Here is a 57,671-nt window from a genome sequence, read left to right as displayed (position 1 = left end):
CCGAACCCGGCACGCTGCGCGAAGTATTCGACCTAGCCGAGGTGATCCTGCAGTCGCCGTTGGACATATCCCGACCGCTCTGGACGGCCACCTTGGTCGAGGGGCTGCCGGACGGCAAAGCTGCCACCCTTCTGCACGTGAGCCACGCCGTCACCGACGGTGTCGGCGGTGTGGAGATGTTCGCCGAGATCTACGACCTGGAGCGTGATCCACCCCCGCGACCGACGCCGCCGCAACCCATTCCGCAGGATCTGTCGCCCAATGACCTTATGCGCCAAGGCATTAATCACCTGCCGATCGCCATCGTCGGTGGGGTCCTGGGGGCGGTGTCCGGGGCGGTTTCAGCAGCCGGACGCGCGGTTTTCGATCCGGCGGCGACGGTGTCGGGAATCGTGGGCTACGCCCTGTCGAGCATGCGAGTGATGAATCGGGCGGCCGAGCCCTCACCGCTGTTGCGCCGGCGCAGCCTGACCACCCGTACCGAGGCCATCGACATCAAGCTCTCCGAGCTGCACAAAGCGGCCAAGGCCGGCGGTGGATCGATCAACGACGCTTACCTCGCGGGCCTGTGCGGCGCACTGCGTCGTTACCACGTGGCCCTCGGCGTGCCGATCAGCACGCTGCCGATGGCGGTGCCGGTGAACCTGCGCGCTGACGCGGACGGCGCCGGCGGGAATCGGTTCACCGGCGTGAACCTGGCTGCACCGGTTGGCACCGTCGATCCGGTGGCCCGGATGAAGAAGATCCGGGCCCAGATGACGCAGCGGCGTGACGAGCCCGCCATGAACGTCATCGGTTCCATCGCGCCGGTTTTGAGCGTCTTGCCCACGGCGGTGCTCGAAGGTATCAGCGGTTCGGTGATCGGCTCGGACGTGCAGGCCAGCAACGTCCCGGTCTATCCGGGAGACACGTTTATCGCGGGTGCAAAGATATTGCGCCAGTATGGAATTGGACCACTTCCCGGGGTGGCGATGATGGTAGTGCTGATTTCGCGCGGCGGCTACTGCACCGTCACCGTCCGTTACGACCGGGCCTCGGTGCGCAACGATGAATTGTTCGCCCGGTGTCTGCTGGAGGGTTTCGACGAAATCCTGGCACTGGCCGGTGACCCGGCACCGCGCGCGGTCCCGGCTTCGTTCACGTCGGATGATTCTGCGTCTCGATCGGTATCGGGCTCATGACCTCCTCCGACGAGCCGCGCGCTAAGCCCTCGGTGGATCTGCGGTTACCCGGCTCGGTGGCCGAGATCATGGCCAGCCCCCCCGGGCCCAAGGTCGGTGCGTTTTTCGACCTGGACGGGACCTTGGTCGCGGGGTTCACGGCGGTCATCCTCACCCAGGAGCGGCTGCGGCGCCGGGACATGGGGGTGGGGGAGCTGCTCAGCATGGTTCAGGCCGGTCTGAACCACACGCTTGGGCGCATCGAGTTCGAGGACCTGATCGGCAAGGCTTCCTCGGCGCTGCGCGGACGGCTGTTGACGGACTTGGAGGAGATCGGCGAGCGGCTGTTCGCCCAGCGGATCGAGTCCCGGATCTACCCGGAAATGCGAGAGTTGGTGCGGGCACACGTCGCTCGCGGCCACACCGTCGTGCTCAGCTCGTCGGCGCTGACCATTCAGGTCGGCCCGGTGGCGCGCTTCTTGGGTATCACCAACATGCTTACCAATAAGTTCGAGACCAACGACGACGGCTTGCTCACCGGCGGTGTCGTCAAGCCGATCTTGTGGGGGCCGGGCAAAGCCGCTGCGGTACAACGCTTTGCGGCCGAACACGAGATCGACCTGAAAGACAGTTACTTCTATGCCGACGGCGACGAGGACGTCGCGCTGATGTATCTGGTCGGCAATCCGCGCCCGACCAACCCCGAAGGCAAAATGGCCGCGGTCGCCAAGCGCCGTGGCTGGCCGATCCTGAAATTCAACAGCCGCGGCGGCGTGGGCCTGCGGCGGCAGTTGCGCACACTTGCCGGCTTCAGCACCATGTTTCCCGTCGCGGCCGGTGCGGTGGGGATCGGTGTGCTGACCGGCAGCCGCCGGCGTGGCGTGAATTTCTTCACCTCCACGTTCTCTCAGCTGTTACTGGCGACCAGCGGAGTGCACCTGAACGTCATCGGCAGCGAGAATCTGACCGCGCAGCGCCCGGCCGTCTTCCTTTTCAACCACCGCAACCAGGTCGACCCGGTCATCGCCGGAGCGTTGGTGCGCGACAACTGGGTCGGCGTGGGCAAGAAGGAACTGCAGAACGACCCGATTATGGGCACGCTCGGCAAGGTGCTCGACGGCGTGTTCGTCGACCGCGACGATCCGGTTGCCGCGGTGGAGACGCTGCACACCGTCGAAGAACGCGCCAAGAATGGATTGTCGATCGTGATCGCCCCCGAAGGTACTCGGTTGGACACCACCCAAGTCGGCCAATTCAAGAAGGGGCCCTTCCGCATTGCGATGGCGGTGGGGATTCCGATCGTCCCCATAGTGATTCGTAACGCCGAAATCGTCGCCTCTCGAAACTCGACCACGATCAACCCCGGCACCGTGGATGTGGCTGTATTTCCGCCGATTTCGGTCGACGACTGGACCCTCGAGACGTTGCCGGACCGCATCGCCGAAGTGCGCCAATTGTATTTGGACACGCTGCGCGATTGGCCGGTCGATGAGCTGCCGGAAGTCGACCTCTACGCAGAGAGGAAAGCGGCGCGTAGAGCGCGGGCAGCGAAGGCACCTGCGAAAAAGGCGCAGCCGAAGACGGCGTCGAAAGCGACCGCGAAAAAAGCTGCGGCCCCGGCAAAGAAGGCCGTCAAGAAGACTGCGGCCAAAGCCCCCGTGAAGAAAGTCGCGAAGAAGGCCGCGAAAAAGGCGGCGCCGGTGGCGAATCCGAACGAATCGCAGGTCGCGCTCAAAGATGGTGAGGCGCAACGGCCCGTCGTCAACAGCGCCGATGCCACCGAAGCTGCTAGGCCCCAAGGACGGTCGTGACCAAACCGGCCGCCGACACCAGCGCGGTCCTGTCCGCCGAAGACTCGCTGGTGCTTGCGTCGATGGAAACTCCCGTCGAGATGCAGTTGATCATGGATTGGCTGGGCCACCAGCGCGCCCGCAATCCGGAGTCGAAATTCGACATATTGAAGCTGCCGCTGAGCACTGCGCCGCCGACGGCGTTCACCGCGTTGGTCGAGCAGCTCGAGTCGGGCGAGGATCGCTCGATTGTGCCGGTGCGGGTGTTCTGGTTACCGCCGGCGGACCGCAGCAGGGCAGAAAAGGTCGCCGCGCTGCTACCTGGGCGAGATCCCTACCACCCCAACCAACGTCAGCAGCGTCGCATCCTGCGCACCGACCCGCGTCGTGCCCGGGTGGTGGCCGGCGAGTCGGCCAAGGTGTCCGAACTTCGCCAACAGTGGCACGACACCACTGTCGCGGAGAACACGCGCGATTTCGCCCAGTTCGTCACCCGCCGGGCGTTGCTTGCGCTGGCACGCGCCGAATACCGGATACTTGGGCCGCAATACAAGTCGCCCCGGCTTGTGAAACCGGAGATGTTGGCATCAACGCGATTTCGTAACGGCCTCAAACAGATTCCCAACGCCAGCATTGAGCAAGCCGGCAAGATGCTCGACGAGCTGGCGACCGGATGGAGCCAGGTCTCCGTCGACGTGATCTCGGTCCTGGGACGGATGCTCAGCCGCGGATTCGATCCGGAGATCGACTACGACGAGTACCAGGTTGCGGCCATGCGGGCTGCGCTGGAAACACATCCGGCGGTATTGCTGTTCTCGCACCGGTCCTACATCGACGGCGCGGTGGTGCCGGTCGCGATGCAGGAGAACAGGCTTCCGCCGGTACACATGTTCGGCGGCATCAACTTGTCATTCGGCATCATGGGACCCCTGATGCGGCGATCGGGGACTATCTTCATCAGGCGCAACATCGGCGACGACCCGCTGTACAAATACGTACTCAAGGAGTACGTCGGCTATATCGTCGAGAAGCGGTTCAACCTGAGTTGGTCCATCGAAGGCACCCGCTCACGCACCGGAAAGATGTTGCCGCCCAAGCTCGGATTGATGAGCTACGTCGCCGATGCGTACTTGGACGGCCGCGCCGACGACATCTTGCTGCAAGGTGTTTCGATCTGCTTTGACCAACTGCATGAGATCGCCGAGTACGCCGCATACGCGCAGGGTGCCGAGAAAACCCCCGAAGGGTTCAGCTGGCTGTACAACTTCATCAAGGCGCAGGGCGAACGCAACTACGGCAAGATCTATGTCCGCTTCCCCGAAGCGGTTTCGATGCGCGAGTACCTTGGCCCGCCGCAGGGGCCGTTGGCGCAGGATCGAGACGCCAAACGTCTTGCGCTGCAGAAGATGTCGTTCCAAGTCGCGTGGCGAATTCTGCAGGCCACACCCGTGACGGCAACGGGCTTGGTTTCTGCGTTGCTGCTCACCACGGGTGGGTTGGCGTTGACCCTCGGCCAGTTGCACCACACCTTGCAGGATTCGCTTGACTATCTCGACCGCAAGCAAACCCCGGTGTCCACCAGTGCATTACGGCTGCGCTCCCGCGAAGGTGTACGTGCGGCGGTGGATGCGTTGTCCAATGCTCACCCGGTCACTCGTGTCGACGGCGGGCGCGAACCGGTGTGGTACATCGCACCCGACGACGAGCATGCCGCGGCGTTCTATCGGAACTCGGTGATTCATGCGTTCCTGGAGACCTCCATCGTCGAGCTGGCGCTGGCGCACGCCCGCCACACCGACGGCGATCATGTCGCGGCCTTTTGGGATCAGGCGATGCGGCTGCGCGATCTGCTCAAGTTCGATTTCTATTTCGCCGATTCGGCGGCATTCCGGGCGAACATCGCCGAAGAGATGGCTTGGCAAAATAATTGGGAGACAAGCCTTGCCGCCGGTGGCGACGAGATCGACGCGATGCTGTACGCCAAGCGGCCGTTGATGTCTGGGGCGATGTTGCGGGTGTTCTTCGAAGCCTATGAGATCGTGGCCGACGTATTGCGCGACGCCCCGGCAGATATCGGTCAAAAGGAACTGACGGATCTTGCGCTCGGGGTGGGCCGCCAGTACGTGGCGCAGGGCCGGGTCCGCAGTAGCGAGTCAGTATCGACACTGCTGTTCGCCACCGCGCGCCAGGTCGTCGTCGATCAGGATCTGATAGCGCCGGCGGCAGATCTGGCCGAACGTCGCGTCGCCTTCCGCAACGAATTGCGCGACATCCTGCGAGATTTCGACTACGTCGGGAAAGTCGCTCGCAATCAGTTCGTCGCTCGTGAATTCAGAGCGCGTCATGGGCGGGAAGTAAGCCAACCCCAGTAGTGCCTCCGGCAGTACGGCGCTTATCCAAAGTCGCGCTTTCATCCACAGCGTGGCCGTGCCAGCGTCCACCGCAGGGGGGTTCGTCGGTGGCCCGGGGCTGAATGGCAGCAAGCCAGAGGGCCACTTCACCGAAGGGATGTTGAGCAAATGTTTGAAACGCCGTTGACCGTCATCGGTCACATCGTCAATGACCCCCAGCGCCGCACGGTCGGCAACCAGGATCTGATCAAGTTTCGCGTCGCCAGCAATTCGCGGCGCCGGACCGCTGATGGCGGGTGGGAACCGGGCAACTCGCTGTTCATCACCGTCAACTGCTGGGGACGGCTGGTCGGTGGCGTGGGTGCGGCGTTGAGCAAGGGCGCGCCGGTGATCGTCACGGGCCACGTGTACACCAGCGAGTACGAAGACCGCGACGGCAATCGCCGTTCTTCGCTGGAGATGCGTGCGATCTCTGTCGGACCGGATCTGTCGCGGGTGTTCGTGCGCATCGAGAAGCCGAGCTACACCGGTCCCCACCCGTCGGACGCCCCGTCGCCGGTAGCAACCGAGGTGTCCGAAGAGGACACTTCGGGCCAGGATCGCGCCGCCGGGGCGGACCCAGGGCCGGATTCCACGGCGGGCGAGCCCGCTGCCGGATACTGCGCGCTGCCACTGTCGGCCTAACGTTGCCGGCCGGTGCCTAGGATGGTCGGCGGAATATTTCCGATAGACCAGAAAGGCAATACCGCGCAATGGCTGAGTTCATCTACACGATGAAGAAGGTCCGCAAGGCGCACGGCGACAAGGTGATCCTCGACGATGTCACGTTGAGCTTCTACCCCGGAGCCAAGATCGGCGTCGTAGGCCCGAATGGGGCCGGTAAGTCGAGCGTCTTGCGGATCATGGCCGGTCTGGACAAGCCGAACAACGGCGACGCCTTCCTGGCCACCGGAGCGAGCGTCGGCATCCTGCAGCAGGAGCCGCCGCTCAACGAGGAGAAGACCGTTCGAGGCAATGTCGAAGAGGGCATGGGTGACATCAAGGTCAAGCTCGACCGCTTCAATGAGGTCGCCGAGTTGATGGCTACCGACTACTCCGACGAGTTGATGGAGGAGATGGGCCGGCTGCAGGAGGATCTGGACCACGCCGACGCGTGGGACCTGGATTCGCAGCTGGAACAGGCCATGGACGCGCTGCGCTGCCCGCCACCCGATGAGCCGGTGACCAACTTGTCCGGGGGTGAGCGGCGCAGGGTTGCCTTGTGCAAGCTTCTGCTGTCCAAGCCCGACTTGCTGCTACTTGACGAGCCGACCAACCACCTGGACGCCGAAAGCGTGCAGTGGCTCGAACAGCATCTTGCCAGTTACGCCGGTGCGATATTGGCGGTCACCCACGACCGCTATTTCCTGGACAACGTCGCGCAATGGATTCTGGAACTCGACCGTGGCCGCGCCTACCCGTACGAGGGCAACTACTCGACCTACCTGGAGAAAAAGGCCGAGCGGATCGCGGTGCAGGGCCGCAAGGACGCCAAGCTGCAGAAGCGGTTGCAGGACGAACTGGCCTGGGTTCGGTCGGGTGCCAAAGCGCGCCAGGCCAAGAGCAAGGCGAGGCTGCAGCGGTATGAGGAGATGGCCGCCGAGGCGGAGAAGTCGCGCAAGCTCGACTTCGAGGAAATTCAGATTCCGGTTGGGCCGCGCTTGGGCTCGGTGGTTGTGGAGGTTGAACACCTGGACAAGGGCTTCGAAGGCCGCACCCTGATCAAGGACCTGTCCTTCACGCTGCCCCGCAACGGCATCGTCGGCGTCATCGGCCCCAACGGCGTCGGCAAGACGACGCTGTTCAAAACCATCGTCGGGCTCGAAGCGCCGGACAGCGGCACGGTCAAGGTCGGCGAGACGGTAAAGCTGAGTTATGTAGACCAGACCCGCGCCGGGATCGATCCGAAGAAGACGGTGTGGGAAGTCGTCTCGGACGGACTGGACTACATCCAGGTCGGACAGACCGAAGTGCCGTCGCGAGCATATGTGTCGGCGTTCGGGTTCAAGGGGCCCGACCAGCAGAAGCCGGCCGGTGTGCTGTCCGGCGGCGAACGCAACCGGCTGAACCTCGCGCTGACGCTCAAGCAGGGTGGCAACCTGATCCTGCTGGACGAGCCGACCAACGACCTGGACGTCGAGACCCTGAGTTCGCTGGAGAATGCCTTGGTCAACTTCCCCGGTTGTGCGGTGGTCATTTCGCACGACCGCTGGTTCCTGGACCGGACCTGCACGCACATCCTGGCGTGGGAGGGCGACGACGACAACGAGGCGAAGTGGTTCTGGTTCGAGGGCAACTTCGGTGCATATGAGGAGAACAAAGTAGAACGGCTTGGTATCGAAGCCGCGCGTCCGCACCGAGTGACCCATCGCAGGCTGACACGGGACTAATGTCAGGTTCGGCACGCGCCGCGACAATGCGGCCGGACGGCCGTTGAGGAGCGGGGCAATTGGGACCACAGCGATCATGAGCACCCTGCTGGTGTCCGTCGTGAGTTGGGAGCAGTCGGCATGACGATCGATCCCGGAGCCAAGCAGGACGTCGAGGCGTGGTCCACGCTGACCGACGGTTCCGACATTCCCTCTTGGGTCTCGCAGGCATACCTGGACAGTTGTAGCGGCCCGGACTGCGACGGCGCCCGGCCGGCGAAGGCCGAATCGCTGGTAACGCCTGCCAAGCTCAGTGCGCATTATCAGCTGGCCAGCTGCCGTCCGGCCGGTGACAGCTGTGTGTGCATCTACCGGCCCGACGACGCGACGGGGTGTGGGCCCTCGCTACAGGTGGTCACCGACCACGGCAGCATGCTGCTGGATTCGGTCACGGTGCTGCTGCACCGGCTCGGCGTGGACTACACGGCGATCATGACTCCGGTGTTCGAGGTCCAGCGCGACCCGGGTGGCGCGCTGCTGCGCGTCGAACGCAAAGCCGACAAATCATCGCCCTACGCCGGCGAGGCCTGGATAGATGTCCAGCTCTCACCGTCCGTCGACAGCAAGGCCCTTGCCGAGGTCGAACGGTTGCTGCCCAAGGTGTTGGCTGACGTCCAACGGGTCGCCACCGACGCGGGAACGATGATCGACACCCTGGCCGATTTGGCCGCAGAAATCGACAGCGATCCCGACGGCCACTACTCGGCGCCCGACCGGGAGGAAGTCGCCGCGCTGCTGCGCTGGCTGGGCAACGGCAACTTCCTGCTGCTGGGCTACCAGCCCTGCAGGGTCCAAAACGGTCTGGTGCTCGGCGACGGCTCCAGCGGCCTGGGTGTATTGCGCGCGCGCTCCGGCACCCGTCCCCGGCTGACTGATGATGGCAAGTTGTTGGTGTTGGCCCAGGCCGCGGTGGGCAGTTACCTGCGCTACGGCGCCTACCCTTATGCCATCGCCGTCCGCGAATACGTCGACGGCGGCAACAGCGTCATCGAGCATCGCTTCGTCGGGCTGTTCACCGTTTCCGCGATGAACGCCGACGTCCTGGAGATCCCGGCAATCTCGCGCCGGGTTCGGGAAGCACTCGAATTGGCCGGCAGTGATCCCAGCCACCCCGGTCAGCTACTGCTTGACGTCATTCAAACCGTTCCGCGCCCAGAGCTCTTCACGTTGAGTGCCGAACGCTTGTTGTCGATGGCCAAAGCCGTGGTAGATCTGGGCTCCCAACGCCGCGCATTGCTGTTCCTGCGCGCCGACCGGCTGCAATTCTTCGTTTCCTGCCTGGTCTATGTTCCGCGCGATCGCTACACGACCGCCGTGCGCTTGCAGATCGAGGACATCCTGGTCCGCGAATTCGGCGGGACGCGACTGGAATTCACCGCCCGGGTCAGTGAATCCCCTTGGGCTCTCATGCATTTCATGGTGCGCCTGCCCACCGAGGATACGACGTTGGCGCCGGTCGACATCTCCGAAGACAATCGGATACGGATCCAGGCGCTACTGAGCGAAGCCGCGCGGACCTGGGCCGACCGGCTGATCGGCGCCGCTGCCAGCGGCAGGGTCAGCCGCGCCGATGCCGAGCACTACGCGGTCGCGTTCACCGAGGCCTACAAGCAGGCCGTCACCCCGGACGATGCCGTCGGCGACATCGCGATCATCAACGAGCTGACCGATGACTCGGTCAAGCTGGTGTTCTCCGAACGCGACGAGCAAGGAGTCGCGCAACTCACCTGGTTCCTGGGTGGCCGTAGCGCATCGTTGAGCCAACTGTTGCCCATGCTGCAAAGCATGGGCGTCGTGGTGCTCGAAGAGCGTCCCTTCACAGTCGACCGCCCTGACGGCTTGCCGGTGTGGATCTATCAGTTCAGGATTTCCCCACACCCCACCATCCCGCTTGCCCAGACCGACGCCGAGCGCGAAGCCGGCGCGCAACGATTCGCCGACGCGGTCACCGCGATCTGGCAGGGCCGCGTCGAGGTGGACCGGTTCAACGAGTTGGTCATGCGCGCCGGCCTGAACTGGCAGCAGGTCGTGCTGCTGCGCGCCTACGCCAAGTACTTACGACAGGCGGGGTTTCCATACAGCCAGTCCTACATCGAATCGGTGCTCAACGAGCATGCCTCCACTGCACGGTCACTGGTCACGCTGTTCGAAGCACTCTTCGACCCCCGGCCGGCGGGTTCACCGGTCAGCCGCGACGCCCAAGCGGCCGCAGCGGCCGTCGCCGCCGACATCGACGCCCTGGTGAGCCTGGACACCGACCGCATCCTGCGTTCCTTCGCTTCCCTGGTACAGGCCACACTGCGCACCAATTACTTTGTGACACGCAAAGATTCGGCGCGGCGCCGCGATGCGTTAGTGGTCAAACTCAATGCGCAGCTGATCGACGAGCTGCCGCTGCCACGACCCAAGTTCGAAATCTTCGTGTACTCGCCGCGTGTCGAAGGCGTCCACCTGAGATTCGGCCCGGTGGCGCGCGGCGGCTTGCGCTGGTCGGACCGCCGCGACGATTTCCGCACCGAGATCCTGGGTCTGGTTAAGGCGCAAGCGGTCAAGAACGCCGTCATCGTGCCGGTCGGGGCCAAGGGCGGATTCGTCGTCAAGCGACCACCGTTGCCCACCGGCGACCCCGGTGCCGACCGTGAGGCCACCCGCGCCGAAGGCGTCGCCTGCTATCAGCTGTTCATCTCCGGTTTGCTCGATGTCACCGACAACGTCGACAAGGCAACCGGAAAGGTCACCCCCCCACCGGAAGTGCTGCGTCGTGACGGCGACGACGCCTATCTGGTGGTTGCCGCGGACAAGGGCACCGCCACGTTCTCCGACATCGCCAATGACGTCGCCAAGTCCTACGGGTTCTGGCTGGGCGACGCGTTCGCCTCCGGCGGATCGGTGGGCTACGACCACAAGGCCATGGGCATCACCGCCAAGGGCGCCTGGGAGGCCGTCAAGCGTCACTTCCGCGAGATCGGAGTTGACACCCAGACCGAGGATTTCACCGTCGTCGGTGTCGGCGACATGAGCGGCGACGTGTTCGGCAACGGCATGTTGCTGAGCAAACACATCAGGCTGATCGCCGCGTTCGATCATCGGCACATCTTCCTCGACCCGAATCCCGACGCCGCGGTTTCCTGGGACGAGCGCCGGCGGATGTTCGACTTGCCCCGGTCCAGTTGGGACGACTACGACAAATCGCTGATCAGTGAGGGCGGCGGCGTCTACAGCCGGGAGCACAAGGCCATTCCCATCAGCGAGCAGGTGCGGACCGCGCTGGGGATCGACGGCGGGGCCGAAGAAATGTCGCCGCCCAACCTGATTCGCGCGATTCTGCAGGCGCCGGTGGATCTGCTGTTCAACGGTGGCATCGGCACCTACATCAAGGCCGAATCCGAGTCGGACGCCGATGTGGGCGACCGGGCCAACGATCCGGTACGGGTCAACGCAAACCAGGTGCGCGCCAAGGTCATCGGCGAAGGCGGCAATCTGGGAGTCACCGCACGGGGCCGGGTGGAGTTCGACCTGTCGGGCGGCCGAATCAACACCGACGCCATGGACAACTCCGCCGGCGTGGATTGTTCTGACCACGAGGTCAACATCAAGATTCTGATCGACTCGCTGGTAACCGCCGGCAAGGTCAAGGTCGAGGAGCGCAGTCAGCTGCTGGAGTCGATGACCGACGAGGTCGCGCAGCTGGTGCTCACCGACAACGAAGACCAGAACGACCTGATGGGCACCAGCCGCGCCAACGCGGCCAGCCTGCTGCCGGTGCACGCCGACCAGATCAAATACCTGGTGGCCGAGCGCGGGGTCAACCGCGAACTGGAGGCCCTGCCGTCGGAAAAAGAGATCCTGCGGCGCTCAGAGATCGGCATCGGGCTCACCTCGCCGGAGTTGGCGACTTTGATGGCACACGTGAAGCTGGCCCTCAAAGAAGAAGTGTTGAAAACCGAGCTGCCCGATCAGGACGTGTTCGCGTCCAGGCTGCCGCAATACTTCCCCAAGCCGCTACGCGATCGGTTCACTCCGGAAATTCGTACCCACCAGCTGCGCCGCGAGATCGTCACCACCATGCTGATCAATGATCTGGTGGACACTGGCGGCATCAGCTACGCCTTCCGGATAGCCGAGGATGTCGGTGTCCGGCCGATTGACGCGGTGCGCACCTATGCCGCGACCGACGCCATCTTCGGCGTGGGTCATATCTGGCGGCGGATCCGCGCGGAGAATCTACCGGTAGCGCTATCGGACCGGTTGATCCTGGACAACCGTCGGCTGATTGACCGCGCCGGACGCTGGCTGCTCAACTATCGTCCCCAGCCGCTGGCCGTCGGCGCTGAGATCAACCGATTCGGCGCGAAAGTCAAGGCGCTGACGCCGCGCATGTCGGAGTGGTTGCGCGGTGACGACAAGGCAATCGTGGAAAAGGAAGCCGGAGAATTCATTTCCCAAGGCGCGCCCGAGGACTTGGCCTACCGGGTTGCGGCCGGCCTCTACCGCTACAGCCTGCTCGACATCATCGACGTCGCCGACATCACCGAGATCGACACCGCCGAAGTCGCCGACACCTATTTCGCGTTGATGGATCGACTCGGCACCGACGCCTTATTGACCGCGGTGTCCGGGCTGGCCCGCACCGACCGCTGGCATTCGTTGGCGCGCCTGGCGATTCGAGACGACATCTACGCATCTTTGCGGTCGCTGTGTTTCGACGTGCTGGCCGTCGGCGAGCCCGACGAGAGTGGCGAGCAGAAGATCGCCGAATGGGAACACATCAGCGCATCCCGGGTGGAGCGGGCGCGACGAACCCTGAACGAGATCCGGGAAAGCGGCACAATGGATCTCGCGACGTTGTCGGTGGCCGCACGCCAGATCCGCCGGATGACGCGGACCAGCGGACGGGGATCGTCAGGGTGAGCCACGGGTTCGTCGCGGCAGTGCCGGTGCGCTGGTCCGACATCGACATGTACCAGCACATCAACCACGCCACCATGGTCACCATCCTCGAAGAGGCGCGTGTCCCGTTCCTCAAAGAGCCGTTCGGAGCTGACATCACCACCATCGGCCTGCTGATCGCCGACGTCCGGGTCACCTATAAGGACCAGTTGCGGCTGGCCGATTCTCCGCTGCAGGTGACGATGTGGACCAAGCGGCTGCGGGCGGTGGACTTCACCCTCGGCTATGAAGTGCGTTCGGTAAACGCCGATCCGGACTCCAAACCGGCCGTCATCGCCGAATCGCAGTTGGCCACCGTACATATCGAGGAGCAGCGACTGGTGCGGCTGTCGCCACACCATCGGGAGTACTTGCAGCGGTGGATTCGGTAGCCGAGCGCGGTTTGTGGCTGGGGGATCCGGCCCACCGCAAAGATCTGGTCACATTCGTGGATCATGCTATGCGGCTGGATGATTCGGCGATCATCCGCCTCCGCCAGCGTTCGGACGGATTGCTGACGGCTTGGGTGGCAACGGGTTTCGATGTGCTGGCCAGCCGAGTGGTGGCAGGCAGTGTGCGTCCCGGCGACATGTCGGTCGGGGCGGACGCGTTGGCGCGGGGGCTGGCCGCAATGGACAGTTCGGGTTTCATCGACCCGGGCTACTCGATGGACTCGGCGTGGCGGGGCGCGTTGCCGCCGGAATCAGGCTTCACCCACCTCGACGATGTGCCGGCCGGCGTGGTCGTCGACCTGGCGCAGCGCGGCGCTCAACTGGCCAAGGAACACAGCGGTTCGCATGGTCCGCCCGTTTCATTGCTCGACCAGGAGGTCATCGAGGTCAGTTCGGCCGACATTACCGTAGGGCTGCCCATGCGTTGCGTATTCGCCTTGACGGCAATGGGTTTCGTGCCTCAGTCGGCGGAGGCGATCGCCACCGACGAAATGATCCGCATTCGCATTCTGCCGGCGTGGTTACGGGTCGACGCGCGCTACGGCTCGGTGTACCGCCGACGCGGTCAGCCGGGCCTGGTGTTGCGCTGAGTCAACAGCCAGGCCGCGCTGTCTGGCGCCAACTTGCCGTTGGTCAATGGCTCGCTGGCCAGGAGCAGCTCTCCTGCCGGCAGCGCCATAGGACGCTGGCCCGCGTTGAGCGCACAAACCAACCCGCCACCGCCGCGCCGAAAGATCAATGCGTCGCCGTTCGCCGACAGCCAGTCGATCTCGCTGCCATCGAACTCCGCACGCTCCCTGCGCAATCGGAGTGCACGTCGGAAGAAGGTCAGCATTGAGCTGGGGTCGCCGAGCTGCTTTTCGACGGTCAGCGCAGACCAGTCGGCGGGCATAGGTAACCAGGTCTGAGCGCAGCTGGAGAACCCGAACGGGGGAGTATCGCCCGACCACGGGAGCGGCACCCGGCACCGGTCACGGCCGCGTTCGGTGTGCCCGGAGCGTTCCCAGGTAGGGTCCTGCAGTACCTCGTCGGGCAGGTCTACGTCGGGCAATCCCAGCTCCTGGCCGTTGTAGATGAACACCGCACCGGGCAGGGCCAGCATCAGCATCGCCATCGCCCGCGCCCGGCGTAGGCCGATTTCGCCGTCGCCGTAGCGGGTCACTTCCCGGCCGACGTCGTGGTTGGCCAGCGTCCAGGTCGGAGTGGCGTCTTCCAGCGCCGCGGCTTCCACGGAGTTCTGCACGGCGTCGTGAATTTCGGCGGCGTCGAAATCGGTGCGCGCCAACCGGAAGTTGAAGCCCAGATGCAGTTCGTCGGGCCGCACGTATTCGGCCCATCGCGCGTTGTCGGTCACCCATACTTCGCCGACGGTCACCGCCCCGGGATAGTCGTCGATCACCGCTCGGATGTCGCGGTGTATCGCGTGCACATGCGGACGGTTGAAGCGTGGGTCATCGTCGGTGTGGCGCAAGACCTCGCTCATGTCCTGGCTGTCCGGTAGCCCCGGCGGCTTGGCCATTCCGTGCGCCACGTCGATGCGGAAACCGTCGACGCCGCGTTCGAGCCAGAACCGCAGTGTCTTCTCGAAGTCGTCGAAGACTTCCGTGTTGTCCCAGTTCAAGTCGGGCTGTTCGGCATCGAAGAGGTGCAGATACCACTGACCGGGGCTGCCGTCGGGTTCGAACACCCGCGTCCAGGCCGGCCCGCCGAACACCGATTCCCAGTTGTTCGGCGGAAGCAGCCCGCCGGGGCCGCGGCCGTCGCGAAAGAAATAACGGTCCCTTGCCTCGGTGCCTGGCCCGGCCGCCAGCGCCGCCCGAAACCAGGGGTGCGCCGAACTGGTGTGGTTGGGCACCACATCCATGGTGACTTTGATGCCCCGCTGGTGTGCGGCCGCGATGAGCCGCTCGAAGGCGGCCATTCCGCCGAACAGTGGGTCGATGTCGCGAGGATCGGAGACGTCGTAGCCGTGATCGGCCATCGGCGAGACGGTGACCGGATTGATCCAGATCGCGTCGACGCCGAGACGGACCAGGTGGTCCAGCCGCCCCGCCAGCCCGTCCAGGTCACCCACACCATCACCGTTGCTGTCGGCGAACGACCGCGGATAAACCTGGTAGAAGACCGCGGACTGCCACCACGAGCCGGGCTGCGCCCCTTGACCGACCATCAAAACGCGGAGTTCACGAGGGAGTGGGCGGCCATTTCGAGATAGTTGAGCAGCGTGCGGCGGTGTTCGTCGTCAAGGGTCTGGGAGTCGATCGAGGCGACCGCGGTATGCATGCACCGCAACCAGGCGTCGCGCTCGATGGGGGTGATCCGAAAGGGGACGTGGCGCATCCGCAGCCGGGGATGACCGCGCTGGTCTGAATAGGTTCGCGGACCGCCCCAGTACTGCTCCAAGAACATGCGTAACCGCTGTTCGGCGCCCGTCAGGTCCTCTTCGGGGTACAGGGGACGCAGTACCTCGTCGTCGGCGACTTGCTCGTAAAAACGCGAGACTATGGCGTGGAAGGTTTCGGCGCCGCCGATCGCGTCATAGAACGATTCCGTTGTTTGATCCATCGTCTTCCATTGTGGGCCACCGCTGAGCGTTCCAGGTGTTCACCGGATCGACACGGCGCGCGCGAGGCAATTGGCGTGCAGTCAGCAGCAAATCATGGTGGACTGTCCGCGGAGGATTTATGGCGCAGCGCAAGAAACGCCGCAGCCACCGCAGTTCCGGTGCCGCGGCAGGCGTAACCGGGCCCTCAGCCGCGTCATGCCTGCATAGTGTCGAGATTCACCCGCCCGCCCGCCTTGAGAGCGCATCGATCTGGAATCGCCGGCGGGTGCTGCTGCTGAACTCCACCTACGAGCCGCTCACCGCGTTGCCGCTGCGCCGCGCGATCGTCATGTTGATCTGCGGTAAGGCCGACGTGGTGCACGACGATCCGGCCGGACCCCTGATCCACTCGGCGACCAGGTCGATCGTGGTGCCGTCGGTGATCCAGCTACGCACCTATGTGCGAGTTCCCTACCGGGCCCGGGTCCCTATGACCCGGGCCGCATTAATGCACCGCGACCGGTTCTGCTGCGCCTACTGCGGAGCGAAGGCCGACACCGTCGACCACGTGGTGCCGCGCAGCCGCGGTGGCGACCACTCGTGGGAGAACTGCGTCGCCTGCTGCTCGACGTGCAACCACCGCAAGGGCGACCGCCTGCTCGCCGAGCTCGGCTGGGTGTTGCGCCGCGCGCCGCTGCCACCGACGGGCCAGCACTGGCGATTGCTGTCGACGGTCAAGGAGCTGGACCCCTCCTGGGCACGGTATCTGGGCGAAGGCGCGGCCTAGCTGACGTTCGCTGCCCCGGTGGGATACGGTTTGCGTCGTGAGCGTTATGCAGATCCATCTGCTTTTCATTGGCATCCCGTTGTTGCTGGTCATCGTGCTGGTGGGATTGATCTGGTCGCGCAAGGGCCCGCACCCGGCGACCTACAAACTCTCCGAGCCGTGGACCCACCCGCCGATCCTGTGGGCAGCCACCGACGAAGACGTCGGGCACTCGCACGGGCATGGCGGGCACAACGCACCGGAGTTCACAGTTGGAGGAGGCGCAAGTGGCACGTGGTGAAGTCGCGACGATCGAACCCACTGAGCTGCCCTATGGCTGGGCAATCACCACCAGCGGACGCGTCTCCGGGGTCACTGAGCCCGGCGAACTGTCGGTGCACTACCCCTTCCCGATCAACGACCTTGTCGCCGTCGACGACGCGCTGAAATATGGCTCGCGGGCGTCTCGGGCGCGGTTCGCCGTCTATATCGGTGACCTGGGCAGCGACACCGCCGCGCGCGCCCGCGAACTGTTGGCCAAGGTGCCGACGCCCGACAATGCGGTGCTGCTCGCCGTCTCGCCCGACCAGTCCGCCATCGAGGTGGTGTACGGCTCAGCGGTTCGCGGCCGCGGCGCCGAGTCGGCGGCTCCGCTCGGGGTTGCCGCCGCTTCCTCGGCTTTCGAGCAGGGCCACTTGATCGATGGGCTGGTCAGCGCGATCCGGGTACTCAGCGCGGGAATCTCGCCCGCCTGACCTCCCCGCGGGTGCGGTGGTCGATAGGAGTCGTGGCCTTAGGGCGCGACCGCGAGTGCAGGAATTGCGTGCCACGTACTCGGCAACAGCGGCATGCGCATCCCGCCCCCGAGTTCGCCGCTACCTAAGATCGACAACCCACCAGGTTGTCGCATCGCCGCCTCATGCGTGGTCCCGGCAAATCCCCACAACGTGCCGGCACCCCGCTCGGAGGCGGCTACTGTCCCCGACCCCGCCGCGGAGCTGCCGGCGGGGGCGATATCAGCTGGCAACGTGACAGGTGCCGCCGCGATCCCGCCGGTGGGTAACGAGCCGACACCGCCTTGAGGCGACGCGGATACATATCCCACCGATTGCGCCGCCGCCGCCACACCTCCGAGCAGCTCGCGTATTGCCTCGGCCACCGCTGTGGCCGCCTGGTCGAGCGCCCAGGACAGCGTTCCCAACACCTTGCCCAGGAACTCAGCCACCAACGCGACTACTGCGTCCATTGCGCGCACGGTGATGTAGAGAAAGAGGATCACTAGTTGGGCGTCCAACAAGAACAACGCGAGCAGGTCGGTAATGAGCACGTTCAGCACGTGCAGTAGCTGAAGTAGATAGCCGCCTATCAGGACTGCATACGCCACCAGCCACTGACCTAGGTAGAAGATCAGTTCGACACTGAAGGAAAATATCTCGCTGGCCAGCGCGGATACCGCCTGGCTTACGACCTGGGCAAGGGTCTCGATCAGTTGCCAGATCACGTCCCACCAAGGCGGCTGGGAAAGTGTTGGCAATAGCGCACTTTCGGCAAGGTGACCGACGCCCGGCTTGACCAGCACCGGCGCCGGCGGGGTGTGGGCCACCGCCGCTAATGCTGCAATCGAGGCCACTTCGTAAGCACCCATCACCGCGGCGGCCTGAATCCACATGCGCACGTAGTCTGCCTCGTTGAGCGTGATCGGAATCGTATTGATTCCAAAGAAATTCGTCGCTATCAATACCCCGTGAATGACATGATTGGCAGCCAATTCCGCCAATGTCGGCATTTCTGCCAGCGCGGCACCGTAGGCCACGGCTGCCGACTCGTGCTGCGCGGCCGCCGCGGCGCAGTCTGCGCTCGCCTCAGTTAGCCACGCCGCATACACCATGTGCACGGCCACAAAACTTTCCGCGCTTGGGCCCTGCCATGCGCTGCCTTGCACCTCAACCAACACTGCGGTGAGTTCGTCTGCCGCTAAGGCATATTCACCGCTCAGCGATCTCCACGCCGCCGCGGCGGACAGCAACGGGCCGGGCCCGGGGCCCAGTAGTGACGCCGAATGTACCTCCGGCGGTATGGCTCCCCAGTCACACCCGATCATCATGAGCCCGCCGTCTGCGCATCCCACCTAAATTCCTCCTCGTGTCGAGAGGCGGGCAGTCTTGGCACGCTGGTCATGTCTGGAAGCGACTGAAAAGGGTTGCGCAGTCACACCATTCGCGACTCAACCCATGTTTGCCCGCGCTGATCCGAACTAAGTAGTTACTTGCGGGCGTGCCTTATCCGCTAGGGTTAAATCGTCCACTGAGGGCGGCTCGATGAGGCGAAGTGCCTCAGTATCAAGTGTCCGGTGACGTTCGGTGTGCATACCCGCTACGTTGGCCAAATTGATTGCAGCAGTTGATCAGCACTCAACTGCGAGCCGTGCCCGGGATTAGCCGTCTGCGGCCTGAAGCGCCGGCTCCGCCGCGTCGAAAAGCCGGGCTCGCAACGACCGCTTCACCGCCGCTTGGCCCTCGAGCACCAACCTGCGTAACGCCGGGGGCACCTCGGGGTCGCTGAGGAACTCGTCGGCGGCCGCGATGCCCTCTTCACTGATGTCCGAATACGGGTAGAGGCCGACGACGACGGACTGGGCGACTTCGCTGGATCGCCGAGCCCAGACTCCCGGGATGGCATCGAAATAACGTGCGGTGAACGGCTTGAGCAACTCACTCTGCCCCGGCGCGGCTATGCCCGCGATAATCGCGCGCCCGAAGGCATTGGCCAAGGTGTCATCCTCGACCACCGTTAGGAAGGCCTGTTCCTTGACCTCGAGCTGAGGTCGTGCGGCGGAGGCTTGGGCGGCATGCCGTTTGCCGGCGGCCGTGGGGTCACGCTCAGCTTCGGAGTCGATCCGCGGCGAGTCGGGCCCGTCGGCGTCGATGGCACCTGCGGTCGCCAGCGCGATAACGATGCGCCAGCGCAGGTCGGTGTCGACGTCGACGCCCGCCAATCCCAGCGCGGTGGGGTCCGAAAGACTTGGGTCGACCAGACCCGCCAACGTTTCCACGTGCCGGGACGACAGCACCGACGAGCACAAGGCGTTGATGTAGGCGAGCTGATGATCCGATCCGGGCTGGGCCTCACGTGCCAATTCCAGCAGCCGGTCGGCGTATTGCGGCCAGCCGTGGTCGCGCGCCCACCCCGGCTCGGCATAGGAACCCAGCGCCGTCTGCGCCTGCAGCAGCAGTCGCTGCAATACCCCGACTTCGGTTTCGGCGTGCACGCCGCCGGTCACCAGTGACACGAAGTCGCGGGCACGCAGTTCGGCTTCGCGGGTCATCTCCCAGGCCGCCGACCACACCAGCGAGCGTGGCAGCGGCTCGGCGATGTCGGCGATGCGCTGCAATGCGGCCTGCAGCGATTCGGCGTCGAGCCGCAGCGAGCAATACGTCAGGTCGTCATCGTTGACCAAAACCAGCTTTCCGCGCGAAACCCCAACCAGCGCAGTAACTTCGGTCGTCGAACCAGCGACGTCCAGCTCTTCGCGGTGGACCCGGACCAGCTTGCCGGATCCATCTTCGTCGTAAATGCCGATCGCCACCCGGTGCACGCGGGTCTCGCCCGCACCCGGCGCGGCACCGCTCTGCGCCACCACGAACCGGGTGAATTTTCCGTCGGCGTCGACGTCGAACTCGGGCCGCAACGTGTTGAGCCCGGTGGTGCGCAGCCATTGCTGACCCCAATTCGACAGGTCGCGGCCCGACGCCTGCTCCAGCGCGGCCAGCAGATCGTCGAACGTGGCATTGCCGAATGCGTGCGTGCGGAAGTAGTCGCGCAACCCCGCCAGGAAATGCTCCAGGCCGACATAGGCGACGAGCTGCTTGAGTACCGAAGCGCCTTTGGCGTAGGTGATTCCGTCGAAATTCACCTCGACTGCGGCCAGGTCGGGGATGTCGGCGGCGATCGGATGCGTCGACGGCAGCTGGTCCTGGCGGTACGCCCACGACTTCTCGACGGTGGCAAACGTCGTCCAGGCCTCCGTGTATTCGGTTGCCTCACTTTGACACAGCACCGAGGCGAAGGTGGCGAAGGACTCGTTGAGCCACAAGTCGTCCCACCAGCTCATGGTCACCAGGTCGCCGAACCACATGTGGGCCATTTCGTGCAGCACCGTCTCGGCGCGCCGTTCGTAGGATGCCCTGGTGACCTTGCTGCGGAATACGTAGTCCTCGAGGAACGTCACCGCACCGGCGTTTTCCATTGCCCCGGCGTTGAATTCGGGCACGAACAGCTGGTCGTACTTGCCGAATGCATAGGGCAGCCCAAAGTGCTTGTGGTAGAAGCCGAATCCCTGCTTGGTTTCGGTGAACAACCGCTCCGCGTCCATGTGTTGCGCCAGCGAGGCACGGCAATAGATGCCCAGCGGGATAGTGCCGTGCTCGTCGCTGTAGGAGTCCTCCCAGACGGCGTACGGGCCGGCGATCAGCGCAACCAGGTAGGTGCTCATCCGCGGCGTGGTCGCGAAAGTGTGCACTCTGCCGTTGCGGTTCTTGTGGGGGTCCGACACGGACGCGGTCGCGCCGTTGGAGACCACCTTCCAGTGCTGGGGCGCGGTGACCCGGATGTCGAACGTGGCCTTGAGATCGGGTTGGTCGAAGCAGGCGAACATCTGCTTGGCATCGGCGGTCTCGAACTGCGAATACAGGTAGGTTTCGCCATCCACCGGGTCGACGAAGCGATGCAGGCCCTCGCCGGTGTTGGAGTAGCGGCAGTCCGCGTCGACGACAAGGACATTGCGGTCGGCAAGTCCGCGTAGCGCAATCCCGGTCGATTCGTCGTAGCCCGAGATGTCGAGTTCCCGGCCGTTGAGGGTGGCGCTGCGGACGGTGTCAGCGGCGAGGTCGATCACGGTGTCGGCGCCGGCGAGCGCGTCGAACGTCACGGTGGTGATGGACCGGAACGTGCGCTCGCCCGGCGCGCCCGAACCGTCGGTCACGTCGAGATCGATCCGGTAGTTGTCCACGGTGACGGCCGCGGCGCGTTCGACAGCCTGGTCACGAGTGAGATTAGGAAGGGCCACGGGCTACAACATATCGGCTGGCCAACCGAAGGGTCAGAGCGCGTCGCCGGCGGACATCCAAAGTCGTGTCGGCAGTGTGGCATTCAAGAATCCACCGAAACGACCGCTCCGCCTAGTCCAACCGGTATGCCTTTCTATCGAACGTCTCGGGCCGTTCCACCGTGTATATCAATGCACTTTTACGGTAGGAGGCTGTGCATGTCATTTGCGATTGTGACGCCGGAGATGCTGGCGACGGCGACGGCGGATCTGACGGATATCGGTTCGGCGATCAGCGCTGCCAACGCCGCGGCGGCTCACTCGACCACCGGGCTGGTCGCCGCGGCTACCGATGAGATCTCGACTGGAATTGCCACCATCTTCGGTGCCCACGGCCAGGCCTATCAGGCCCTCAGTGCTCAAGTAGCCAGCTTCCATGACCAGTTCGTCCGCGCGTTGAGCGGCGCGAGCGTCGCCTATGCAGGCGCCGAGGCAACGAACGCCTCGCCACTGCAGCAGGCGCTCGATGCGGTGAATGCCCCCGCCGAGGCCCTGCTGGGCCGCCCGCTGATCGGCAATGGCGCGAACGGCGCACCCGGTCAGCGTGGCGGCGACGGCGGCTTGCTGTGGGGTAACGGCGGCAACGGCGGAGCCGGCGGCATCGGTCAGAACGGTGGTGCGGGCGGCGCCGCGGGACTGATCGGTAACGGCGGCAACGGGGGAGCCGGCGCGCCCGGTCAGCGCGGCGGCGCCGGCGGGGCCGGCGGCATGTGGTTCGGCAACGGCGGCAACGGCGGCGCGGGCGGATTCGGTGTCGGCGGCGGCGTGGGCGGCAACGGTGGTGCGGGTGGCGACGCCGGGCTGTGGGGGACTGGCGGCGACGGTGGGGTCGGCGGTGCCGGTGGGACCGGCGCCAATGGCGTTAACCCAGGTCCGGCCGGCTCGCCCTACACCTACGCCCAAAACGGCAGCGCAGGACAGGACAAGATCAACGGCGTCGCGGCAAACGGCGGCAATGGCAGTGACGGCACCGCCACGGGGCAGATCGGGGGCGTCGGCGGCCACGGCGGCGCGGCGGCGAACTCAGGTGCCGCCGGGATCGTGGGGGGCGATGGTGGCAAGGGTGGCGATGGCGGCCCAGGAGCAATGGGCGGGGCCGGTGGCACCGGGGGCACCGCAAGCGGCGCCGGTTCCGTTTCGTCGGTGAGTGCGGTGGGCGGCAACGGCGGCAACGGCGGCGACGGTGGCGCTGGCGCGATGGGAGGGGCCGGCGGTGCCGGCGGCGCCGCCACTACGCAGGCCGTCAACGGCAGGACCGTCACCGTCGGGGGTGACGGCGGCGACGGCGGAGCGGGCGGGACCGGAGCGATGGGTGGTGCTGGCGGCACCGGAGGCAGCGCCGACGGCAACGGGGATCTGGTCCCGCTCACCGGCGGCAACGGTGGTCTGGGCGGACGAGGTGGTGATGGCGTTGGCGGTGGTCTTGGCGGCCACGGCGGTACCGGTGGCGCCGGAGGTCGCGGCGGCTGGCTGATCGGTGACGGCGGCACCGGCGGTGCCGGGGGAGCTGGTGGTCTGGGTGGCGCTGGCTCCACCGGCGGCTTCGGTGGTCTAGGCGGCGACGGGGGCACCGGCGGCGCCAACAGAAACGTGACCGCAACCATGGGCCAGGGCGGAGCAGGCGGCGACGGCGGCACCGGTGGTGGCGGCGGTGACGGCGGCGACGGCGGCAATGGTGGCGCCGGTGGTGCGGCCGGATTCATCGGCCACTCGGGCGGATCGGGTCTTGGTGGCGCCGCGGGCGGCGGTGGCGCGGGTGGCTCCGGCGGCCTGGGCGGCGCCGGCGGAATCGGCGCCAACGGCCCCGCCGCGGCCGGCAATACCGGCGCGACGGGTACCTCCGGCGCCGACGGCAATGCCGGTCAAGCGGGCTGAGCGAGTCCGGCAGGTCAAAGCACGCTCGCGGGGAACAGTTTCCACGCGACTACGGTTGTGCTGAGCGGTGTTCTGACCGTCTTGATGCTCAGCGAGACGGCAGCGAAATGACAGGGAGATGACTACCTAATGGCCGAAAAGTCTGTTGCCGATTTCTGGTTCGATCCGTTGTGCCCGTGGTGCTGGATCACCTCGCGCTGGATTCTCGAGGTTGAGAAGGTGCGCGACATCGAGGTGAACTTCCACGTCATGAGCCTGGCGGTGCTCAACGAAAACCGGGAAGGGCTGCCCGAGCAATACCGGGAGAACATGGCCAGGGCCTGGGGTCCGGTGCGGGTCGCGATCGCCGCCGAGCAGGCGCATGGGGCCAAAGTCCTTGAGCCGCTGTACACAGCCATGGGCACCCGAATCCATAACGAAGGCAACAAAGAGCTCGACGAGGTCATCAAACTGTCTCTGGCCGATGCGGGCCTGCCCGCCGAACTGGCCCAGGCCGCAACCAGCGACGCCTACGACGAAGCGCTGCGCAAGAGCCACCACGCAGGCATGGATCCGGTCGGCGACGACGTAGGCACACCAACCATCCACGTCAACGGTGTGGCGTTCTTCGGGCCCGTGCTTTCCAAGATTCCGCGCGGCGAGCAGGCCGGAGAACTCTGGGACGCATCGGTGACTTTCGCGGCGTATCCACATTTCTTCGAGCTCAAGCGAACTCGTACCGAGCGCCCCGACTTCGACTAACGGCGCGCCGCGTCAGGCCCGCAAGGGCCCCGGCACGCATGGTGCAGAATGTCGGGCATGCGCGTCTACCTGGGTGCCGACCACGCCGGATATGAGCTCAAACAGCAGATCATCGAGCACTTGAAGAAATCCGGCCACGAGCCGATCGATTGCGGCGCTTTCGGCTACGACGCCGACGACGACTACCCGGCATTCTGCATCGCCGCTGCAACGCGCACGGTGGCCGATCCCGGCAGCCTGGGCCTCGTGCTGGGTGGATCCGGCAACGGCGAACAGATTGCCGCTAACAAGGTGCCGGGCGCTCGCTGCGCGCTGGCCTGGAGTGTGGAAACCGCAACACTGGCGCGCGAACACAACAACGCGCAGCTGATCGGCATCGGCGGCCGTATGCACACGGTGGAGCAGGCTCTGGCCATCGTCGACGCGTTCATCGCCACCCCGTGGTCGAAAGCCGAACGCCACCAACGGCGTATCGACATTCTCACCGAATACGAACGTACCCACGAAGCGCCGCCCGTGCCCGGCGCTTCGGCCTGAGGCCGTGCCCGAAGGGCATACGCTGCACCGGCTGGCCCGGCTGCATCAGCGCCGCTTCGCCGGTGGGCCCGTAGCGGTCACCAGTCCGCAGGGCCGATTCGCCGACTCAGCTGCCGCGGTGAACGGTCGCGTCTTGCGGCGCACCAGCGTCTGGGGAAAGCACCTCTTCCACCACTACGACGGTGGCTCGATCGTGCATGTACACCTCGGGCTGTACGGCACGTTCACCGAGTGGGCACGCCCCGCCGATGCACCCCTGCCCGACGCGGTCGGTCAGGTGCGGATGCGGATGGTCGGCGCGGAGTATGGCACCGATTTGCGCGGTCCGACTGTGTGCGAGTTGATCGACGAAGGCCACGTCTCGGAGGTGGTGGCCCGCCTCGGACCCGATCCGTTGCGCGGAGACGCCGACCCCTCTTGGGCTTGGAAGCGAATTGCCAAGTCGCGCAGGCCTATCGGCGCACTGTTGATGGATCAGACGGTGATCGCCGGAGTGGGCAACGTCTATCGCAGCGAGTTGCTGTACCGGCACGGTATCGATCCGTACCGGATCGGCCAGCAGGTGTCGGAAGCGGAGTTCGACGCGGCTTGGACGGATCTGGTGGCGCTGATGAAGGTCGGATTGCGGCGCGGCAAGATTGTCGTCGTACATCCCGAGCACGACCACGGAGCGCCTTCATATGGGCCGGGACGCCCCCGCACCTATGTGTACCGGCGCGCCGGCGATCCGTGCCGGGTGTGCGGGGAAACAATCAGCACTGCGGTACTGGAAGGCCGCAACGTGTTCTGGTGTCCGACCTGCCAAACGTGATCGGGCCGCCGAAGCTACAGTTTCACTTCAGGTTCGGTGGGTACCTGTAACTGCTATGCGAACCTCATTACGTTTAGCTGCAACAACTTTCGCTCTGACTGCCGGCTTAGGACTCGGTGGTCTGGGTGTCGCCGCTGACGCGCACGCTCAGCCGGGACCGTTGCCCCAGTGGTGCCCAGGTGACTTCTGGGACCCCGGGTGGGGCGACAACTGGGATTGGGGCGCCTGTCACGACAACTGGCGTGGGCCTGGCCCCAACCCTCACCCCGGCGGCGTCGGTCACGGACCGGGCGGACCGGGCGGACCAGGCGGACCCGGCGGGCCTGGTGGTCCGGGATCCGGCGGGCCAGGCGGCCCTGGCGGTTCCGGGGGCCCACGGTAGGCCCCGACAAATTCTGTCGGGTCAGTCGGGCTTGACGCCGAGCACCGCGTAGACCTCGTTGCTGAGCGCAACGCTGCGCGGGTCGGCGTTGGCCTTACTGGCGTCGAAGCGGTTCATCACATACCCGTAACCGATCCGGTGTTCGAGGTCGACGAACCCAAAGGAGCCGCCCAGCCCACCGTGGCCGAAGATCCAGCGGTTGGGCCCGTTGATGCGACGCTGGTTAAGCATGTAGCCCAGCCCCCACCCGTGGTCGGCGACCCGGGGACCGAGCACCAGATCGGTGTCGAAGCCACCCTGCGACACCCGGACCAGGTCCATGTGTTCGCGGCTGAGCAGTTTCTCGCACGCCAGGGCGTTATAGAACGTCGCCAAGCCCAGTGCCGACACCTGCGCGTTGGTGCCGGGGAACTCAAGCTGACGCCACAGCCGCAGATCGTGTGAGGCCAGTTCGTCGTCGGGTGCGAACCCCATCGAAATCGAGAGCGCCGCTTTGGGATGTTCGTCCAGGCTGGTCGGGTAGCCCGGGGCTCCGACGTCGGCCAGCAGGTCTCTGGCGTGCGGTTTGTTCACCCGATCGGCGCAGCGGCGCTGTTCGAACGGGTTCAGGCCGATGTGGACGTCGGCGCCGATGGCGTCGGCGATCTCGGTGCGCAGGTATTGCCCGACCGTGCGTCCGGTGACCCTTCGAAACACCTCGCCGAGGATGAAACCGAAGGTGGTCATGTGGTAACCCTGTGCGCTGCCTGGTTCCCACCACGGTTCGGCGATGGCCAGTTGCCCGCAGACGAAGTCCCAGTCGGTGACGTCCTGCCAGTTCATCCGCCGGTTTGGTCCGATCACTCCGGAGCGGTGGCTGAGCACCATGGCCAGTGTGATGGCTTCCTTGCCGGCCTGGCCGAATTCCGGCCAGTACCTGGCCACCGGTGAATTGAGATCCAGCTCCCCACGATCGGCGAGTTGGTGGACGCAGGTTGCGGTTAGCGCCTTGCTGCCGGACAACACGGTGGCCAGGGTGTTCTCTCGCCAGGGCCGGGTGCCTGCGGCGTCAGCCGAACCGCCCCACAAGTTGACGACGAGATCGCCGTCCACCCACACCGCGACGGCCGCGCCGATCTCGCTGCGCTGCGCAAAATTGCGCTCGAACGACTCACGAACCCTGACGAAGTCGGACGCGCATGAGCCGTGGATTTCGAGGTCGCGCATGGCGCCTTTCTGCTGAGCAAGAAGCTCATCGGAGCGGGCGACGGGAATCGAACCCGCGTCGCTAGTTTGGAAGACTAGGGCTCTACCATTGAGCTACGCCCGCGTGTATTAGTCGAGCGAGACTGTACGTGGTGGCGCGAATCAAATCTAATCGACGCACTTGTGTGACCGCTCTGTGAGGACTGAGAGGTCGTTGCGGGCCTGGTACCGCCGGGCCGTAGGATCGCGAGGTCAGTGCGGGGTGTAGCGCAGCTTGGTAGCGCATCCGCTTTGGGAGCGGAAGGCCGCAGGTTCAAATCCTGTCACCCCGACAAGCACTCACGCCGGAACAACTCAAGGAGCACACCCGTGAAGAGCACGGTCGAGCAGTTGAGCCCCACTCGGGTTCGCATCAATGTCGAGGTGCCTTTCGCCGAGCTGGAACCTGATTTCCAGCGGGCCTACAAGGAGCTGGCCAAGCAGGTGCGGCTACCTGGCTTTCGGCCGGGAAAGGCGCCCGTCAAGCTGCTCGAGGCGCGCTTCGGACGCGAGGCGATGCTGGACCAGATCGTCAACGACGCGCTGCCCAGCCGGTACGGACAGGCGCTGGCCGAATCCGAGATCCAGCCGCTCGGCCGGCCCGACATCGAGGTGACCAAAAAGGAGTATGGCCAGGATCTGGCCTTCACCGCCGAGGTCGACGTCCGGCCCAAGATCTCCCTTCCGGACCTGAGCGAGCTGAAGGTCTCGGTTGATCCGATCGACGTCAGTGATGACGACGTCGACGCCGAACTGCAGTCGCTGCGTGCCCGGTTCGGCACCCTGACCGGGGTGGAGCGGCCGGTGGAGACCGGCGACTTCGTTTCCATCGACCTGTCCGCCACAGTTGACGGCGAGGAGGTGCCCGGCGCCGCCGCCGAGGGCCTGTCCCATGAGGTCGGCTCCGGCCGGCTCATCGCGGGCCTCGACGACGCACTCGTCGGCCTCTCGGTCGATGAGTCCCGGGTCTTCACCGCCAAATTGGCGACCGGCGAGCACGCCGGAGAGGAAGCGCAGGTCACTGTCACGGTCAAGTCCGTCAAGGAACGTGAACTGCCCGAACCCGACGACGAATTCGCGCAGCTGGCCAGCGAGTTCGACACCATCGAAGAGCTGCGTACCAGCCTCGGCGAACAGGTGCGCGCGGCCAAGCGTGCGCAACAGGCCGAGCAGATTCGCAACGCCACGATCGACGCTCTGCTCGAGCAGGTTGACGTTCCGCTTCCGGAGTCCTATGTCCAGGCCCAGTACGACAGCGTCATGCACAGCGCGCTGAGCGGCCTCAACCACGACGAAGCGCGGTTCAACGAGTTGCTCGCCGAGCAGGGTTCCTCACGCGAGGCGTTCGACGAGGAGGCGCGCAGCGCCTCGGAGAAGGACGTCAAGCGACAGCTGCTGCTGGACGCTTTGGCCGATGACCTGAAGGTTCAGGTCGGCCAGGAAGACCTCACCGAAAGACTGGTGATGACGTCTCGGCAATACGGCATCGAGCCGCAGCAACTGTTCGGCTATCTGCAGGAGAACAACCAGCTGCCGTCCATGTTCGCCGATGTGCGGCGCGAGTTGGCGGTCAGAGCGGTGGCCCAGGCGGCGACCGTCACCGATACCGATGGCAACACGATCGATATCAGTGAGTTCTTCGGCACGCCCCCGGAGAACGACGTCGCCGACCTATTGGACGCCGAAGCCACCGAAGCCACCGAAGCCACCGAAATCGACGAAACCGACAAGGCCGACGAAACCGACGAGGCCGCCGCAGATAAGGCCGATTAGAGCGGCCAACTTGACGCTGTGAGCGAACGCGCCCATTTCAGGGGGGTGCGTGGCCGCAAACAGCGGGCGAGGTTGGTTAGGGTCGGTGCATAAGAAACTTCAGAAAGCAGGTATCCCCACAGTGAGCAATGTGCCTGACATGCGTTCGACCTCACCCGGTCTCAACCTCACGGACTCGGTCTATGAGCGCTTGCTCGCAGAGCGCATCATCTTCCTGGGTTCAGAGGTGAACGACGACGTCGCCAACCGGTTGTGCGCGCAGATTCTGTTGCTCGCCGCCGAGGACGCGGACAAGGACATCCACCTTTACATCAACTCCCCGGGCGGCTCGATCAGTGCGGGCATGGCGATCTACGACACCATGGTCCTGGCGCCCTGCGACATCGCCACCTACGCGATGGGGATGGCCGCCTCGATGGGTGAGTTCCTGTTGGCGGCGGGCACCAAGGGCAAGCGCTACGCGCTCCCGCACGCGCGCATCCTGATGCACCAGCCGTTGGGCGGCGTGACCGGTAGCGCCGCCGACATCGCCATCCAGGCCGAGCAGTTCGCCGTCATCAAGAAAGAGATGTTCCGGCTCAACGCCGAGTTCACCGGGCAGCCGATCGAGCGCATCGAGGCCGACTCGGACCGCGACCGCTGGTTCACCGCCCCAGAAGCGCTCGAATACGGCTTCGTCGACCACATCATCACTCGCGCCGCCCACGTCAACGGAGAAGCAGAATGAACCCTCAGACCCAGCCCCAGGCGCGCTATATCCTGCCGTCGTTCATCGAGCACTCCAGCTTCGGCGTCAAGGAATCCAACCCCTACAACAAGCTGTTCGAGGAACGCATCATCTTCCTGGGCGTCCAGGTGGATGACGCGTCGGCGAACGACATCATGGCCCAGCTGCTGGTGCTCGAGTCGCTGGATCCCGACCGCGACATCACCATGTACATCAACTCGCCCGGTGGCGGCTTCACCTCGCTGATGGCGATCTACGACACCATGCAGTACGTCCGCGCCGACATCCAGACGGTGTGCCTAGGCCAGGCCGCTTCGGCCGCGGCGGTGTTGCTGGCCGCCGGAACCCCGGGTAAGCGCATGGCGCTGCCGAATGCCCGGGTGCTGATCCACCAGCCGTCGTTGTCAGGCGTGATCCAGGGGCAGTTCTCCGACCTGGAGATCCAGGCTGCCGAGATCGAGCGGATGCGCACGCTGATGGAGACCACCTTGGCCCGTCACACCGGCAAGGACGCTGACGTCATCCGCAAGGACACCGATCGGGACAAGATCCTGACCGCCGAGGACGCCAAGGAATACGGCATCATCGACACGGTCCTCGAGTACCGGAAGCTTTCCGCCCAGACCGCTTAACGGCCGAGGCTGGCCGCCAGGTCGGCGATGTCAGCCGGTCCGACGCGGCAGCAGCCGCCGATGATGCGTGCGCCCGCCGCCGCCCACTGTCGCGCCAGTTCCGTGGTGAACGTACGCGGGCCGAGCCAGTTCCGGCCGTTCCATCGCTCACCGCTGTTCGGATAGACGATCACCGGCTTGCCGATGGCCGTCGCGACAGCAATTGCCGGCAGCACGTCCTCGGGGGCGCAGCAATTGACTCCGACCGCGGCGATCTCGGGTACGTCTGCGACCACTGCGAACGCGTCGACAAGTGGTTGTCCGGCACGGGTACGCATTCCATCGATCGTGTAACTGAGCCAGGCCGGAATGCCGAGGCGCTGTACCAAACCGACTAGCGCTGCGGCTTCATCGATATCTGGGATGGTTTCCATGGCCAGCACATCCGCGCCGGCCTCGGCCAGGACCTCCAGCCGCGGCTGATGCCAGCGGGCTAACGCCTCGACGGACAAGCCGTAGCGACCCCGATACTCGGATCCGTCGGCCAGCGCGGCGCCATAGGGCCCGACCGCGGCGGCAACTCGCAGCCCGTCGGACCCGACCTCGCTTTGGGTGATGTCTCGGGCGGTCTTGGCGAGGCCGACGCTGCGGCGCAGTAATGCGATCGCGTCGTCGTGTCCGAGTCCGCGTGCCGCGAATCCCTCGAACGAGGCCTGATAGCTCGCGCAGGTGGCGATCCGGGCGCCGGCACGGAAGTAGGCGGCATGCACAGCGATGATTTCGTCCGGCGCGTCCAGCAGGAGCCGTGCCGACCACAACGGATCGGACAGATCATTTCCGCGCGCCTCGAGCTCGGTGGCCAGGCCGCCGTCGCTGATCAGCACGGAATCAGCGGCCAATCCCATTGCGTCACTGTAGGGTGATGTGCGGGGGTCTGCTCAAGGTGGCGTAACGACCGCGACACGCCAGAGACACGTATTGCGCGTCTCGACGAGTGACAAGACCCGTCGGGCTATATGTTTCATTTGGAGAGGCACGAATACCCAGGAAATCCCAATGACGCTATTCGCCGCTAACGGTCGCGTGGGGCCGCAATAAGCGGGTACCGTCGGGGATTACACGCGGCACAGCAAGACGAACAGGCGACGAGGAACCAACCAGGAAGTAGGCCCTGAAGCATCATGGCGCGCATCGGAGACGGCGGTGACCTGCTTAAGTGCTCGTTCTGCGGAAAGAGCCAGAAACAGGTCAAGAAACTTATTGCGGGTCCCGGTGTGTACATCTGCGATGAATGCATCGACCTGTGTAACGAAATCATCGAAGAGGAACTCGCCGACGCCGACGATGTGAAACTCGATGAGCTGCCCAAGCCCGTCGAGATCCGAGATTTCCTCGAGGGTTATGTCATCGGGCAGGACACCGCAAAGCGGACGTTGGCCGTCGCGGTTTACAACCACTACAAGCGGATCCAGGCCGGCGAGAAGGGCCGCGACTCCCGGTATGAGCCGGTCGAGTTGACCAAGTCCAACATCCTCATGCTCGGGCCCACCGGCTGCGGCAAGACCTATTTGGCCCAGACCCTGGCCAAGATGCTCAATGTCCCGTTCGCTATAGCGGATGCGACGGCACTTACCGAAGCCGGCTATGTCGGTGAGGACGTCGAGAACATTCTGCTCAAGCTGATCCAGGCCGCCGACTACGACGTGAAGCGCGCGGAGACGGGCATCATCTACATCGATGAGGTGGACAAGATCGCCCGCAAGAGCGAGAACCCGTCGATCACCCGCGACGTCTCCGGCGAGGGCGTTCAGCAGGCTCTGCTGAAAATTCTGGAGGGCACCCAGGCTTCGGTTCCCCCGCAGGGCGGCCGCAAGCACCCCCACCAGGAGTTCATCCAGATCGACACCACCAACGTGCTGTTCATCGTCGCGGGTGCGTTCGCCGGGCTGGAGAAGATCATCTACGAGCGCGTCGGCAAGCGCGGACTGGGCTTCGGCGCTGAGGTTCGGTCCAAGGCCGAGATCGACACCACCGACCACTTCGCCGAAGTGATGCCCGAGGATCTGATCAAGTTCGGCTTGATCCCCGAATTCATCGGCCGGCTCCCGGTTGTCGCGTCGGTCACCAACCTGGACAAGGAGTCGTTGGTCAAGATCCTGTCCGAGCCCAAGAATGCCCTGGTCAAGCAATACATCCGGCTTTTCGAGATGGATGGCGTGGAGCTGGAGTTCACCGACGACGCACTGGAGGCCATTGCCGACCAGGCGATTCACCGCGGAACCGGCGCCCGCGGTCTGCGCGCGATCATGGAAGAAGTTTTGCTGCCGGTGATGTACGACATCCCGAGCCGCGACGATGTCGCCAAAGTGGTCGTCACCAAGGAGACCGTGCAGGACAACGTGCTGCCCACGATCGTGCCCCGCAAGCCGTCGCGAAGCGAACGCCGCGACAAGACCGCATAGCTAAAGGGGCCTTCGTGCGTCGCGTGATAACGGCGACGCAATTCCTCGTCGGCTGACTCATTGGCTGAGCTTGGGCGCGGTTACCGCGGCGACCGGAATCGGCGCGTCAGTGTCCAACCTCGCCGCCGGCTCGATCGTCGTCGAGGCGGGGTACAACGCCGCATTCATGGCACTGGGCGCGATCGCCGGCGCGGGTTTCGTTCTGTACTTGGTCGCGGTGCCCGAAAGCAGCGCCCGTGACGCGTCAGATAGTCCATAACTAGAACGTGTTCCTACCCGTTTGCATGTAGCTGCGCCGATCGGCCGCAACCCGCCGAACTAACGTGACCAAAACCACAGTTTGCTTCCGCATCTCTCTTCGGTAAGTCGCTGACATCGGCTTTTAGTCGCGAGAAAGGCGCACGGGGTGTGCCCGACGCGATAACGCGGTCCTTAAAGTAATGCCATAATTGATACCGCCAGTGACATAAACGTGAGGACCGGGGGAAGTCACTCCGACGGCGCGTAACCTGAAGCTGCGACGGAGTGCCTGTCCGGATAACAGATGGAAGGCGGAGACGTGGATCCGAACGGCAGCGGGGCCGGGTCAGAATCTGATACCGCAGCTCCCCATTCCGGATCCGGCCGGAAGCGCCTGGAGAATGTCGTTATTCGATTCGCTGGCGATTCCGGCGACGGTATGCAGCTGACCGGCGACCGTTTCACCTCCGAGGCAGCACTTTTCGGCAATGACCTGGCGACTCAGCCGAACTATCCCGCCGAGATCCGGGCCCCTGCAGGCACCTTGCCCGGCGTTTCCTCTTTCCAGATTCAAATAGCCGACTACGACATTCTGACCGCCGGTGACCGGCCCGACGTGCTCGTCGCCATGAACCCCGCGGCCTTGAAGGCCAACATCGGCGACCTCCCGCGCGGCGGAATGATAATCGCCAATTCCGACGAGTTCACCAAGCGCAATCTGACCAAAGTCGGTTATGTAACCAACCCGCTGGAGTCCGATGAGCTCGAGGAATACGTGGTGCACTCGGTCGCGATGACCACACTGACGCTGGGCGCCGTGGAGGCGATCGGTGCGTCGAAAAAGGACGGTCAGCGCGCCAAAAACATGTTCGCGCTGGGGTTGTTGTCCTGGATGTACGGACGGCCGATGAAGACGAGTGAGAGCTTCATCAGGGAGAAGTTCGCCCGCAAGCCCGACATCGCGGAGGCCAACGTCCTGGCGCTGAAGGCGGGCTGGAACTACGGCGAGACCACTGAGGCCTTCGGCACCACCTACGAGGTGTCCAAGGCGTCATTGCCGGCGGGGGAATACCGGCAGATCTCCGGCAACACGGCGCTGGCCTACGGCATCGTTGCGGCCGGCCAGCTCGCCGACAAGCAGGTGGTACTCGGCAGTTATCCGATCACCCCGGCGTCGGACATTTTGCACGAGCTCTCCAAGCACAAGAACTTCAACGTCATCACCTTCCAGGCCGAAGACGAGATCGGCGGCATCTGCGCCGCCATCGGCGCCTCTTACGGCGGCGCGCTTGGTGTGACCAGCACATCGGGTCCTGGTATTTCGCTCAAGTCCGAGGCGCTCGGCCTCAGTGTGATGACCGAGTTGCCGCTGATCGTCATCGACGTCCAGCGCGGCGGACCCTCGACCGGTCTGCCCACCAAGACCGAGCAGGCCGACTTGCTGCAGGCGCTGTTCGGTCGCAACGGCGAGTCGCCAGTGGCAGTGGTGGCGCCGCGGTCGCCCTCGGACTGTTTTGAAACCGCCATCGAGGCCGTGCGGATCGCCGTGTCCTACCACACACCGGTGATCGTGCTGTCCGACGGCGCCATCGCCAATGGCTCTGAGCCGTGGCGTATCCCGGACATCAATTCGTTCCAGCCGATCAAGCACAAGTTCGCCCAGCCGGACGAGCCGTTCCAGCCTTACAACCGCGATCCCGAGACCCTCGCCCGCCAATTCGCGGTTCCGGGGACTCCCGGATTGGAGCACCGCATCGGCGGGCTGGAAGCTGCCAACGGCTCGGGCGCCATCTCCTACGAGCCCATCAATCACGACCTCATGGTCCGGATACGCCAGGCCAAGATCGACGGCATCAGCATCCCGGATCTAGAAGTCGACGACCCAACCGGCGACGCTGAGCTGCTGCTGATCGGGTGGGGCAGTTCTTACGGCCCGATCGGTGAAGCGTGCCGGCGTGCGCGACGCAAAGGCGTCAAGGTCGCGCATGCCCACTTGCGCTATCTGAACCCGTTCCCGGCCAATCTGGGCGACGTGCTGCGGCGATACCCGCAGGTGGTATGCCCGGAAATGAACCTGGGTCAGCTGGCGATGCTGCTGCGGGCAAAGTACTTGGTGGATGTGCAATCCGTCAGCAAGGTTCAGGGGCTCTCCTTCCTGGCCGACGAGGTGGGCCGCGTCATCCGCGCGGCGCTGGGCGGAACATTGGCTGAGATTGAGCAAGACAAAATGATGGTCGCCAAACTCGGGGCGGCCACAATCGGAGCGGGAGCGATCGAATGACCGGCAATCTGGCGGGCACCGACCTCGGTTTGACACCGGGGTTGACCAAAAACACCGGGGTGCCCACTCTGCCTGTTGGGGTACCGCCGCTGAAGGGCAAGGACTTCACCAGCGACCAGGAGGTGCGCTGGTGCCCGGGCTGTGGCGACTACGTCATCCTCAACACCATCCGCAACTTCCTGCCCGAACTCGGGCTACGGCGCGAGAACATCGTGTTCATCAGCGGCATCGGCTGTTCCAGCCGCTTCCCGTACTACCTGGAGACCTACGGATTCCACTCGATCCACGGCCGCGCACCGGCGATCGCCACGGGGTTGGCGCTGGCCCGCGAGGACCTTTCGGTATGGGTGGTCACTGGTGACGGTGACGCCCTGTCGATCGGCGGCAACCACCTGATCCACGCGATGCGGCGCAACGTCAACATCACGGTGCTGCTGTTCAACAACCGGATTTACGGCCTGACTAAAGGGCAATACTCGCCGACGTCCGAGATCGGCAAGATCACCAAGTCGACCCCGATGGGTTCGCTGGATCAACCCTTCAACCCGGTGTCCTTGGCCCTGGGTGCCGAGGCGACGTTTGTCGGCCGTGCTCTGGACTCCGATCGCGCGGGCCTGTCGGAGGTGCTGCGCGCGGCGGCCGAGCATCGCGGCGCGGCATTGGTTGAAATCCTGCAGGACTGCCCAATTTTCAACGACGGTTCGTTCGACGCCCTGCGCAAGGAGGGCGCCGAAGAGCGGGTGATCAACGTCCGCCACGGCGAGCCGATCGTGTTCGGCGCCAACGGCGAATACTGCGTGGTGAAGTCCGGCTTCAGCCTCGAGGTCGCCAAGACCGCCGACGTCGCCGTCGAGGAGATCGTGGTCCACGATGCGCACGCCGACGATGCGGCGTACGCCTTCGCCCTGTCCCGCTTGTCCGACCAGAACCTCGAGCACACCGTGCTCGGGATATTCCGGCACATCAGCCGGCCCACCTACGATGATGCGGCGCGCTCTCAGGTCCACGCCGCTCAGAGTTCGAAGCCGTCTGACACCGCCGCGCTGCAATCGCTGCTGCGCGGTCGTGACACCTGGACAGTCGACTGAGGTGGCCGAATCCATGCCCGACACAGTGTCTCTGGCCGGGGTCGTCTTGGCCGGCGGCGAGTCCCGCCGGATGGGCCGAGACAAAGCCACCATGCCGATCCCTGGCGGAACGACCACGCTGGTGGAACAAGTGGTCGGCATCCTTGGACAGCGCTGCGAGCAGGTGTTCGTGATCGCTGCCCAGGGGCAACCGCTGCCGGCGTTGCAGGTTCCGATTCTGCGTGACGAGTTGCGCGGGTTGGGGCCGTTGCCGGCAACCGGTCGTGGATTGCGCGCAGCCGCTGAGGCCGGCGCGCGGTTTGCGTTTGTCTCCGCCGTCGACATGCCTTATCTCACAGTCGAATTGATCGACGAGCTGGCCCGCCTGGCCGCCGAGACCAACGCCGAAGTGGTGTTGCCGTGGGACGGGCGCACCCACTATCTGGCCGCGGTATACCGGACGGATCTGGCCGACCGGGTGGACGCCCTGTTCGCTGCGGGCAAGCGCAAAATGAGCGACCTGATCAACGCTTCCGACGCTCAGCAGATCGTGGTATCGGATTCGCGGCCACTCACCAATGTGAATTCGGCTGCCGATCTGCGGGTGGCCGTGGCGCCCGGTCGCTGAACGCACCGCCGAATTTTTCGCCGTAAGTCATTGCGATATTTTTAGCCAATTCCGCGGAGCTCTTACTGCTATTGCGCTGCGGTTCTCGTTGTTTAATTCGGATGTGAATTTATGCCGCCTCTTTGTCGATAGCCCTCGCGAAAGATGGGTCAGGCCAGACTCCTGGCGTGCGTTATCTCCTGTGTAATGCGTTGGGGCGGAAGAATTTTCGGGTTGTCCGCGCCGATATAGCAGCGCTCATCGATAGTGCCGTGAATTCGCGGCCAAAGTGGGAAAAGTAACGGCTTACAGCAAAGGCGTGAGTGGCAAAATTCGGCCGGTTGGACGAGCCCATGGAGGCGCTCGGGCAGCGCTCAAACCTGGTCGACCTCATGTCAGGTCGATCGAGATGTACCGAAATACGTTGGAAAAAGGGAACATTCGCCCGCAGGGTGATCCACTGTGCAGTGTTGCGCTATTGCGGCAGCCTTACCGTAAGGTCGACGAATAACGTTGCATCCCTGCGTGATTAGGTAACCGGATACAGTGTCGAATCGGTTATATGTGATGTGGACGGTGAGATTCGGGTAGCTATGACATAGGTCACTGAGGAGTGCTCGGCCCCGGGTCGTCGCGGCACCACCCGATTGCGTCTGGCAAATGCGTGGCCCAGTTCACAATATGTGCGTGATTCGGCTCACGACAGCGCTGTTGACGCCAAACTTGACTGCCGTCGAGAATCGCCAAGCTGACCTGCATGAACAATTCCGCAGCGCGAGCGTGATCGGCTTGTAATAGAACTGATATACCCGCCGGACCGGGATGACGAATCCAAATCGTTATCGTACGGTCCTCTTAGCCCGAAAATGGGCCGCAGTAATAACACCAAAATTGAATCCACGGACCCGCGTGCGAGCGGAGTCGGGGCTGGCGCAACGATCAGCCGCCCCGCAGGCGTGGCAAAGCCGCGCCGGGCGATCCAAGCCCTCCGCTGTCGTGCCGAAACCAGACGGCACGTCTCAGAGCAGCAATCACGAACCGCATGACTCCAACCCACAGCTGTGGGCTGGCTTTGGCGCGCGCGCACCGCGAAAGGAACAAGATTGAAGAACGTCCGTAAGACGCTCGTTGTCGCCGCGATCACAGGGACGCTCGTGACTCTGCCCTCCGGTATCGCCTATGCCGATCCCGCGGACCCGAACGCGGCTCCCGGTCCCGACGCTGTGGGCTTCGACCCCAACGCGGCCCCGCCGGCTCCGGACGCCCCGGCTCCCGACGCGTCGGCTCCCGACGCGCCGCCGGCTCCGGAACTGGTCGGTTTTGACCCCAACGTCCCACCGGCGCCCGACGCCGAGATCGCCCCGGTCGACCTGCCGCCGGCGCCGGCTCCCGAGCCGGTGGACTTCGACCCGAACGTGCCGCCACCGCCGGCACCGGTCGACGAGCCGCCCGCGCCCGCCCCTATCAAGGCGTACAGCGTGAACTGGGACGCGATCGCCCAGTGCGAGTCGGGTGGAAACTGGGCCATCAACACCGGTAACGGCTTCTCCGGCGGCCTGCAGTTCACCTCCGGTACCTGGCACGCCAATGGTGGCTCGGGTTCTGCGGCTAGCGCCAGCCGTGAGGAGCAGATCCGGGTGGCCGAGAATGTGCTGCACTCGCAGGGCATCGGCGCCTGGCCCGTCTGCGGCCGGCGTGGCTGACCGATAAGCAAGACGGCTGAAGTGCCGGGCCCGAAGGCCTGGCACTTCGTCGTCCTTATACCGGCAACGTGAACGCCGCGCGCCCCGCAACCGAGGCCAGATGCCGGGTGAACCGTGCCTCGGGGACCAGCCCGGCGGCGCGGCAGACGACGGTGCTGAGAATCGCCGGGCGCAGGTTGATCGCGCGGCCGATTAACGCAGACTCGCGCACCAGCGACGCCACCCGCGGCCGGCGGAATGTGGCGAATCGGGCGAACGCAGTCGCCAGGTCGGCCGTCCGGTCGATGAAAGCCCCCAGGATCGCGGCGTCTTCAATTCCCTGACAGCCGCCCTGGCCCAAATGCGGACGCATCGGATGGGCCGCATCACCAACTAGCACTACGCGCCCTTGCGCCCACTGCCTGGCCGGGGTCCGGTCATAGAGGTCATTGCGCAGTACCTCGGCGGGTTCCGTCGCCGCCAGCACGCTCGGGATCGGTTCGGGCCAGTCGGCCAGCTTCGCCCGCAAGTACGGCAACTCTCCTTCGGGCGCGAACCCGCCCGGTGGGGTGAGTTCGGTCGCGTACCAATATGTGTGGCCTGCGCCGGCCGGAACATGGCCGGTTTCCACCCCCGGCCCAACGGTTCCGCCCGCCAGCTCCGGATCAATGGCACAAGACGCGATCCCGCGCCACGCCGTATAGCCCGCATAGCGGTGGTTCAGCGGGCCATTGAGATGACGGGCAACCATCGAGCCGATGCCGTCGGCGCCGATCGCTGCGTCGGCATCGCGGACCGTCTCGTCCGACAACCTCACCCGCACCCCGCTGGCGGTCTCAACGAGCGCTTTGACCTCCAGTCCGTATTCGATGGTGTCCCCGCCCAGCGCGGAGGTAAGCACGTCGCGCAGTTTCGAGCGCCGCACCACGACCAATGGCTCACCGAGCGCGGCGATCAGCTTTTCATTCTCGGGGTGGCGCAGCCACGAACCGTCACGCCAGCGCAGCGCCCCGGCCGCGACCCGACCACCGGCTTCGCGGATCGCCGCACCCAGGCCGAGCTCGTCGAGCGCGGCGAGCGCGTTGGGCCAGATGCTGATGGCGGCACCGGTCGATGTGTCGGTGCGCGCTTCGATGACGCGGACTTCGTAACCCCGCTGCTGCAGCGCTACCGCGGTCGCCAAACCGGCGATGCCCGCTCCGATGACAGCGATCCGTTGGGCCATGGGCTAAAGCTAGCCCGACATGGTCTCTGAGATGGGCCGTCGATGGCAGTAGTAGCGTCGGGTCAGTGACTGCACCGGATCGTGAATTCGACATCGTCCTCTACGGCGCAACCGGCTTCGTCGGGAAGCTGACCGCTGAATATCTGGCCCGAGCCGCCAACGGCGCGCGCATCGCGCTGGCCGGCCGCTCTGCTGACCGTTTACAGGCGGTGCGCAACAGCCTGGGGAATCCGGCGCAGTCGTGGGGGCTGGTGACCGCCGATGCGTCGTCGCCATCGACGCTCAACGAGATGGCCGCCCGCACCAAGGTCGTCGTCACTACGGTTGGTCCCTACGCCCGCTACGGACCGCCGCTGGTGGCCGCCTGCGCGGCCGCGGGCACCGATTACGCAGACCTCACCGGCGAAGCGATGTTCGTCCGCGAAAGCATCGACCACTACCACAAGCAAGCCGCCGACACCGGCGCCCGCATCGTGCACGCCTGCGGATTCGACTCTGTCCCATCGGATATGACCGTGTACGCGCTATACCGGGCGGCACGCGACGACGGCGCAGGAGAGCTTACGGACACCAACTTCGTGGTGCGCGCTTTCCGCGGCGGCGCATCCGGCGGAACCATTGCCTCGATGCTGGAAATATTCAGCACCGCCTCCAGCGATCCTGAGGCTCGGCGTCAACTCGCCGATCCTTACACGCTGTCCACCGACCGTGGCGCGGAACCCGAAGTCGGCCCGCAGCCCGATATGCCGTTGCGGCGGGGTCGTCAGCTTGCTCCGGAACTGAAAGGCTTGTGGACCGCGGGATTCGCGATGGCGCCCTACAACACCCGGATCGTGCGGCGCAGTAACGCGTTGCTGGACTGGGCGTACGGCCGGCAATTTCGCTACACCGAAACTGTGAGCCTGGGGTCGTCGCCGCTGGCGCCCGTGGCATCAGCGGTCGTGACGGGTGCTACCAACGCGATGTTCGGTTTGGGTAGCCGCTATTTCAACCTGCTGCCGCGCCGAGCGGTGGAGCGCGTCGTCCCCAAACCCGGCAGCGGCCCCAGCGCGAAGGCCCGCGAGCGCGGCTTCTACCGCATCGAGACCTACACCACCACGACCAGCGGTGCTCGCTACGTCGCGCGGATGGAACAGCGCGGCGATCCGGGTTACAAGGCGACATCGGTGCTGTTGGGGGAGTGCGGTCTGGCGCTGGCGTTCGACCGTGACAAGCTGTCCGATCTGCATGGGGTGCTGACGCCGGCGGCCGCGATGGGTGACGCGTTGCTCGAGCGATTCCCGGCGGCGGGGGTATCGCTGCAGACCGAGCGGCTAACGAAGTAGGAAGGACTGGCCATGGCAGACACACTGAACGAGGGACAACAACTCGGCCGTGGGGAGTCGCTCACTTCCAGTAACGGGGCGTTCACCGTCACCCTGCAGGACGATGGGAACCTGGTGCTGGCCGCCCGAGGCGAACCCCGCTGGGCCACGGCGACCAACGGTCAGGACGTCGTGCGGGCCGAAGTGCAGGGCGACGGCAACTTCGTCCTCTACACGCCGGATAAACCGGTCTGGCACACCGACACCAAGGGCAAGAAGAACGTAAGACTGGTGCTGCAGGACGACGGCAACCTGGTGCTTTACGCCGCGGACGGGACGGCGGCATGGGCCTCGCACACCCAGGGTGACGTTCCGCCCCCGCCGCCGGCGGACCAGCCCGCCAACCAGGACGTGACCACCAACGTCGCGCCCGAACCCGTGGCCGAGCCGGCCGCCGAACCGCTCTCGGGGCCGGCCGGGGACGGTAGCGCGGAGATGGCCTCCGAGCCTGCTCCGCAGGGCACTGCCCGCACGTACACCGTCGAGCCCGGCGATACCCTGTGGGGCATCGCCGAACGCTTCTACGGCGACGGCAGCAAATACCAGATGATCGCCGACGCCAGCGGTATCGCCAACCCGGACCTGATTCATCCCGGACAGCTGCTCACGATCCCCTGAAGACCCGGTTTGGGCGCTTACATGCCCGTAAGTAGCGGTTCCTAGAATTGACCGGTGACCGCCAGCCCCAGCCCCGCCGACGACCAGCTGCCCAAGTCCTGGGATCCGGCTGCGATGGAGGACGCGATCTACCAGAAGTGGCTGGAAGCCGGCTACTTCACCGCGGACCCGACGAGCACCAAGCCCGGATATTCGATCGTGCTTCCGCCGCCGAACGTGACCGGCAGCCTGCATATGGGGCACGCGCTGGAACACACCATGATGGACGCCTTGACCCGCCGCAAGCGGATGCGGGGTTACGAGGTGTTGTGGCAGCCGGGCATGGACCATGCGGGTATCGCCACCCAGAGCGTGGTGGAAAAGCAGCTCGCGGTCGACGGCAAGACCAAAGAGGACTTCGGCCGCGAGCTGTTCGTCGAGAAGGTGTGGGACTGGAAGCGTGAGTCAGGCGGCGCCATCGGCGGCCAGATGCGCCGGCTGGGCGACGGAGTGGACTGGAGCCGCGACCGGTTCACCATGGACGAGGGCCTGTCGCGCGCGGTGCGCACCATCTTCAAGAGGCTCTACGACGCCGGGCTGGTGTATCGGGCCGAGCGCCTGGTCAACTGGTCCCCGGTGCTTCAGACGGCGATCTCCGACCTGGAGGTCAACTACCTCGATATCGAGGGCGAGCTGGTGTCGTTCCGGTACGGCTCTCTCGACGACTCCCGACCCCACATCGTGGTCGCCACCACCCGGGTGGAGACCATGCTGGGCGACACCGCGATTGCGGTGCATCCCGACGACGAGCGTTACCGCCATCTGGTCGGCACCAGCTTGCCGCATCCGTTTGTGGAACGGGACCTTATCGTCGTCGCCGACGATCACGTGGATCCCGAATTCGGCACCGGCGCAGTCAAAGTCACGCCCGCACACGACCCCAACGACTTCGAGATCGGGATGCGCCATCAGCTGCCCATGCCCTCGATCCTGGACACCAGGGGCCGAATCGTGGACACCGGAACACAATTCGACGGCCTGGACCGCTTCGAGGCTCGGGTCGCGGTGCGCGAGGCACTTGCGGCCCAGGGCAGGGTAGTGGCCGAAAAGCGGCCTTATCTGCACAGTGTCGGGCACTCCGAGCGCAGCGGTGAGCCGATCGAGCCACGGCTGTCGCTGCAATGGTGGGTACGTGTCGAATCGCTGGCCAAGGCCGCCGGCGACGCGGTGCGTAACGGGGACACGGTGATTCATCCCGCGAGCCTGGAACCGCGCTGGTTCTCCTGGGTCGACGACATGCACGACTGGTGCATATCGCGGCAGCTGTGGTGGGGCCACCGCATTCCGATCTGGTACGGACCCGACGGCGAGCAGGTCTGCGTGGGCCCGGACGAAGCGCCGCCCGAGGGCTGGGAACAGGACGCCGACGTGCTGGACACCTGGTTCTCCTCGGCGCTGTGGCCGTTCTCCACACTTGGCTGGCCATCGCAGACGCCGGAGCTGGAAAAATTCTATCCGACAAGCGTTTTGGTCACCGGCTACGACATCCTGTTTTTCTGGGTGGCGCGGATGATGATGTTCGGCACCTTCGTCGGCGGTGACGACGCCATCACCCTGGGCGGTCGGCGGGGCCCACAGGTGCCGTTCACCGACGTCTTCCTGCATGGCCTGATCCGCGACGAGTTCGGTCGCAAGATGAGCAAGTCCAAGGGCAACGTCATCGACCCACTGGACTGGGTGGAGAAGTTCGGGGCCGACGCGTTGCGGTTCACACTGGCTCGCGGCGCCAGTCCCGGTGGGGATCTGGCGGTCAGCGAGGATGCCGTGCGGGCGTCGCGCAATTTCGGCACCAAGTTGTTCAACGCTACCCGTTACGCGCTGATGAACGGCGCGAGCACGGCTTCCGGGACGCCGCTACCGCCGATGGACGAGCTGACCGACGCCGATCGCTGGATTCTGGGACGGCTGGAAGAAGTCAGGGCCGAAGTCGATTCGGCCTTCGACGGCTACGAATTCAGCCGCGCCTGCGAGTCGCTCTACCACTTCGCGTGGGACGAATTCTGCGACTGGTACGTCGAACTGGCCAAGACGCAGCTTGCCGACGGGCTCGCCCACACCACCGCCGTGCTGGCCACTGGTCTGGATACCCTGCTACGACTACTACACCCGGTGATCCCGTTCATCACCGAAGCGCTGTGGCAAGCGTTGACGAGTCAGGAATCGGTGGTGATCGCCGACTGGCCCAAGTCGTCCGGAATCTCTTTGGATCCAGTTGCCGCACAGCGGGTCACCGATATGCAGCGGCTGGTTACCGAGGTGCGGCGGTTCCGCAGCGACCAGGGTCTGGCCGATCGGCAGAAGGTGCCGGCGCAATTGAGCGGCGTAGACGAGGCGGACCTGACTAGCCAGGTGCCCGCGGTGACGTCGCTGGCCTGGCTCACCGCACCGGGGGAGGACTTTCGCGCGTCGGTGTCACTGGAAGTGCGGCTCAGCCGCGCTACGGTCGTTGTCGAGCTGGACACCTCCGGCACCATCGATGTCGGTGCCGAACGGCGTCGTCTCGAAAAGGACTTAGCCGCAGCGCAAAAGGAACTGGCATCGACCGCCGCGAAACTGGGCAACGCGGACTTCCTGGCCAAGGCGCCCGAAGCCGTCGTCGGCAAGATCCGCGATCGCCAGCGGCTGGCGCAGGAGGAAACCGAGCGAATCACGGCTAGGCTGGCTGCGCTGCAATGAGTTTCGCTGTGACTCCCACTCCGGACGAGATCGCATCTCTGTTGCAGGTCGAGCATCTGTTGGACCAACGCTGGCCCGAGACGCGCATCGAACCGAGCCTGAGCAGGATAAGCGCGCTGCTAGACCTGCTTGGGTCTCCCCAACACAGCTACCCGTCCATCCACATCGCGGGTACCAACGGCAAGACTTCGGTAGCCCGGATGGTCGACGCGCTGATCACTGCGCTCAATCAGCGCACCGGCCGTAACACCAGCCCGCATCTGCAGTCGGCGGTGGAACGCATCTCGATCGACGGAAAGCCAATCAGCCCAGCACAATACGTGGCGACTTACCGGGAGATCGAGCCGTTCGTGCAGATGATCGACGAGCAGTCGCAGGCCGGTGCGTTCGGGGCGGCTGGGCCGGCGATGAGCAAGTTCGAGGTGCTCACCGCGATGGCCTTCGCCGCTTTCGCGGATGCGCCGATCGACGTCGCGGTGGTCGAGGTGGGCATGGGTGGACGTTGGGACGCCACCAACGTGATCAACGCGCCGGTGGCGGTCATCACCCCGATCAGCATTGACCACGTCGAGTACCTCGGCGGCGACATCGCCGGGATCGCCGGCGAGAAGGCGGGCATCATCACCAGGGCCGCCGACGCCGCACCGGACACCGTGGCGGTCATCGCGCGTCAGCCCCCCGAGGCGATGGAAGTTCTGCTGGCCCAAGCGGTGAAGGCTGATGCCTTCGTCGCCCGCGAGGATTCCGAGTTCGCGGTGCTTGGCAGGCAGGTCGCGGTCGGCGGGCAGGTGCTCCAATTGCAGGGCCTCGGTGGGGTCTACTCCGACATATACCTGCCGCTGCACGGTGAACATCAGGCGCACAACGCGGCGTTGGCACTGGCGGCGGTCGAGGCGTTCTTCGGTGCGGGCGCCCAGCGGCAGCTCGACGTCGATGCGGTCCGGGCCGGCTTTGCCACCGTCGCCAGTCCCGGCCGGCTCGAGCGCATGCGCAGCGCCCCAACGGTTTTGATCGACGCCGCGCACAATCCGGCCGGTGCTGCCGCGCTGGCTCAAACCCTGACCGCCGAGTTCGACTTCCGCTACCTGGTCGGTGTAATCAGCGTGCTGGCCGAAAAGGACGTGGACGGCATCCTCGCCGCGCTGCAGCCAGTCTTCGATGCCGTTGTGGTGACTCACAATGGGTCGCCGCGCGCCCTGGATGTCGAGTCGCTGGCGCTGGCGGCGCAGGAGCGGTTCGGTCCGGACCGGGTGACCACGGCGGCGAACCTGCGCGACGCTATCGATGTGGCAACGGCTTTGGTCGACGACGCGGCCGCTGACGAAGGCGAGGACTTCGCCGGCGCGGGAATCGTCATCACCGGTTCGGTTGTCACAGCCGGCGCTGCCCGCACTCTGTTTGGTCGTGACCCGCAATGACCGACCAACGACCGGCCGATCCCTGGAAGAGCTTTGGCGCCGTCATGGCCGCGACACTGATCCTCGAGGCAATCGTGGTGCTGCTGGCGATACCGGTAGTCGGAGCGGTCGGCGGTGGGCTGACCGCGGTGTCGCTGGGGTACCTGATCGGGCTGGCCGTAGTGCTGATCCTGCTCACCGGGGTGCAACGCAAACCCTGGGCAATTTGGGTGAACCTCGCCGTGCAACTGGTGCTTCTGGCGGGCTTCGCGGTCTATCCGGGGGTGGGCTTCATCGGCTTACTGTTCGCCGGTGTGTGGGCCCTGATCGCTTATTTTCGTGCCGAGGTCCGGCGGCGCCAGGAGTCCGCATTGCGCCGCCCGCCGCCGGACTGAAGCTGCGAAATCAGAGTTTGCCAGACGTTCGCTTTCACCGCCGCCCGAACGGCTTTTGAATCATGACCCGCGACGAGCCCGCTAATGGGGTAGCGACGCAGGTCAAGCCAGTAGAGCGTAGGTTCCACCGCGCGGCGTCGCGGCCGGCGCCGGGTGCTCGCTTCAGCGGTTATGTCGCCATATTTATTTTCGCTGGAAAGGCATAGCATCCGATACTTGTGGCCGTAGCGCAACGACCATGTTTCCAACAAAGGAAAGGCACATCGATGAGCAAGAAGAACACCCTGCGGTTGCTCGGAGCAACGCTGGCGGCGGCATCGGCGCTCCTGCTGGCAGGCTGCGCTAGCGGTGGAATGGGTAACCCGACGGCGATGCCGGCCGATGCCGCGGTGGTGGCGCCCGCCACTGGCGTCTAAATCAATCTGATCGACGATCTGCCCGGGACATCGTCCCGGGCAGATCCATGTAGACCGGTGATCGAGCACCAAGTTTTGGGGCAAGTTTTGGGGCATGTGCCCTCGGCCATCTACTGTTGGGCACCGTGACCGAACGGACCCTTGTACTGATCAAGCCGGACGGCGTCGAACGCCAGTTGATCGGCGAGATCATCAGCCGCATCGAGCGAAAAGGCCTCACCATCGCCGCGCTCGAGCTCAGGAAGGTCAGCGACGAGCTGGCCAGCAGCCACTACGCAGAACACGAAGGCAAGGCCTTTTTCGGGTCGTTGCTGGAGTTCATCACTTCGGGATCGGTTGTCGCGGCGATAGTGGAGGGACCACGAGCCATCGCGGCATTCCGCCAACTCGCCGGGGGCACCGACCCGGTGGAAAAGGCCACGCCAGGCACCATCCGCGGTGATTTCGGACTGGAAACGCAGTTCAACCTGGTGCACGGTTCTGATTCGCCCGAATCGGCCAAGCGTGAGATCGCGCTCTGGTTTCCCGGCAGCTAGTTGCGCGGGGCGCTAAGAGCTGTTTGCGGAGCACCCAGGTCAGGGCATCGTGAACCGGCCCAGTGATGTGGGATACTGACTCCGGGTGAACGTCGCCAGACCGGCGGCAGACACCCGAATGAAGACTTAGACAAGCGCGACCATCGCCATCTCATGATGCGGCGCGGCATGTCAGGCCGTCATTCAGCACGGCGCCGAGTGGGTTCTCCCTGAGCCGCTCGGGGCGAGACCATTACAAGCTCGGGAGAAGCAGCCCGGGCCCATAGCGAAGCCCTCGCGTGGCCGCGTCGCCAAGACGCGCCCGGGGGCTTGAGGAGAATACGTGGTAGACGGCGCGCCATCTGCAAACCCAGCAAACGAGCCGACCCAGGACGACGAACTGCCGGACCGCCGCATGCGAGTCCACCAGCTCGCACGAGCGCTCGGTAACACCACCACCGAGGTGCTCGAAGCCCTTGCCGAGCTCAACGTGCAGGTGCGCAATGTGCAGTCCGGCGTGGACCCGGAGGATGCGCTACGGGTACGGGATCTGTTGTTCCGCAAGCCTTTAGCGCACATCCCGGGCTTCAGCAGCCCGGTCAGCACCCCGGTGCGCGAACCCCAGCCACCGTCGGCGGAGGCTGCCGAGGAGCGGCCGCACTACATGCCGCTGTTCGTTTCTCCGCAACCGGTGGCAGCCGACGAGGACCCCGGTGACGACTCCGCCGCCGACGACGGCGACGACCTCGAAGCAGACGACGACGATGAACAGACCGACCGGCCGGCGAATCGGCGGCGGCGCCGCGGTCGTCGCGGGCGCGGTCGCGGACGGGGCGAACAGGGCGGCGCTGACGGCCAAGGCCAGGCGGGCGAGGACGGCGAGACCGACGATTCCGGCGAGGACCAGGACGCAGAAGACGCCGAGGACAGCGACAACGGCGAGGACGACAACGGATCCGCGGAGGCGGGCAACCGTCGCCGCCGGCGGCGGAGACGGCGCAAGTCGGGTGCCGGCGATGACAACGACGAGGGACCCGCACCCGACGATCCACCCAACACCGTGGTGCACGAACGGGCGCCCCGCTCCGGCAAGTCCGGCAGCTCGGGCAATGGTGAAGACGCGGGCAGCGAGATCAAGGGCATCGACGGCTCTACCCGGCTGGAAGCCAAGCGGCAGCGCCGCCGCGATGGCCGCGACGCAGGACGGCGCCGGCCGCCGGTATTGAGCGAGGCCGAGTTCCTGGCGCGCCGCGAGGCCGTCGAGCGAGTCATGGTGGTGCGCGACAGGGTCCGCACCGAGGCGCCGCATCCGGGAGCGCGCTACACCCAGATCGCCGTCCTCGAAGACGGCATCGTCGTGGAGCATTTCGTGACTTCTGCTGCCTCTGCATCGTTGGTGGGCAACATCTACCTCGGCATCGTGCAGAACGTGCTGCCGTCGATGGAGGCAGCATTCGTCGACATCGGCCGCGGCCGCAACGGCGTGCTGTATGCCGGTGAGGTGAATTGGGAGGCCGCCGGATTAGGTGGGGCCGACCGCAAGATCGAACAGGCGCTCAAACCCGGCGACTACGTTGTGGTGCAGGTCAGCAAGGACCCGGTAGGGCACAAGGGCGCGCGGCTGACCACGCAGGTGTCGCTGGCGGGTCGCTACCTGGTCTATGTGCCGGGCGCCTCGTCGACCGGGATCAGTCGCAAGCTGCCCGACACCGAACGTCAGCGGCTCAAGGAGATCTTGCGCGAGGTGGTGCCGTCGGACGCGGGCGTCATCATCCGCACCGCGTCCGAAGGGGTTAAAGAGGACGACATCCGCGCCGACGTCTCGCGGCTGCAGGAGCGCTGGAACCAGATCGATGCCAAGGCGACCGAGACCAAGCAGAAGGCCTCCGGTGCCGCAATAGCGCTGTACGAAGAGCCCGACGTGCTGGTCAAAGTCATTCGCGATTTGTTCAACGAGGACTTCTCCGGGCTCGTCGTCTCCGGCGACGATGCCTGGAACACGATTAACGACTACGTGAATTCCGTTGCGCCCGACCTGGTTTCGAAGGTGACGAAATACGAGCCGGCTGGACAGGAGGGGCAGCCCGGTCCGGATGTGTTCGCGGTGCACCGCATCGACGAACAATTGGCCAAGGCGATGGACCGCAAGGTGTGGCTGCCCTCGGGCGGCACGCTGGTGATCGACCGGACCGAAGCGATGACGGTCATCGACGTCAACACCGGCAAGTTCACCGGGTCCGGGGGCAACCTCGAGCAGACGGTCACCAAGAACAACCTCGAGGCGGCCGAGGAAATCGTGCGGCAGCTGCGGTTGCGCGACATCGGCGGCATCGTGGTGATCGACTTCATCGACATGGTGCTCGAATCCAACCGCGACCTGGTCTTGCGTCGGCTGACCGAGTCGCTGGCCCGCGACCGCACTCGCCACCAGGTCTCCGAGGTGACCTCGCTGGGCCTGGTGCAGCTGACCCGCAAGCGGTTGGGAACCGGCCTGATCGAGGCCTTCTCGACGTCGTGCCCGAACTGCAGCGGCCGCGGCATCGTGTTGCATGCCGATCCTGTTGATTCGGCCCCGGCGACGGGGCGCAAATCCGAGTCGGGGGGGCGGCGCAGCCGGCGTTCGAAAAAGAGCCGTGCCGAGGAGCCGAGTGACAAGGGTGTCGTGGCCAAGGTCCCGGCGCACGCTCCGGGTGAGCACCCGATGTTCAAGGCGATGGCGGCGGGCTCAATGGCCGAACGCGGCGACGAGGAATCCGATGTCTCCGATGAGGAGATCACCGAATCGATCGATGAACTGGCCGACGAGCAAGTTGCGGGCGAGCTCCAAGACGCTGAAGACAGCGAAGACTTCGAGGACACCGAAGACGCTGACGAAGACGAGGACGAACTCGACGACCTCGATGATGACGACGAGCTCGACGACGAAGACCTCGACGAGGACGATGACGACGATGACGACGACCTCGATGAGGATCTCGCGGAATCGGAAGATGACGACGACGCCGATGAGGATGCTGATTCAGACGAATCCGAGCCCATGGACTTAGCCGCGGCCGCCGAACGTCCGCGCCGGCGGCGGGCGGCGGGCCGGCCCGCCGGCCCACCGATGCACGTGGACTGAATCCGCAGCCCGGGGCCGGTTTGACCCTGTAGCTGCTGGTCAAGTACCCTTGGACAGTTGTCGTCAGGCCCGGGTGACAAGACTTCGGCCGGCGGCAGCGGGATTTATGAACCCGCACCCAAGACCAACCCAAGCGCCCCGCCGCTAGTACGCGCGCGGAGTGCAGAGTACGAACGAGACACGGACCAGAAGAGGCAGGAGCAACGATGGCGACGTACGCAATCGTCAAGACCGGCGGCAAGCAGTACAAAGTCGCCGTCGGAGACGTCGTCAAGGTCGAGAAGCTGGAATCCGAGCCCGGCTCCAACGTGTCGCTACCGGTCGCTCTGCTCGTCGACGGCGCCAAGGTCACCACCGACGCCGGCGCGCTGGCCAAGGTCGCGGTGACCGGTGAGGTGCTCGAGCACACCAAGGGCCCGAAGATCCGGATCCACAAGTTCAAGAACAAGACCGGCTACCACAAGCGGCAGGGACACCGTCAGCGGCTGACGGTCCTCAAGGTCACCGGCATCAAGTAGCAGAGGCGGCAGAAATGGCACACAAGAAGGGCGCTTCCAGCTCGCGCAATGGTCGCGATTCGGCCGCTCAGCGGCTTGGCGTCAAGCGGTTCGGCGGCCAGATCGTCAAGGCCGGCGAGATCCTGGTCCGCCAGCGCGGGACCAAGTTCCACCCCGGCGTCAACGTCGGGCGCGGTGGTGACGACACGTTGTTCGCCAAGGCGGCCGGCGCGGTCCAATTCGGCGTCAAGGGCGGACGCAAGACCGTCAGCATCGTCGGGCAAAGCACCGACTGATACCCGTCGTGGGCGAGGGGAAGCCCGATGCCTCGTTTTGTCGATCGGGTCGTCATCCACACGCGAGCCGGTTCCGGCGGTAACGGCTGCGCTTCGGTTCATCGCGAGAAATTCAAGCCGCTGGGCGGCCCCGACGGCGGTAACGGCGGTCGCGGCGGCAGCATCTTCTTTGTCGTCGATCCGCAGGTGCACACCCTGCTCGACTTCCATTTCCGTCCGCACATCACCGCGCCGTCCGGCAAGCAAGGCATGGGCAGCAACCGCGACGGCGCCGCCGGAGCCGATCTGGAAGTCAAGGTTCCCGACGGCACCGTCGTCCTCGACGAGAACGGCCGGCTGCTCGCCGACCTGGTAGGCGCGGGCACCCGCTTCGAAGCCGCCGCCGGTGGACGCGGCGGGCTGGGCAATGCGGCGCTGGCGTCACGCGCCCGCAAGGCACCCGGCTTCGCGCTGCTCGGCGAACAGGGCCAAGCGCGCGACCTCACACTCGAACTCAAGACCGTCGCCGACGTCGGCCTGGTCGGATTTCCATCGGCCGGGAAATCGTCATTGGTATCGGTCATTTCGGCGGCCAAGCCCAAGATCGCCGACTATCCGTTCACCACCCTGGTGCCCAACCTTGGTGTGGTCTCGGCCGGGGAGCACGCCTTCACCGTCGCTGATGTGCCCGGATTGATCCCGGGTGCGTCCCAGGGTCGCGGCCTGGGCCTGGATTTTCTGCGGCACATCGAACGTTGCGCGGTGCTGGTGCATGTCGTGGACTGCGCCACCGCCGATCCGGGCCGTGACCCGATCTCCGATATCGACGCGCTGGAGGCCGAACTGGCCGCCTACACACCGACTTTGCAGGGCGACGCGACGCTGGGTGACCTGGCCGAGCGGCCCCGGGCGGTGGTGCTCAACAAGATCGACGTCCCCGAAGCCCGCGAGCTCGCCGAATTCGTCCGCGACGACATCGCACAGCGCGGCTGGCCGGTGTTCTGCGTGTCGACAGCAACCGGAGAAAACTTGCAGCCCTTGATCTTTGGGCTCTGGCGAATGATTTCGGAGTACAACGCCGCCCGGCCACAGGCCGTGCCGCGGCGCCCGGTCATTCGTCCGGTGGCGGTCGACGACAGCGGCTTCGCCGTTCGCCCGGACGGGGAGGGCGGATTCGTAGTGACCGGCGCGCGGCCCGAGCGCTGGATCGGCCAGACCAACTTCGACAACGACGAGGCCGTCGGCTATCTCGCCGATCGCTTAGCGCGCTTGGGTGTCGAGGAGGAACTGCTGCGACTGGGCGCCCGACCCGGCTGCGCGGTGACGATCGGCGAGATGACGTTCGACTGGGAACCGCAAACACCCACGGGCGACCACGTCGTGCGGACCGGCCGGGGCACCGATGTGCGGCTGGAACGCAACGAGCGGGTCGGCGCCGCCGAGCGCAAGGCCGCTCGCAAGCAGCGCCGCGAGCGTGACGTGAAAGACGGTGACGGTTGATGGCCAGCCCGCATCGGGAAGCCGTGCGGACCGCGCGAAGACTGGTCGTAAAGGTCGGGACCACGGCGCTGACCACGCCCTCGGGGATGTTCGACGCCGGCCGTCTGGCCCAACTCGCCGACGCGATCGAGGCGCGGATGAAGGCCGGCTCCGACGTCGTCATCGTGTCCTCGGGTGCCATCGCGGCAGGTATCGAACCTCTCGGATTATCCCGTCGCCCAAACGATTTGGCGACCAAGCAGGCCGCGGCCAGCGTCGGCCAGGTAGCGCTGGTGAACTCGTGGAGTGCGGCGTTTGCCCGGTATGGCCGCACGGTAGGGCAGGTGCTGCTGACCGCGCACGATATTTCGATGCGGGTGCAGCACACCAACGCACAGCGCACCCTGGACCGGTTGCGAGCGCTGCATGCGGTGGCGATCGTCAATGAGAACGACACGGTGGCCACCAATGAGATCCGGTTCGGCGACAACGATCGGCTCTCGGCGCTGGTGTCGCACTTGGTGGGGGCAGAGGCCCTGGTTCTGCTTTCCGACATCGATGGGCTCTACGATTCGGATCCGCGCAAGACGCCCGGAGCCAGATTCATTCCGGAGGTCTCCGGGCCGGCGGACCTGCAGGGTGTGATCGCCGGCCGCAGTAGCCATCTGGGTACCGGTGGGATGGCGTCGAAGATGTCGTCGGCGCTGTTGGCGGCCGACGCCGGGGTGCCGGTACTGCTGGCGCCGGCGGCCGATGCCGCGACCGCGCTCACGGACGCCTCGGTGGGCACCGTCTTCGCCGCGCGCTCCGAGCGGATGTCGGCACGCCGGTTTTGGGTGCGCTATGCCGCCGAGTCGGCCGGTTCGCTGATGCTGGACGCGGGCGCCGTGCGAGCCGTCGTGCGGCAACGGCGGTCGCTGTTGCCCGCGGGCATCACCGCGGTATCGGGTCGCTTTTTCGGTGGCGACGTGGTTGAGCTGTGTGGACCCGACACCACGATGGTGGCCCGGGGTGTGGTCGCCTATGACGCGGCAGAGCTCGCCACGATGATGGGGCGGTCCACCTCCGACTTGCCCGGCGAGCTGCGCCGCCCGGCCGTGCACGCCGACGATCTGGTTGCCGTCTGAGCCTACCGAGACGCCTTGAGATACAGTGCGCCCCAAACTATTTCGGCTAGCGTTGCGGCCAGCTCGGTGTCGTACTCGGGCGGCTTGACCGGCAGGTTCTGCTGGCAGGCCCGCTCGACCATCCACACCAGCGCACTGGCGGTGGTGGGCGCGGTCAGTTCACGGCGGATTGAGCCGTCGTCCTGGCCTTCCTCGATGACCCGGGTCATCCGCTCGGTGACGGCGCCCAGCAGATCGTGATAGGTCTGCGCGGTCGCAGGCTCATAGGCGGCCACTTCGTTGAGCGCGACGAGCACCGGTTGGTGACGGCGATAGCTGGCGATGATGTCGGCCATCGCGGCTTGGACATCGCCGGGGTTGTGCCGCCAGGACACGTTCCACCAGCGTTGCCCCGCCGTGGACAGGTCGCCGAATACCTGACCGGCGAGGCGGCGCAGCAGGTCGCCCTTGTCTTCGAAGTAGATATAGAAGCTGGCCCGCGAAATGCCGGCCTCGGTGGCCAGCCGATCCACGCTGAGCTCGGTGAAGCTGGTGCCGTCACCCATCAGGCGTTCGGTGGCCTCGAGCAACTGCAGTTCGATCTGCTCGCGCCGCTGCTGGCGTGTCGCTTGGGTTTTGCGCGTCACGGGCGGCATGTGCCGAGCTTAACGGATCACTTAACATATTGACTAGACAATATGTCTAGGCATATCGTCGGGTCTCATGGCCACCTCTTCCGGGACGGTCGCAGCCGCCCGTCCCTATGACGCGATCGACTTGTCGGCGCAGGCGTTTTGGTCGACGACCGCCGCGGAACGCGAACGCTCGTTTGCCGTGTTGCGGGCCGAACGGCCGGTCAGCTGGCAGCCTCCAATCGAGGGCGATCTGATGCAGGATCCAGACGACCCCGGCTATTGGGCGGTCACCCGGCGCGCCGACATCGTCACCGTCAGCCGCACCAACGAGGTATTCCTGTCCGGCAAGGGTGTGATGTTCGCAAACATCCCCGAGGAGCTGTTGGAGGCCTCGCAATCCTTCCTCGCGATGGATCCGCCGCGGCACACCAAGCTGCGCAAGCTGGCCAGCGCCGCCTTCACCCCGCGGCAGGTCCGCCGCATCGAGGAGTCCATTCAGCGCAACGCCAAGGCCATCGTCGATGAGTTGCGCGCCGCCGGCAGCGGTGCCGATTTCGTCGAGCACTGCGCCAAAGAGCTGCCCATGCGCACGCTGTCGGACATGATGGGGATCCCGGAGTCCGAGCGGGAGCGCGTGGCGCGTGCCGCCGACGCACTGGTTTCCTGGGCGGACCCGGAGTACCTCGACGGACGCAACCCGCTCGAGGTGCTGTTTGAGAATCAGGTCTATCTGCATCAAGTGGCAGGGTCGCTCGCCGCGCAGCGCCGTGAACATCCCGGCGACGATCTGTTCAGCAGCCTGGTAACGGCCGAAGTGGACGGCGACCGGTTGACCGATGCGGAGGTAGCCGCGTTCTTCGTGTTGCTTGCCGTGGCCGGCAACGACACCACTCGCCAAACCGCCAGCCACGCTTTAAAGGCGCTGACCGACTTTCCCGACCAAAAGGCTTGGCTGCGCGCGGCTTTCGAGGAGCGGGTTGGCGCGGCGGTAGAGGAGCTCATCCGTTGGGCGACGCCGGTGATGACCTTCCGCCGCACCGCAGCAACCGATTTCGAGTTGGGCGGTCAGACGATAAGGGCGGGGGAGAAGGTGGTGATGTTCTACGCGTCGGGCAATTGGGACCGCGACGTGTTCGACTGTCCCGAACGCCTGGACCTGGGCCGCAGTCCTAACCCGCACGTTGGCTTCGGGGGCGGCGGAGTTCACTTCTGCCTGGGAGCCCATGTGGCGCGGGCGCAATTGCGTGCCCTGTTCAGCGAATTGCTCCGACAGGTTCCCGATATCCGGGCCGGCGAACCGTCCTACGTGGTCGGCAATTTCATTCACGCCATTCGCCGCATGCCGTGCACGTTTTGATCCGGCAGCTCGGCGGCCAATAGGCACAGCAACTCCGAGCAGCCGCCGTCGACCTTGACGGTGGCCAAGTCGTCGCCGCGGGTGCGGCCTTTGTTGACGACTGCGATAGGGATGCCGAGCGCCGCGGCGTGCCGTACGAACCGGTAGCCGGAGAATACCGTCAGCGACGAGCCTGCGACCAACAGCGCGTCAGCTCTATCGATAAGTGAATAGGCGTGTGCCACACGGCTTTTAGGGACATTTTCGCCAAAGTAGACGATGTCGGGCTTGAGCATACCGGCGCAGCGCGGACAGTCGAGATAGCGGAACGCGGCCGTATCGGCGACGACGGCGTCGGCGTCCGGAGCGACGGCCAGGCCGCCGACGGCCTCGGCGCGCTCGATGAATCCGGGGTTGAGGGCTTCGAGCTGTTCGGCGAGTGCGGCGCGGGAAATGGTGTAGCCGCAACTCAAGCACAGCACCCGCGCGTAGCTGCCGTGCAAGTTGACCACGTCGGTGCTGCCGGCCTTGGTGTGCAGCAGATCGACGTTCTGGGTGATGACACCCACCACCACGCCGGCGTCCTGCAGCGCGGCCAGCGCCCGATGCCCGGCGTTGGGCTGGGTGTCGTCCATGTGCCGCCAGCCGACGTGGTTGCGTGCCCAGTACCGCTGCCGGAACGCCGGGTCCGAGGTGAACTGGCGAATGGTCATCGGGTTGCTGGGCGGCGAGTCGGGGCCGCGGTAGTCGGGAATGCCCGAGTCGGTCGAGATGCCGGCCCCGGTCAGCACCGCGGTGCGCCGACCGGCAAGCAGCGAAACGAGTTCTGGCGCCTCCACATGGTCCACCCTAGCTAGCGGCCTGGCCAGGAGATTCAGGCTTTGCTCAAGGCTCATTCCGCACAATCGGCGGCAACGGCGTTGGTTGGAGGTAGTCGGTGTCCTACATGGCGGTAACTCCAGAGATATTGGCGGACGCGGCGGCCGATGTGGCCGGGATTGGGGTCGCCGTTCGCGCGGCCAGCGCAGCCGCGTCGATTCCGACTACCGGCCTGCTGGCCGCCGGGGCCGACGAGGTTTCGGCCGCGCTGGCGGCGCTGTTCGGCGCTCACGCGCAGGGTTATCAGGCGGTCAGTGTCCAGGTTGCGACGTTCCATCAGCAGTTCGTGCGGGCGTTGACGGCCGCGGCGACCTCCTACGCTGGCGCCGAGGCCGCCGCGGTGTCACCACTGCAGGTATTGCTCAATGTGATCAACGCTCCCACCGAACTGTTGCTGAGACGGCCGCTGATTGCCGACGGCGCCCCCGGCGGCGTCGTGAACGGGATTGGGCAGCCCGGCGGGGCCGGTGGGCTGATCTTCGGCAATGGCGGCGCGGGCGGCAGCACCACAGTCGCCGGAGGAACGGGCGGGGCGGGCGGTGCGGCCGGGCTTTTCGGCAACGGCGGAGCCGGTGGCCAGGGCGGGCCCGCCACGGCCACTCTCATCGGAGGCACCGGCGGCAGCGGCGGCGCGGGGGGCATGATCTTCGGCGCCGGTGGCGCCGGTGGGCCAGGTGGAATCGGCACCCTCAGCGCAGCCGGGGGCACGGGCGGCATCGGCGGCAATGCCGGCTTGTTCGGCACGGGCGGGACAGGTGGGATGGGCGGTCAGGGCGCGACCGGCACCACCGGAACCAATCCCGACCAGCTGCCCGGACCCTACCTCCACGCGCACGACGGCGCGAACGGCACGAATGGGTCCGACGGTAAACCGGGCGACGCCGGCGTCGGGCCCAACCAGCAGGGTGGCATCGGCGGCGCCGGCGCAGATAGAACCTCCGGAGTCTCGACCAGCACCATCACCGCGGGCGCAGGTGGAAACGGCGGCGATAGCAGCCCGGGCGTGCCGGGCGGGACCGGTGGCCAAGGCGGGACCGCGGCCAACCCGCTCGGCCCCGCTCAGGGAGGCCACGGCGGTAATGGCGGGATGGGCGGGGCGGGGGGGACGGGGGG

General features: G+C 65.5%; 47 protein-coding genes, 2 tRNA genes and 1 pseudogene (1 of these 50 running past the window's edge). 40 read left to right on the top strand and 10 right to left on the bottom strand.

Annotation, left to right across the window (positions count from 1 at the left end; all coding sequences use genetic code 11):
* The 8 genes from AWC27_RS07055 to AWC27_RS07020 form a co-directional block, all read left to right on the top strand.
* On the top strand, positions 1-1,181 hold the 3' portion of the coding sequence (locus AWC27_RS07055; RefSeq protein WP_139836815.1) for a WS/DGAT/MGAT family O-acyltransferase. 289 nt of this gene lie to the left of the window's left edge; the window shows 1,181 of its 1,470 coding nt (coding positions 290-1,470); its start codon lies off the left edge, out of view; it ends in the stop codon at positions 1,179-1,181.
* Positions 1,178-2,971, top strand: a complete 1,794-nt coding sequence (locus tag AWC27_RS07050) for an HAD-IB family hydrolase/lysophospholipid acyltransferase family protein (RefSeq protein ID WP_085669839.1) — start codon at positions 1,178-1,180, stop codon at positions 2,969-2,971. The genes AWC27_RS07055 and AWC27_RS07050 overlap by 4 nt, the downstream gene beginning before the upstream one ends.
* A complete protein-coding gene (locus AWC27_RS07045; protein WP_085669838.1) occupies positions 2,968-5,322 on the top strand; it encodes a glycerol-3-phosphate 1-O-acyltransferase in 2,355 nt (784 codons plus the stop codon). Before AWC27_RS07050 ends, AWC27_RS07045 begins: the two co-directional genes overlap by 4 nt.
* A 147-nt stretch (positions 5,323-5,469) precedes the next feature.
* Positions 5,470-5,985 carry a single-stranded DNA-binding protein gene (locus AWC27_RS07040; protein ID WP_085669837.1) on the top strand — a complete coding sequence of 172 codons (516 nt, stop codon included), beginning with the start codon at positions 5,470-5,472 and terminating at the stop codon, positions 5,983-5,985.
* 68 nt (positions 5,986-6,053) lie between these two features.
* Positions 6,054-7,730 carry an energy-dependent translational throttle protein EttA gene (gene ettA / locus AWC27_RS07035; protein ID WP_085669836.1) on the top strand — a complete coding sequence of 559 codons (1,677 nt, stop codon included), beginning with the start codon at positions 6,054-6,056 and terminating at the stop codon, positions 7,728-7,730.
* A 120-nt stretch (positions 7,731-7,850) separates the two neighbouring features.
* A complete protein-coding gene (locus tag AWC27_RS07030; RefSeq protein WP_085669835.1) occupies positions 7,851-12,680 on the top strand; it encodes an NAD-glutamate dehydrogenase in 4,830 nt (1,609 codons plus the stop codon).
* On the top strand, positions 12,677-13,090 hold the full coding sequence (locus AWC27_RS07025; protein ID WP_085669833.1) for an acyl-CoA thioesterase: 414 nt from the start codon (positions 12,677-12,679) through the stop codon (positions 13,088-13,090). Before AWC27_RS07030 ends, AWC27_RS07025 begins: the two co-directional genes overlap by 4 nt.
* A complete protein-coding gene (locus tag AWC27_RS07020) occupies positions 13,078-13,740 on the top strand; it encodes a DUF8010 domain-containing protein (protein ID WP_085669832.1) in 663 nt (220 codons plus the stop codon). Before AWC27_RS07025 ends, AWC27_RS07020 begins: the two co-directional genes overlap by 13 nt.
* Here the strand turns inward: AWC27_RS07020 and AWC27_RS07015 are convergent.
* Both AWC27_RS07015 and AWC27_RS07010 read right to left on the bottom strand, forming a co-directional pair.
* A complete protein-coding gene (locus tag AWC27_RS07015; protein ID WP_085669831.1) occupies positions 13,716-15,320 on the bottom strand; it encodes a glycoside hydrolase family 13 protein in 1,605 nt (534 codons plus the stop codon). The two genes, AWC27_RS07020 and AWC27_RS07015, sit on opposite strands and share 25 nt — an antisense overlap.
* Positions 15,320-15,715, bottom strand: coding sequence for a globin (locus AWC27_RS07010; protein WP_085669830.1), 396 nt, complete (start codon positions 15,713-15,715; stop codon positions 15,320-15,322). The genes AWC27_RS07015 and AWC27_RS07010 overlap by 1 nt, the downstream gene beginning before the upstream one ends.
* A gap of 119 nt (positions 15,716-15,834) precedes the next feature.
* Here AWC27_RS07010 and AWC27_RS07005 point away from each other — a divergent pair, with 119 nt between their 5' ends.
* The 3 genes from AWC27_RS07005 to AWC27_RS06995 are packed head-to-tail and all read left to right on the top strand — an operon-like array spanning position 15,835 to position 17,216.
* Positions 15,835-16,482 carry an HNH endonuclease gene (locus tag AWC27_RS07005; protein WP_085669829.1) on the top strand — a complete coding sequence of 216 codons (648 nt, stop codon included), beginning with the start codon at positions 15,835-15,837 and terminating at the stop codon, positions 16,480-16,482.
* A gap of 46 nt (positions 16,483-16,528) precedes the next feature.
* Positions 16,529-16,762, top strand: a complete 234-nt coding sequence (gene ctaJ, locus AWC27_RS07000; protein WP_083116428.1) for an aa3-type cytochrome oxidase subunit CtaJ — start codon at positions 16,529-16,531, stop codon at positions 16,760-16,762.
* Positions 16,749-17,216, top strand: a complete 468-nt coding sequence (locus AWC27_RS06995; RefSeq protein ID WP_085669828.1) for a DUF5130 domain-containing protein — start codon at positions 16,749-16,751, stop codon at positions 17,214-17,216. The genes ctaJ and AWC27_RS06995 overlap by 14 nt, the downstream gene beginning before the upstream one ends.
* Before the next feature lie 38 nt (positions 17,217-17,254).
* On the opposite strand, the gene AWC27_RS06990 is transcribed toward AWC27_RS06995, so the two are convergent.
* Complete coding sequence (locus AWC27_RS06990) at positions 17,255-18,562, bottom strand: PPE family protein (RefSeq protein ID WP_085669845.1); 1,308 nt, start codon at positions 18,560-18,562, stop codon at positions 17,255-17,257.
* 333 nt (positions 18,563-18,895) lie between these two features.
* Positions 18,896-21,526: an aminopeptidase N gene (gene pepN, locus AWC27_RS06985; protein WP_085669827.1), complete on the bottom strand. Its 2,631-nt coding sequence runs from the start codon at positions 21,524-21,526 to the stop codon at positions 18,896-18,898.
* A gap of 198 nt (positions 21,527-21,724) precedes the next feature.
* On the opposite strand from pepN, the gene AWC27_RS06980 reads away from it, so the two are divergent.
* The 5 genes from AWC27_RS06980 to AWC27_RS33430 all read left to right on the top strand — a co-directional run bounded on the left by AWC27_RS06980 (position 21,725) and on the right by AWC27_RS33430 (position 25,911).
* Positions 21,725-23,440: a PE family protein gene (locus AWC27_RS06980; RefSeq protein WP_085669826.1), complete on the top strand. Its 1,716-nt coding sequence runs from the start codon at positions 21,725-21,727 to the stop codon at positions 23,438-23,440.
* A 129-nt stretch (positions 23,441-23,569) separates the two neighbouring features.
* Positions 23,570-24,181: an Rv2466c family mycothiol-dependent reductase gene (locus AWC27_RS06975; RefSeq protein ID WP_085669825.1), complete on the top strand. Its 612-nt coding sequence runs from the start codon at positions 23,570-23,572 to the stop codon at positions 24,179-24,181.
* A 57-nt stretch (positions 24,182-24,238) separates the two neighbouring features.
* Positions 24,239-24,718, top strand: coding sequence for a ribose-5-phosphate isomerase (locus AWC27_RS06970; protein ID WP_085669824.1), 480 nt, complete (start codon positions 24,239-24,241; stop codon positions 24,716-24,718).
* A 4-nt stretch (positions 24,719-24,722) separates the two neighbouring features.
* Positions 24,723-25,529, top strand: a complete 807-nt coding sequence (locus AWC27_RS06965) for an Fpg/Nei family DNA glycosylase (RefSeq protein WP_085669823.1) — start codon at positions 24,723-24,725, stop codon at positions 25,527-25,529.
* The gene (locus AWC27_RS33430; RefSeq protein ID WP_483869951.1) at positions 25,423-25,911 is read left to right on the top strand and encodes an Mtp family mycobacterial-type pilin; all 489 of its coding nucleotides are present in this window, start codon (positions 25,423-25,425) and stop codon (positions 25,909-25,911) included. The genes AWC27_RS06965 and AWC27_RS33430 overlap by 107 nt, the downstream gene beginning before the upstream one ends.
* Positions 25,912-25,932: 21 nt before the next feature.
* On the opposite strand, the gene AWC27_RS06955 is transcribed toward AWC27_RS33430, so the two are convergent.
* Both AWC27_RS06955 and AWC27_RS06950 read right to left on the bottom strand, forming a co-directional pair.
* Positions 25,933-27,117, bottom strand: a complete 1,185-nt coding sequence (locus AWC27_RS06955; protein ID WP_085669821.1) for a serine hydrolase domain-containing protein — start codon at positions 27,115-27,117, stop codon at positions 25,933-25,935.
* Positions 27,118-27,149: 32 nt separating this feature from the next.
* Positions 27,150-27,220: transfer RNA gene (locus AWC27_RS06950), tRNA-Gly, on the bottom strand.
* Positions 27,221-27,354: 134 nt separating this feature from the next.
* Here AWC27_RS06950 and AWC27_RS06945 point away from each other — a divergent pair.
* The 4 genes from AWC27_RS06945 to clpP2 all read left to right on the top strand — a co-directional run bounded on the left by AWC27_RS06945 (position 27,355) and on the right by clpP2 (position 30,267).
* A tRNA-Pro gene (locus tag AWC27_RS06945) sits at positions 27,355-27,428 on the top strand.
* A 37-nt stretch (positions 27,429-27,465) separates the two neighbouring features.
* On the top strand, positions 27,466-28,908 hold the full coding sequence (tig, locus tag AWC27_RS06940) for a trigger factor (protein ID WP_169726739.1): 1,443 nt from the start codon (positions 27,466-27,468) through the stop codon (positions 28,906-28,908).
* A gap of 121 nt (positions 28,909-29,029) precedes the next feature.
* Positions 29,030-29,635, top strand: coding sequence for an ATP-dependent Clp protease proteolytic subunit (locus tag AWC27_RS06935; RefSeq protein WP_139801864.1), 606 nt, complete (start codon positions 29,030-29,032; stop codon positions 29,633-29,635).
* Positions 29,632-30,267 (top strand): ATP-dependent CLP protease proteolytic subunit ClpP2, encoded by a 636-nt coding sequence (gene clpP2, locus AWC27_RS06930; RefSeq protein ID WP_085669819.1) that lies wholly within the window; start codon positions 29,632-29,634, stop codon positions 30,265-30,267. Before AWC27_RS06935 ends, clpP2 begins: the two co-directional genes overlap by 4 nt.
* Here clpP2 and mmuM read toward each other — a convergent pair.
* The gene (mmuM, locus tag AWC27_RS06925; RefSeq protein WP_085669818.1) at positions 30,264-31,151 is read right to left on the bottom strand and encodes a homocysteine S-methyltransferase; all 888 of its coding nucleotides are present in this window, start codon (positions 31,149-31,151) and stop codon (positions 30,264-30,266) included. The genes clpP2 and mmuM overlap by 4 nt on opposite strands.
* Positions 31,152-31,427: 276 nt before the next feature.
* Between mmuM and clpX the strand changes: the two genes are divergently transcribed.
* The 6 genes and pseudogenes from clpX (at position 31,428) to AWC27_RS06890 (ending at position 38,606) form a co-directional block, all read left to right on the top strand.
* On the top strand, positions 31,428-32,708 hold the full coding sequence (gene clpX / locus AWC27_RS06920; protein WP_085669817.1) for an ATP-dependent Clp protease ATP-binding subunit ClpX: 1,281 nt from the start codon (positions 31,428-31,430) through the stop codon (positions 32,706-32,708).
* A 64-nt stretch (positions 32,709-32,772) separates the two neighbouring features.
* Positions 32,773-32,967 (top strand): annotated as a pseudogene (locus AWC27_RS06915) (MFS transporter); the annotation flags it as partial.
* Between the two features lie 300 nt (positions 32,968-33,267).
* Entirely contained in the window at positions 33,268-35,229 is a 1,962-nt protein-coding gene (locus tag AWC27_RS06910) for a 2-oxoacid:acceptor oxidoreductase subunit alpha (RefSeq protein WP_139836816.1), read from the top strand.
* On the top strand, positions 35,226-36,317 hold the full coding sequence (locus AWC27_RS06905; protein WP_085669815.1) for a 2-oxoacid:ferredoxin oxidoreductase subunit beta: 1,092 nt from the start codon (positions 35,226-35,228) through the stop codon (positions 36,315-36,317). Before AWC27_RS06910 ends, AWC27_RS06905 begins: the two co-directional genes overlap by 4 nt.
* 1 nt (position 36,318) lies before the next feature.
* On the top strand, positions 36,319-36,924 hold the full coding sequence (gene mobA / locus AWC27_RS06900) for a molybdenum cofactor guanylyltransferase (protein ID WP_139836812.1): 606 nt from the start codon (positions 36,319-36,321) through the stop codon (positions 36,922-36,924).
* Between the two features lie 1,082 nt (positions 36,925-38,006).
* Positions 38,007-38,606 (top strand): transglycosylase family protein, encoded by a 600-nt coding sequence (locus AWC27_RS06890; RefSeq protein ID WP_085669814.1) that lies wholly within the window; start codon positions 38,007-38,009, stop codon positions 38,604-38,606.
* A 55-nt stretch (positions 38,607-38,661) separates the two neighbouring features.
* Here the strand turns inward: AWC27_RS06890 and AWC27_RS06885 are convergent, their stop codons facing one another.
* Positions 38,662-39,810, bottom strand: coding sequence for an FAD-dependent oxidoreductase (locus tag AWC27_RS06885; RefSeq protein WP_085669813.1), 1,149 nt, complete (start codon positions 39,808-39,810; stop codon positions 38,662-38,664).
* Between the two features lie 65 nt (positions 39,811-39,875).
* On the opposite strand from AWC27_RS06885, the gene AWC27_RS06880 reads away from it, so the two are divergent.
* From AWC27_RS06880 to proB, 12 genes are all read left to right on the top strand, one after another.
* Positions 39,876-41,135 carry a saccharopine dehydrogenase family protein gene (locus AWC27_RS06880; RefSeq protein ID WP_085669812.1) on the top strand — a complete coding sequence of 420 codons (1,260 nt, stop codon included), beginning with the start codon at positions 39,876-39,878 and terminating at the stop codon, positions 41,133-41,135.
* Between the two features lie 12 nt (positions 41,136-41,147).
* A complete protein-coding gene (locus tag AWC27_RS06875; protein WP_085669811.1) occupies positions 41,148-41,792 on the top strand; it encodes a LysM peptidoglycan-binding domain-containing protein in 645 nt (214 codons plus the stop codon).
* Positions 41,793-41,846: 54 nt separating this feature from the next.
* Entirely contained in the window at positions 41,847-44,507 is a 2,661-nt protein-coding gene (locus AWC27_RS06870) for a valine--tRNA ligase (protein ID WP_085669810.1), read from the top strand.
* On the top strand, positions 44,504-45,925 hold the full coding sequence (gene folC / locus AWC27_RS06865; protein WP_085669809.1) for a bifunctional tetrahydrofolate synthase/dihydrofolate synthase: 1,422 nt from the start codon (positions 44,504-44,506) through the stop codon (positions 45,923-45,925). The genes AWC27_RS06870 and folC overlap by 4 nt, the downstream gene beginning before the upstream one ends.
* The gene (locus AWC27_RS06860; protein WP_085669808.1) at positions 45,922-46,299 is read left to right on the top strand and encodes a DUF4233 domain-containing protein; all 378 of its coding nucleotides are present in this window, start codon (positions 45,922-45,924) and stop codon (positions 46,297-46,299) included. The genes folC and AWC27_RS06860 overlap by 4 nt, the downstream gene beginning before the upstream one ends.
* 266 nt (positions 46,300-46,565) lie before the next feature.
* Entirely contained in the window at positions 46,566-46,715 is a 150-nt protein-coding gene (locus AWC27_RS30860) for a hypothetical protein (RefSeq protein WP_169726738.1), read from the top strand.
* Between the two features lie 125 nt (positions 46,716-46,840).
* Complete coding sequence (gene ndk, locus AWC27_RS06855; RefSeq protein ID WP_083115583.1) at positions 46,841-47,251, top strand: nucleoside-diphosphate kinase; 411 nt, start codon at positions 46,841-46,843, stop codon at positions 47,249-47,251.
* A gap of 322 nt (positions 47,252-47,573) precedes the next feature.
* Positions 47,574-50,351 (top strand): ribonuclease E, encoded by a 2,778-nt coding sequence (gene rne, locus AWC27_RS06850; protein ID WP_085669807.1) that lies wholly within the window; start codon positions 47,574-47,576, stop codon positions 50,349-50,351.
* A gap of 206 nt (positions 50,352-50,557) precedes the next feature.
* Complete coding sequence (gene rplU / locus AWC27_RS06845; RefSeq protein WP_085669806.1) at positions 50,558-50,869, top strand: 50S ribosomal protein L21; 312 nt, start codon at positions 50,558-50,560, stop codon at positions 50,867-50,869.
* 14 nt (positions 50,870-50,883) lie between these two features.
* Positions 50,884-51,144 (top strand): 50S ribosomal protein L27, encoded by a 261-nt coding sequence (gene rpmA / locus AWC27_RS06840; protein WP_083115580.1) that lies wholly within the window; start codon positions 50,884-50,886, stop codon positions 51,142-51,144.
* Between the two features lie 27 nt (positions 51,145-51,171).
* Positions 51,172-52,623, top strand: coding sequence for a GTPase ObgE (gene obgE / locus AWC27_RS06835; protein ID WP_085669805.1), 1,452 nt, complete (start codon positions 51,172-51,174; stop codon positions 52,621-52,623).
* Positions 52,623-53,729 carry a glutamate 5-kinase gene (gene proB / locus AWC27_RS06830; RefSeq protein WP_085669804.1) on the top strand — a complete coding sequence of 369 codons (1,107 nt, stop codon included), beginning with the start codon at positions 52,623-52,625 and terminating at the stop codon, positions 53,727-53,729. Before obgE ends, proB begins: the two co-directional genes overlap by 1 nt.
* 2 nt (positions 53,730-53,731) lie before the next feature.
* Here proB and AWC27_RS06825 read toward each other — a convergent pair whose 3' ends face one another.
* Entirely contained in the window at positions 53,732-54,364 is a 633-nt protein-coding gene (locus AWC27_RS06825; RefSeq protein ID WP_085669803.1) for a TetR/AcrR family transcriptional regulator, read from the bottom strand.
* 67 nt (positions 54,365-54,431) lie between these two features.
* Here AWC27_RS06825 and AWC27_RS06820 point away from each other — a divergent pair, with 67 nt between their 5' ends.
* Positions 54,432-55,700 carry a cytochrome P450 gene (locus AWC27_RS06820; protein ID WP_085669802.1) on the top strand — a complete coding sequence of 423 codons (1,269 nt, stop codon included), beginning with the start codon at positions 54,432-54,434 and terminating at the stop codon, positions 55,698-55,700.
* Here AWC27_RS06820 and AWC27_RS06815 read toward each other — a convergent pair.
* Positions 55,667-56,575, bottom strand: coding sequence for an NAD-dependent protein deacetylase (locus AWC27_RS06815; RefSeq protein WP_085669801.1), 909 nt, complete (start codon positions 56,573-56,575; stop codon positions 55,667-55,669). The genes AWC27_RS06820 and AWC27_RS06815 overlap by 34 nt on opposite strands.
* 50 nt (positions 56,576-56,625) lie before the next feature.
* On the opposite strand from AWC27_RS06815, the gene AWC27_RS32635 reads away from it, so the two are divergent.
* A partial coding sequence (locus tag AWC27_RS32635; protein WP_281255890.1) for a PE family protein occupies positions 56,626-57,671 on the top strand: 1,046 nt, incomplete at its 3' end.

It is taken from the genome of Mycobacterium szulgai (assembly GCF_002116635.1).
Taxonomy (GTDB): domain Bacteria; phylum Actinomycetota; class Actinomycetes; order Mycobacteriales; family Mycobacteriaceae; genus Mycobacterium; species Mycobacterium szulgai.
Note: the sequence above shows the minus strand (reverse complement) of the source record. Positions and strands in the feature narration are given on the sequence as shown.

Coding starts and splice junctions, on each gene's coding strand:
- AWC27_RS06875 (WP_085669811.1), top strand. CDS start 41,148: ATGGCAGACACACTGAACGAGGGACAACAACTCGGCCGTGGGGAGTCG.
- proB (WP_085669804.1), top strand. CDS start 52,623: ATGGCCAGCCCGCATCGGGAAGCCGTGCGGACCGCGCGAAGACTGGTC.
- AWC27_RS06970 (WP_085669824.1), top strand. CDS start 24,239: ATGCGCGTCTACCTGGGTGCCGACCACGCCGGATATGAGCTCAAACAG.
- clpP2 (WP_085669819.1), top strand. CDS start 29,632: ATGAACCCTCAGACCCAGCCCCAGGCGCGCTATATCCTGCCGTCGTTC.
- ctaJ (WP_083116428.1), top strand. CDS start 16,529: ATGCAGATCCATCTGCTTTTCATTGGCATCCCGTTGTTGCTGGTCATC.
- AWC27_RS06975 (WP_085669825.1), top strand. CDS start 23,570: ATGGCCGAAAAGTCTGTTGCCGATTTCTGGTTCGATCCGTTGTGCCCG.
- AWC27_RS06955 (WP_085669821.1), bottom strand. CDS start 27,117: ATGCGCGACCTCGAAATCCACGGCTCATGCGCGTCCGACTTCGTCAGG.
- AWC27_RS07010 (WP_085669830.1), bottom strand. CDS start 15,715: ATGGATCAAACAACGGAATCGTTCTATGACGCGATCGGCGGCGCCGAA.
- ettA (WP_085669836.1), top strand. CDS start 6,054: ATGGCTGAGTTCATCTACACGATGAAGAAGGTCCGCAAGGCGCACGGC.
- AWC27_RS07015 (WP_085669831.1), bottom strand. CDS start 15,320: ATGGTCGGTCAAGGGGCGCAGCCCGGCTCGTGGTGGCAGTCCGCGGTC.
- AWC27_RS07005 (WP_085669829.1), top strand. CDS start 15,835: ATGGCGCAGCGCAAGAAACGCCGCAGCCACCGCAGTTCCGGTGCCGCG.
- AWC27_RS33430 (WP_483869951.1), top strand. CDS start 25,423: ATGTGTACCGGCGCGCCGGCGATCCGTGCCGGGTGTGCGGGGAAACAA.
- AWC27_RS30860 (WP_169726738.1), top strand. CDS start 46,566: ATGAGCAAGAAGAACACCCTGCGGTTGCTCGGAGCAACGCTGGCGGCG.
- AWC27_RS06820 (WP_085669802.1), top strand. CDS start 54,432: ATGGCCACCTCTTCCGGGACGGTCGCAGCCGCCCGTCCCTATGACGCG.
- obgE (WP_085669805.1), top strand. CDS start 51,172: ATGCCTCGTTTTGTCGATCGGGTCGTCATCCACACGCGAGCCGGTTCC.
- mmuM (WP_085669818.1), bottom strand. CDS start 31,151: ATGGGATTGGCCGCTGATTCCGTGCTGATCAGCGACGGCGGCCTGGCC.
- AWC27_RS06825 (WP_085669803.1), bottom strand. CDS start 54,364: ATGCCGCCCGTGACGCGCAAAACCCAAGCGACACGCCAGCAGCGGCGC.
- AWC27_RS07050 (WP_085669839.1), top strand. CDS start 1,178: ATGACCTCCTCCGACGAGCCGCGCGCTAAGCCCTCGGTGGATCTGCGG.
- AWC27_RS06860 (WP_085669808.1), top strand. CDS start 45,922: ATGACCGACCAACGACCGGCCGATCCCTGGAAGAGCTTTGGCGCCGTC.
- AWC27_RS06905 (WP_085669815.1), top strand. CDS start 35,226: ATGACCGGCAATCTGGCGGGCACCGACCTCGGTTTGACACCGGGGTTG.
- rplU (WP_085669806.1), top strand. CDS start 50,558: ATGGCGACGTACGCAATCGTCAAGACCGGCGGCAAGCAGTACAAAGTC.
- rpmA (WP_083115580.1), top strand. CDS start 50,884: ATGGCACACAAGAAGGGCGCTTCCAGCTCGCGCAATGGTCGCGATTCG.
- AWC27_RS06980 (WP_085669826.1), top strand. CDS start 21,725: ATGTCATTTGCGATTGTGACGCCGGAGATGCTGGCGACGGCGACGGCG.
- clpX (WP_085669817.1), top strand. CDS start 31,428: ATGGCGCGCATCGGAGACGGCGGTGACCTGCTTAAGTGCTCGTTCTGC.
- AWC27_RS07040 (WP_085669837.1), top strand. CDS start 5,470: ATGTTTGAAACGCCGTTGACCGTCATCGGTCACATCGTCAATGACCCC.
- AWC27_RS06815 (WP_085669801.1), bottom strand. CDS start 56,575: ATGAGCCTTGAGCAAAGCCTGAATCTCCTGGCCAGGCCGCTAGCTAGG.
- AWC27_RS06885 (WP_085669813.1), bottom strand. CDS start 39,810: ATGGCCCAACGGATCGCTGTCATCGGAGCGGGCATCGCCGGTTTGGCG.
- AWC27_RS07030 (WP_085669835.1), top strand. CDS start 7,851: ATGACGATCGATCCCGGAGCCAAGCAGGACGTCGAGGCGTGGTCCACG.
- folC (WP_085669809.1), top strand. CDS start 44,504: ATGAGTTTCGCTGTGACTCCCACTCCGGACGAGATCGCATCTCTGTTG.
- AWC27_RS06990 (WP_085669845.1), bottom strand. CDS start 18,562: ATGATCGGGTGTGACTGGGGAGCCATACCGCCGGAGGTACATTCGGCG.